The organism is Actinomadura xylanilytica (genome assembly GCF_030283145.1).
GTDB lineage: Bacteria > Actinomycetota > Actinomycetes > Streptosporangiales > Streptosporangiaceae > Spirillospora > Spirillospora xylanilytica.
Genome location: NZ_JASNWE010000005.1, coordinates 112254 through 167803, shown reverse-complemented (window position 1 = coordinate 167803; position 55550 = coordinate 112254). Strand labels below are relative to the sequence as shown.

At 75.0% G+C, this 55550-nt stretch carries 52 protein-coding genes (2 of these 52 cut by a window edge); 29 read left to right on the top strand and 23 right to left on the bottom strand.

The genetic code is table 11. From position 1 onward, the window contains the following. From QP090_RS30580 to QP090_RS30560, 5 genes are all read left to right on the top strand, one after another. Window positions 1-289 carry the 3' end of a class I adenylate-forming enzyme family protein gene (locus tag QP090_RS30580; RefSeq protein ID WP_285942980.1) on the top strand. Its footprint begins 1226 nt before the window's first position, so only the last 289 of its 1515 coding nucleotides appear in the window; its start codon lies off the left edge, out of view; its stop codon occupies window positions 287-289. Window positions 290-343: 54 nt separating this feature from the next. Next, the gene (locus QP090_RS30575; RefSeq protein WP_285943826.1) at window positions 344-1513 is read left to right on the top strand and encodes a CaiB/BaiF CoA transferase family protein; all 1170 of its coding nucleotides are present in this window, start codon (window positions 344-346) and stop codon (window positions 1511-1513) included. Next, window positions 1510-2307: an enoyl-CoA hydratase/isomerase family protein gene (locus QP090_RS30570; RefSeq protein ID WP_285942979.1), complete on the top strand. Its 798-nt coding sequence runs from the start codon at window positions 1510-1512 to the stop codon at window positions 2305-2307. Before QP090_RS30575 ends, QP090_RS30570 begins: the two co-directional genes overlap by 4 nt. Before the next feature lie 211 nt (window positions 2308-2518). Further along, complete coding sequence (locus QP090_RS30565; RefSeq protein ID WP_285942978.1) at window positions 2519-3547, top strand: lactonase family protein; 1029 nt, start codon at window positions 2519-2521, stop codon at window positions 3545-3547. A gap of 117 nt (window positions 3548-3664) precedes the next feature. Beyond that, window positions 3665-5053, top strand: a complete 1389-nt coding sequence (locus QP090_RS30560; protein ID WP_285942977.1) for an NADP-dependent succinic semialdehyde dehydrogenase — start codon at window positions 3665-3667, stop codon at window positions 5051-5053. Window positions 5054-5177: 124 nt separating this feature from the next. Here QP090_RS30560 and QP090_RS30555 read toward each other — a convergent pair whose 3' ends face one another. The 3 genes from QP090_RS30555 to QP090_RS30545 all read right to left on the bottom strand — a co-directional run bounded on the left by QP090_RS30555 (window position 5178) and on the right by QP090_RS30545 (window position 7450). After that, entirely contained in the window at window positions 5178-5627 is a 450-nt protein-coding gene (locus tag QP090_RS30555; RefSeq protein ID WP_285942976.1) for an STAS domain-containing protein, read from the bottom strand. 261 nt (window positions 5628-5888) lie between these two features. Next, entirely contained in the window at window positions 5889-6641 is a 753-nt protein-coding gene (locus tag QP090_RS30550; RefSeq protein WP_285942975.1) for a cache domain-containing protein, read from the bottom strand. Between the two features lie 56 nt (window positions 6642-6697). Next, entirely contained in the window at window positions 6698-7450 is a 753-nt protein-coding gene (locus QP090_RS30545; protein WP_285942974.1) for a FadR/GntR family transcriptional regulator, read from the bottom strand. 167 nt (window positions 7451-7617) lie between these two features. On the opposite strand from QP090_RS30545, the gene QP090_RS30540 reads away from it, so the two are divergent. The 7 genes from QP090_RS30540 (at window position 7618) to QP090_RS30510 (ending at window position 15057) form a co-directional block, all read left to right on the top strand. Next, window positions 7618-9156, top strand: a complete 1539-nt coding sequence (locus tag QP090_RS30540; RefSeq protein ID WP_285942973.1) for an APC family permease — start codon at window positions 7618-7620, stop codon at window positions 9154-9156. A 68-nt stretch (window positions 9157-9224) separates the two neighbouring features. Further along, a complete protein-coding gene (locus tag QP090_RS30535) occupies window positions 9225-10466 on the top strand; it encodes a cytochrome P450 (protein WP_285942972.1) in 1242 nt (413 codons plus the stop codon). After that, window positions 10463-10651: a ferredoxin gene (locus QP090_RS30530; RefSeq protein ID WP_285942971.1), complete on the top strand. Its 189-nt coding sequence runs from the start codon at window positions 10463-10465 to the stop codon at window positions 10649-10651. Before QP090_RS30535 ends, QP090_RS30530 begins: the two co-directional genes overlap by 4 nt. A gap of 123 nt (window positions 10652-10774) precedes the next feature. Next, the gene (locus tag QP090_RS30525) at window positions 10775-12187 is read left to right on the top strand and encodes a glutamine synthetase family protein (RefSeq protein ID WP_285942970.1); all 1413 of its coding nucleotides are present in this window, start codon (window positions 10775-10777) and stop codon (window positions 12185-12187) included. Continuing rightward, complete coding sequence (locus QP090_RS30520; RefSeq protein WP_285942969.1) at window positions 12184-12882, top strand: substrate-binding periplasmic protein; 699 nt, start codon at window positions 12184-12186, stop codon at window positions 12880-12882. Before QP090_RS30525 ends, QP090_RS30520 begins: the two co-directional genes overlap by 4 nt. Further along, complete coding sequence (locus QP090_RS30515) at window positions 12879-13583, top strand: gamma-glutamyl-gamma-aminobutyrate hydrolase family protein (RefSeq protein ID WP_285942968.1); 705 nt, start codon at window positions 12879-12881, stop codon at window positions 13581-13583. Before QP090_RS30520 ends, QP090_RS30515 begins: the two co-directional genes overlap by 4 nt. Further along, window positions 13576-15057 carry an aldehyde dehydrogenase gene (locus tag QP090_RS30510; RefSeq protein WP_285942967.1) on the top strand — a complete coding sequence of 494 codons (1482 nt, stop codon included), beginning with the start codon at window positions 13576-13578 and terminating at the stop codon, window positions 15055-15057. The genes QP090_RS30515 and QP090_RS30510 overlap by 8 nt, the downstream gene beginning before the upstream one ends. 100 nt (window positions 15058-15157) lie before the next feature. Here the strand turns inward: QP090_RS30510 and QP090_RS30505 are convergent, their stop codons facing one another. From QP090_RS30505 to QP090_RS30495, 3 genes are all read right to left on the bottom strand, one after another. Next, window positions 15158-15307: a hypothetical protein gene (locus QP090_RS30505; RefSeq protein WP_285942966.1), complete on the bottom strand. Its 150-nt coding sequence runs from the start codon at window positions 15305-15307 to the stop codon at window positions 15158-15160. Continuing rightward, complete coding sequence (locus QP090_RS30500) at window positions 15304-15693, bottom strand: VOC family protein (protein WP_285942965.1); 390 nt, start codon at window positions 15691-15693, stop codon at window positions 15304-15306. Before QP090_RS30500 ends, QP090_RS30505 begins: the two co-directional genes overlap by 4 nt. Before the next feature lie 115 nt (window positions 15694-15808). Then, window positions 15809-16228 (bottom strand): hypothetical protein, encoded by a 420-nt coding sequence (locus tag QP090_RS30495; RefSeq protein WP_285942964.1) that lies wholly within the window; start codon window positions 16226-16228, stop codon window positions 15809-15811. A gap of 87 nt (window positions 16229-16315) precedes the next feature. On the opposite strand from QP090_RS30495, the gene QP090_RS30490 reads away from it, so the two are divergent. Continuing rightward, window positions 16316-16921, top strand: a complete 606-nt coding sequence (locus tag QP090_RS30490) for a TetR/AcrR family transcriptional regulator (RefSeq protein WP_349666527.1) — start codon at window positions 16316-16318, stop codon at window positions 16919-16921. A gap of 82 nt (window positions 16922-17003) precedes the next feature. Further along, entirely contained in the window at window positions 17004-17498 is a 495-nt protein-coding gene (locus tag QP090_RS30485) for an SH3 domain-containing protein (protein WP_285942963.1), read from the top strand. A gap of 85 nt (window positions 17499-17583) precedes the next feature. Here QP090_RS30485 and QP090_RS30480 read toward each other — a convergent pair whose 3' ends face one another. The 7 genes from QP090_RS30480 to QP090_RS30450 form a co-directional block, all read right to left on the bottom strand. Further along, complete coding sequence (locus tag QP090_RS30480) at window positions 17584-18996, bottom strand: aldehyde dehydrogenase (NADP(+)) (RefSeq protein WP_285942962.1); 1413 nt, start codon at window positions 18994-18996, stop codon at window positions 17584-17586. A gap of 52 nt (window positions 18997-19048) precedes the next feature. Further along, window positions 19049-20050, bottom strand: a complete 1002-nt coding sequence (locus tag QP090_RS30475; protein WP_285942961.1) for a proline racemase family protein — start codon at window positions 20048-20050, stop codon at window positions 19049-19051. Next, complete coding sequence (locus tag QP090_RS30470; protein WP_285942960.1) at window positions 20050-20982, bottom strand: dihydrodipicolinate synthase family protein; 933 nt, start codon at window positions 20980-20982, stop codon at window positions 20050-20052. Before QP090_RS30470 ends, QP090_RS30475 begins: the two co-directional genes overlap by 1 nt. Then, window positions 20979-22451, bottom strand: coding sequence for an FAD-dependent oxidoreductase (locus tag QP090_RS30465; RefSeq protein ID WP_285942959.1), 1473 nt, complete (start codon window positions 22449-22451; stop codon window positions 20979-20981). The genes QP090_RS30470 and QP090_RS30465 overlap by 4 nt, the downstream gene beginning before the upstream one ends. Then, complete coding sequence (locus tag QP090_RS30460; protein WP_285942958.1) at window positions 22448-22765, bottom strand: (2Fe-2S)-binding protein; 318 nt, start codon at window positions 22763-22765, stop codon at window positions 22448-22450. Before QP090_RS30460 ends, QP090_RS30465 begins: the two co-directional genes overlap by 4 nt. Then, a complete protein-coding gene (locus QP090_RS30455; RefSeq protein WP_285942957.1) occupies window positions 22762-23943 on the bottom strand; it encodes an NAD(P)/FAD-dependent oxidoreductase in 1182 nt (393 codons plus the stop codon). Before QP090_RS30455 ends, QP090_RS30460 begins: the two co-directional genes overlap by 4 nt. 93 nt (window positions 23944-24036) lie before the next feature. Beyond that, complete coding sequence (locus QP090_RS30450) at window positions 24037-24648, bottom strand: helix-turn-helix domain-containing protein (RefSeq protein ID WP_285942956.1); 612 nt, start codon at window positions 24646-24648, stop codon at window positions 24037-24039. Window positions 24649-24975: 327 nt separating this feature from the next. On the opposite strand from QP090_RS30450, the gene QP090_RS30445 reads away from it, so the two are divergent. The 10 genes from QP090_RS30445 (at window position 24976) to QP090_RS30400 (ending at window position 34697) form a co-directional block, all read left to right on the top strand. Further along, window positions 24976-26079 (top strand): NrtA/SsuA/CpmA family ABC transporter substrate-binding protein, encoded by a 1104-nt coding sequence (locus QP090_RS30445; RefSeq protein WP_285942955.1) that lies wholly within the window; start codon window positions 24976-24978, stop codon window positions 26077-26079. Continuing rightward, window positions 26076-26993 (top strand): ABC transporter permease, encoded by a 918-nt coding sequence (locus QP090_RS30440; RefSeq protein WP_285942954.1) that lies wholly within the window; start codon window positions 26076-26078, stop codon window positions 26991-26993. The genes QP090_RS30445 and QP090_RS30440 overlap by 4 nt, the downstream gene beginning before the upstream one ends. Beyond that, window positions 26990-27718 carry an ABC transporter ATP-binding protein gene (locus QP090_RS30435; protein WP_285942953.1) on the top strand — a complete coding sequence of 243 codons (729 nt, stop codon included), beginning with the start codon at window positions 26990-26992 and terminating at the stop codon, window positions 27716-27718. The genes QP090_RS30440 and QP090_RS30435 overlap by 4 nt, the downstream gene beginning before the upstream one ends. 10 nt (window positions 27719-27728) lie before the next feature. Then, window positions 27729-28766 (top strand): ABC transporter substrate-binding protein, encoded by a 1038-nt coding sequence (locus QP090_RS30430; protein ID WP_285942952.1) that lies wholly within the window; start codon window positions 27729-27731, stop codon window positions 28764-28766. Continuing rightward, window positions 28763-29758 carry an LLM class flavin-dependent oxidoreductase gene (locus QP090_RS30425; RefSeq protein ID WP_285942951.1) on the top strand — a complete coding sequence of 332 codons (996 nt, stop codon included), beginning with the start codon at window positions 28763-28765 and terminating at the stop codon, window positions 29756-29758. The genes QP090_RS30430 and QP090_RS30425 overlap by 4 nt, the downstream gene beginning before the upstream one ends. Further along, window positions 29748-30926 carry an LLM class flavin-dependent oxidoreductase gene (locus tag QP090_RS30420; RefSeq protein ID WP_285942950.1) on the top strand — a complete coding sequence of 393 codons (1179 nt, stop codon included), beginning with the start codon at window positions 29748-29750 and terminating at the stop codon, window positions 30924-30926. The genes QP090_RS30425 and QP090_RS30420 overlap by 11 nt, the downstream gene beginning before the upstream one ends. Next, window positions 30926-31843 carry an ABC transporter substrate-binding protein gene (locus QP090_RS30415; RefSeq protein WP_285942949.1) on the top strand — a complete coding sequence of 306 codons (918 nt, stop codon included), beginning with the start codon at window positions 30926-30928 and terminating at the stop codon, window positions 31841-31843. Before QP090_RS30420 ends, QP090_RS30415 begins: the two co-directional genes overlap by 1 nt. Window positions 31844-32035: 192 nt before the next feature. After that, a complete protein-coding gene (locus tag QP090_RS30410; RefSeq protein WP_285942948.1) occupies window positions 32036-32491 on the top strand; it encodes a group II truncated hemoglobin in 456 nt (151 codons plus the stop codon). A 99-nt stretch (window positions 32492-32590) separates the two neighbouring features. Beyond that, entirely contained in the window at window positions 32591-34189 is a 1599-nt protein-coding gene (locus QP090_RS30405) for an AMP-binding protein (RefSeq protein WP_285942947.1), read from the top strand. 82 nt (window positions 34190-34271) lie between these two features. Then, window positions 34272-34697, top strand: coding sequence for a hypothetical protein (locus QP090_RS30400; protein WP_285942946.1), 426 nt, complete (start codon window positions 34272-34274; stop codon window positions 34695-34697). Here QP090_RS30400 and QP090_RS30395 read toward each other — a convergent pair. Further along, window positions 34681-37968 (bottom strand): hypothetical protein, encoded by a 3288-nt coding sequence (locus tag QP090_RS30395; protein WP_285942945.1) that lies wholly within the window; start codon window positions 37966-37968, stop codon window positions 34681-34683. The genes QP090_RS30400 and QP090_RS30395 overlap by 17 nt on opposite strands. A 265-nt stretch (window positions 37969-38233) precedes the next feature. On the opposite strand from QP090_RS30395, the gene mgrA reads away from it, so the two are divergent. Beyond that, window positions 38234-39259, top strand: a complete 1026-nt coding sequence (gene mgrA / locus QP090_RS30390; protein ID WP_285942944.1) for an L-glyceraldehyde 3-phosphate reductase — start codon at window positions 38234-38236, stop codon at window positions 39257-39259. A 181-nt stretch (window positions 39260-39440) separates the two neighbouring features. On the opposite strand, the gene QP090_RS30385 is transcribed toward mgrA, so the two are convergent. Next, window positions 39441-40346, bottom strand: coding sequence for a trypsin-like serine peptidase (locus tag QP090_RS30385; protein ID WP_285942943.1), 906 nt, complete (start codon window positions 40344-40346; stop codon window positions 39441-39443). Between the two features lie 129 nt (window positions 40347-40475). Between QP090_RS30385 and QP090_RS30380 the strand changes: the two genes are divergently transcribed. Further along, window positions 40476-41444 (top strand): Gfo/Idh/MocA family protein, encoded by a 969-nt coding sequence (locus QP090_RS30380; RefSeq protein ID WP_285942942.1) that lies wholly within the window; start codon window positions 40476-40478, stop codon window positions 41442-41444. Window positions 41445-41487: 43 nt separating this feature from the next. Here QP090_RS30380 and glpK read toward each other — a convergent pair whose 3' ends face one another. The 4 genes from glpK to QP090_RS30360 form a co-directional block, all read right to left on the bottom strand. Further along, window positions 41488-43005 carry a glycerol kinase GlpK gene (gene glpK / locus QP090_RS30375; protein ID WP_285942941.1) on the bottom strand — a complete coding sequence of 506 codons (1518 nt, stop codon included), beginning with the start codon at window positions 43003-43005 and terminating at the stop codon, window positions 41488-41490. 44 nt (window positions 43006-43049) lie between these two features. Further along, complete coding sequence (locus QP090_RS30370; protein WP_285942940.1) at window positions 43050-43877, bottom strand: MIP/aquaporin family protein; 828 nt, start codon at window positions 43875-43877, stop codon at window positions 43050-43052. Window positions 43878-43966: 89 nt separating this feature from the next. Further along, window positions 43967-45643 carry a thiamine pyrophosphate-binding protein gene (locus QP090_RS30365; RefSeq protein ID WP_285942939.1) on the bottom strand — a complete coding sequence of 559 codons (1677 nt, stop codon included), beginning with the start codon at window positions 45641-45643 and terminating at the stop codon, window positions 43967-43969. Continuing rightward, on the bottom strand, window positions 45640-46407 hold the full coding sequence (locus QP090_RS30360; protein ID WP_285942938.1) for a cyclase family protein: 768 nt from the start codon (window positions 46405-46407) through the stop codon (window positions 45640-45642). Before QP090_RS30360 ends, QP090_RS30365 begins: the two co-directional genes overlap by 4 nt. A 366-nt stretch (window positions 46408-46773) precedes the next feature. Between QP090_RS30360 and QP090_RS30355 the strand changes: the two genes are divergently transcribed. Further along, entirely contained in the window at window positions 46774-47982 is a 1209-nt protein-coding gene (locus QP090_RS30355; RefSeq protein ID WP_285942937.1) for a serine hydrolase domain-containing protein, read from the top strand. A 50-nt stretch (window positions 47983-48032) separates the two neighbouring features. Here QP090_RS30355 and QP090_RS30350 read toward each other — a convergent pair whose 3' ends face one another. Continuing rightward, complete coding sequence (locus QP090_RS30350) at window positions 48033-48497, bottom strand: nuclear transport factor 2 family protein (protein ID WP_285942936.1); 465 nt, start codon at window positions 48495-48497, stop codon at window positions 48033-48035. A gap of 146 nt (window positions 48498-48643) precedes the next feature. Between QP090_RS30350 and QP090_RS30345 the strand changes: the two genes are divergently transcribed. Continuing rightward, window positions 48644-49489, top strand: a complete 846-nt coding sequence (locus QP090_RS30345) for a siderophore-interacting protein (protein WP_285942935.1) — start codon at window positions 48644-48646, stop codon at window positions 49487-49489. Between the two features lie 43 nt (window positions 49490-49532). Beyond that, window positions 49533-49970, top strand: coding sequence for an Imm1 family immunity protein (locus QP090_RS30340; RefSeq protein WP_285942934.1), 438 nt, complete (start codon window positions 49533-49535; stop codon window positions 49968-49970). 16 nt (window positions 49971-49986) lie between these two features. Here QP090_RS30340 and QP090_RS30335 read toward each other — a convergent pair whose 3' ends face one another. From QP090_RS30335 to QP090_RS30325, 3 genes are all read right to left on the bottom strand, one after another. Then, window positions 49987-51342 carry an ABC1 kinase family protein gene (locus tag QP090_RS30335; RefSeq protein ID WP_285942933.1) on the bottom strand — a complete coding sequence of 452 codons (1356 nt, stop codon included), beginning with the start codon at window positions 51340-51342 and terminating at the stop codon, window positions 49987-49989. A 114-nt stretch (window positions 51343-51456) separates the two neighbouring features. Then, window positions 51457-54729 (bottom strand): bifunctional lysylphosphatidylglycerol synthetase/lysine--tRNA ligase LysX, encoded by a 3273-nt coding sequence (gene lysX, locus QP090_RS30330; RefSeq protein WP_285942932.1) that lies wholly within the window; start codon window positions 54727-54729, stop codon window positions 51457-51459. A 205-nt stretch (window positions 54730-54934) separates the two neighbouring features. After that, window positions 54935-55550: the 3' portion of a phosphatase PAP2 family protein gene (locus QP090_RS30325; protein WP_285942931.1), read on the bottom strand. 209 nt of this gene lie beyond the right edge of the window; the window shows 616 of its 825 coding nt (coding positions 210-825); the start codon falls outside the window, past its right edge — the gene reads right to left on this strand; the stop codon is at window positions 54935-54937.

The window sequence follows — 55550 nt, the reverse complement described above, 5'->3', positions numbered from 1 at the left end:
CACCGGCGGCTACACCGTGCACCCCGGCGAGGTGGAGCGGGCGATCGCCGCGCTGGACGGCGTGGCGGAGGTCGCGGTGCTCGGCGTCCCCGACGCGACGTGGGGCGAGACGGTCGCCGCGGCGGTAGTGCCGCGGCCCGGCGCCGCGGTGACCGAGGACGACGTGCTGCGCGCCTGCGCGGCGCGGCTGGCCGGATACAAGAAGCCCCGGCGGATCGTCTTCGCGGACGAGCTGCCGCAGAACAGCACGGGCAAGGTCGCCAGGCGCCTTCTGCGCGCCTGGTTCTGAGATTTCGACACCACGCAGATTCCGGAAACACGCACAGGAGGAGATCACGTGCCCATGGCACTGGAGGGTGTCCGCATCCTCGACTTCACGCAGATGATGCTCGGCCCGTACGGGACCCAGCTGCTGGCCGACCTCGGCGCCGATGTGATCAAGGTCGAGCGGCTGGACGGCGAGTGGGAGCGGGGCCTGAACCTTCAGGGCGGGCTGGTCGGCGGCGACTCGGCGGCCTTCCTGGCGATGAACCGCAACAAGCGGTCGGTGGCGATGGACCTGCGCTCGCCGGACGTGCGCGCGGCGCTGCTGGAGCTGGCCGCGACCTGCGACGTGGTGGTGGAGAACTTCCGCCCCGGCGTGCTCGCCAAGCGCGGCCTCGGCTACGACGACTTCCGCGCGGTGAAGCCCGACATCATCTACTGCTCGGGCTCGGGCTGGGGGCAGGACACCCGCTACGCGCGGGAGGGCCGGCCGGGGCAGGACCTGCTGATCCAGGCGATGTCGGGGCTGGCGGCCAACGGCGGCCGGGCCGGCGACCCGCCCACCCCGGCGGGCACCGCGGTGGTGGACGCCGCGACGGCGCTGACGCTGTCGAACGGGATCCTCGCCGCGCTGGTGGCGCGGGAGCGGCACGGCGTCGGGCAGCGGGTCGAGGTCGACCTGTACTCGACCGCGATCGCGCTCCAGTGCCAGGAGATCTCCTCGATGGTCAACCAGGACCGCGAGTTCTCCCGGTCGGCCGAGGGCGTCGGGCAGGCGTGGCTGGACGCGCCGTTCGGCATCTACCGCGCGTCCGACGGGTGGCTAGCGGTGGCGATGGCGCCGCTGGAGGTGGTGGGCCCGCTGTTCGGCGCCCCCGAGGTCGCGGAGCTGGACGCCTTCGCCGACCGCGACGAGGCCAAGCGGCTGCTCGAGCTGCGCAGCGCGCAGCGGACCACCCGGGAGTGGCTCGACACGCTGCTCCCGGCGGGCGTGTGGTGCGCGCGGGTGCGCGACACCAAGGAGGCCGTGGACGAGCTGCGCGCCGACGGGTCGGACCTGATCGTGCGGGCCCGGCACGCGGTGGCGGGCGAGATCGAGCTGATCGGCTGCCCGATCCGGATGTCGGAGACCCCGTGGCGGATGCGGTACGCGCCGCCGGCGATCGGCGAGCACACCGGCGAGGTCCTCGGCGAGCTGCTGCCGGACGAGCGGATCGCGGCGCTGCGCGCGGACGGCGTGATCGCGTGAGCGGCGCGGAGACGCGGATCCACGAGCACCTCGCCGAGACCCGCGGGAACGGCGTCGCGGTGCTCCGGGTGGACCGCGAGGCCGCGCTCGGCGCGCTGTCGCGGGGCATGGTCGAGGCGCTCGGCGGCTATCTCACCCGGCTGCGGTCCGACGAGGACGTGCGGGTGCTGGTGCTCACCGGCACCGGCCGGGGCTTCATCGCCGGGGCCGACCTCAACGAGTACTCCGGCGTGGGCCGGACCGCGTTCGACGACTACCAGAAGCTGTCGCGGAGCGTGTTCGACCAGCTCGCGGCGCTGCCGCAGCCGACGGTCGCGGCGGTGAACGGGTACGCGCTCGGCGGCGGCTTCGAGGTGGCGCTGTGCTGCGACCTGATCGTGGCCTCCACCGCGGCGCGGTTCGGGCTGCCGGAGATCTCGCTCGGGCTGCTGCCCGGCGGGGGCGGCACCGTCCGGCTGACCCGGGCGGTGGGCGCGCGGGTGGCCAAGGAGCTGGTGCTGACGGGCCGCCGGATCAAGGCGCCGGAGGCGCGCGACCTGCGCCTGGTCACCGCCGTGGTGGAGGCGGACGAGCTGCTCCCCCGCGCGCTCGAGCTGGCCGGGACCATCGCGCGGCAGGCGCCGCTGGCGGCGCGGGAGGCCAAGCGGCTGGTCGACGACGGGCTGGAGACCGGGCAGGCCGCCGCGCTCACCCGCGAGCAGCAGGTGCTGTCGTGGCTGTACACGACGGCGGACGCGCAGGAAGGAGTCGCCGCGTTCCTGGAGAAGCGCGAAGCCGTCTTCCATGGTCGCTGACATGAACACCGCCGGCATCGTCCCGGGCGGGGACCCGCCCGGGACGCCGATCTCGTCCTGGCAACGAGCACATCGAGGTCCGGCTGACCTGTCCGCGCGGTTGACGGCCCGGGGGAGCTGAGGGGCCCGCGGGGTCGGCATAGGATCGGCCCGCGCCGGACCGGCGGCGCGCGAGGGCGGGTCGACGGCCCGGGAGCGGACGGGAGCGACGGTGGAAGAGCGGCATTTCTGGGTGGGCACCTATACCGGCGCGATGGGCGGCGGGCAGGGCGTCTACCGGTTGCGGCGCGGGCCGGACGGGGCGCTGGAGCGGCCCGAGCCCGCGGCCGTGACCACCTCCCCGTCCTATCTGGCCGTCCATCCGGGCGGCGGGGTGCTGTACGCGGTCAACGAGCGGGCCGAGGGCGCCGTCGTGGCGTACGCGGTCGACGGCGGCCGGGGGCTGCGGGAGATCGGTGTGCGTCCGGTGCCCGCCGGGCCGTGCCACCTGACCGTCACTCCCGGCGGCGGCCTCCTGCTGGCCGCCAGCTACGACGCGGGGGCGGTGAGCGCCGTGCGGCTCGGGCCGGACGGCGCGTTCACCGGCGACCCGTCGGTGTACCAGGGGCACGGCCGCGGGCCGCGGGCCGACCGGCAGGAGGGCCCGCACGCGCACGCGACCGCGGTCGCGCCGGACGGCACCGTGCTGGCGGCCGATCTCGGCGCCGACGTCGTCCGCGCCTACCGGATCGCGGCGGACGGCGGCGCGCTGGAGCCGGTCTCGGAGATCCGGCTGCCCGCCGGGTGCGGGCCGCGGCACCTGGTCGTCCATCCGGGCGGGCCGGTGCACGTGCTGACCGAGCTGGCCGGCACCGTGATCACGCTGCGGCCCGGGAGCGGCCACGCCGACCTGCGGATCACCGCGGAGGCGCCCGCGACGGCCGGGCCGGTCCCGGCGGGCTCACAGAGCGCGGCGATCAAGCTCGGCGCGGACGGCCGCCACCTCTACACGTCCATGCGCGGCGCCGACGTGGTCACCACGCACCGGATCCTTCCCGGCGGGGCCGGGACCGAGCCGGTCGACGACGTCCCGTCCGGCGGGGAGTGGCCGCGCGACCTGCACGTGGACGGCGAGTGGCTGCACGTCGCCAACCAGTATTCGGGGTTGGTGGCCGCGTTCCGGATCGGCGCGGACGGCGTGCCGGTGCCGGCCGGGCCCCCGGTGGAGGTGCCGTCCCCGGCCTGCATCGTGCCCGCCTAGACCCGATTGCGGCCTGTATCGACTGTGTTTTCCGGTCCGTCCGGATGGGCACGCCCCAGAGGGAGGACGGGCGGACCGCGGGACGGGCGCCACGGACACCAGGGGGGCTGCCGGGCCATGACCATCGCGACGACCAATCCGGCGACCGGCGAGGTGGAGCGGACCTTCGAGGCGCTGTCCGGCGCGGAGCTCGACCGGCGAATCGAGCTCGCGGGGCACACCTTCAACGGCTACCGCCTCACCCCCCTGGAGACCCGGGCCGGCTGGATGCACGCGGCGGCCGACCGGCTGGCCCGCGAGACCGAGCGGGTCGCGATCCTGATGACCACCGAGATGGGCAAGACGCTGGTGTCGGCGCGGGCCGAGGCGCGCAAGTGCGCCAAGGCGATGCGGTTCTACGCCGACCACGCCGCGGAGTTCCTGGCCGACCGGCCCGCCGACGCCGCCGCCGTGGGCGCGCGGGACGCCTACGTCTCCTTCCGCCCGCTCGGCCCGGTGCTGGCCGTCATGCCGTGGAACTTCCCGCTCTGGCAGGTGGTCAGGTTCGCCGCCCCGGCGCTGATGGCCGGGAACGTCGGGCTGCTCAAGCACGCCTCGAACGTGCCGCAGACCGCCCTGTACCTGGAGGAGCTGTTCCTGCGCGCCGGATTCCCCGAGGGCGCCTTCCAGACCCTGCTGATCGGCTCGGCGCAGGTCGAGCGGGTGCTGCGCGACCCCCGGGTGCGGGCCGCGACGCTCACCGGCGGCGAGCCGGCCGGCCGCTCGGTCGCGGCGATCGCCGGGGACGAGATCAAGCCGACCGTGCTGGAGCTCGGCGGCAGCGACCCGTTCGTGGTGATGCCCTCGGCCGACGTCGAGCGGGCCGCCCAGGCGGCGGCGGCCTCGCGCTGCCTCAACAACGGGCAGAGCTGCATCTCGGCCAAGCGCTTCATCGTCGACATCGGCGTGGCCGACACCTTCGAGCGGCGCTTCGTGGAGCAGATGCGGGCCCTGCGGGTCGGCGACCCGATGGAGGAGTCCACCGACGTCGGCCCGCTGGCGAGCGAGCGGGGCCGGGCGGGCATCGAGGAGCTGGTGGACGACGCCGTCCGGCGCGGCGCGCGGGTGCTGTGCGGCGGCGAGCGCCCGCCCGGCCCCGGCTGGTACTACCCGCCGACCGTGCTCACCGGGGTGACGCCCGACATGCGGATGTTCGGCGAGGAGGTCTTCGGGCCCGTCGCCGCGCTGTACCGGGTGCGCGGCGTCTCGGCGGCGGTCGAGCTGGCCAACGCGACCGGGTTCGGGCTCGGGTCCAACGCCTGGACCCGCGATCCGGGGGAACGCGACCGCTTCGCGCGCGAACTCGACGCGGGGCAGGTGTTCGTCAACGGGACGACCACCTCCTACCCCGAGCTGCCGTTCGGCGGCGTCAAGCGCTCGGGCTACGGCCGGGAGCTGTCCGAGCAGGGCATGCACGCCTTCTGCAACGTCAAGACCATCTGGATCGGCGAGGGTGTCGACGGCTGAGCCCGGCGGGGCGCGGCGCCGGCGGGGTCCGGCGCGGAGGGGTCACGGGCGCGGGAGCGGTGCGCGGGAGCGGCGCGGGTGCCGGGTGCGAGAACGGGGCCGGGAACGGGTGCGCGGAGGGCGCTCAGCCGATCGCGGTCGGCGAGGTCGCCGGGCGGGTGGCGGGCTTGCGGTGCCTGCGGGCCTCGGCGAGGGTCGGGTGCACGGTGAAGGCGCGGTGCAGGCCGGTGATGCGCAGCAGCTTGACCATCGGCGGGCGGGGCGCGGCGAGCACCAGGCCGAGGCCGTCGTGGCGGGCCCGGCGGCGGGCCGCGATCAGCAGCGCGAGCCCGTTGGCGTCGCAGAACGTCACGCCGGACAGGTCAATGATCACCGGCGCGGTGGCGCGGCGCAGCGCGGCGATCAGCCGCTCGCGCACATCCGGGGCGGTCGCGATGTCGAGGTCGCCGTGCAGCGCGATCACTGTGTGGCCGGCCAGCCGACGGGTGGTGAGACCCTCGGCGACGGAGCCGGGCCCGCCCCGCACGGGATCGGGCGCCTCCGGGACGGGAGGAGGTAGGTTGTTGGTGCGCATGACGGATCTCCGATCCGGGTGGTGGAACGTGCATACGGTCGGCCGTGCCTGCCCGGGTGCGACGGACGCTGTGGCGGCATCGTTCCGCCCGGCCCGTCCGGACCCGAAGTGGCGGCCGGAGTGCTGAAAAGACCGGGACGATGGCGGCGGTGCCGCCTTAGTGGAATTCCTCGGTCAACACCGACTATACGCCCCCAGCCGCCGGACGTCCCGTAAAATCCCCTGACCTGCGACGATGCCCGGCTTCGGAGCGAGGTCCGGCTATCGGTGCCGGAGCAGGAGGTAGAGGCGAAGCGCGCCGCAGGGCGCGAGGGCGCCCTCCTGGACCGGCCTGGCCCTGGCCGCGCCGTCCCGGTCCACCGCGCCGATGTCGAGGTCGCGCAGCAGGGCGCCGGTCACGTGCCGCGCCGACCTGGAAACGATCACGCGGCCCTGCGCGTTGAGCAGCACCGCGCCGGGCGGCAGCAGCGGCAGGACCGACTTCTCGATCCGCCGCACGTACAGGTCGGCGCCGGTGACGCCGAGGAAGCGTGGCCCGTCCAGCACCGGCGCCGACATCGTGAGGATGTACTGGTCGGTGCCGTGGAAGTCGACGTACGGGCCGTGCACGTAAGGGCCGCCGGTCCGCTCGGGGACCCGGAACCACGGGTGCCGGGTGTAGTCGTAGAAGCCGGTGCTGGACGGGTCGAGGTCGAGGACCAGCGGCTCGGGCGGGCGGTCCCCGACCACGTGGAACCACTCCAGCCACAGCGGCGCGTCCTCCAGCAGGCCCGGCGCGGCGACGAACCCCGATCCGGACACCAGCCGCCCGTGCTCCTCGATGACGGCGAGCGCGCCGGCGCGCAGGGCGGAGAGGGCGCCGCGCCCTGGCTGCCCGCCGCCATCCGGGGCGGGCTCGTCCCGGACGGCGCCGGAGGCCCCGGCGCTGAACCGCCGGAGGGAGCGCAGCACCGCGTCGAAGACGCGTCCCACGTCGGCGCCAGTGGCCGCGGCCTGTGCGAGTCGATCGGTCACTGTCGTCCACCTCGGCCTGCCTGGGGGGATCGGCGCCGTCCGGGGCCGGCGCCGCTTCATGGTCGTACGAGACCGAGGTGCAGTTCGATGAGCCGCTCGAACGCCCCGGTCACATGCCGCCGGGCGAGCCGCGCCGCGCCCTCGCCGTCCTGCGCCGCGATCGCCTGGACGAGGTCGCGGTGCTCGCGCAGGAGCCGCCGCCGGGTGCGGGCGTCGGCGCCGGGCAGCCACAGCAGCGGCCCGATCTCGGTCTGGAGGCGGACCTCCTCGCGGGTGAGCCGGGCCGACTGGGCGGCGGCGGCCACCTCGACGTGGAACCAGCCGTCGGCACGGTGCTGCGCCTCGCCCCCGGCGGCGCCGCCGAACGCGTCCCGGGCGTCCTCCAGGCGGCGCAGGTCCTCGGGCGAGGCCCGCTCGGCGGCGAGCAGGGCGGCGCCGGCGGCCACCGCGGAGTAGTGGTCGCCGAGATCGCGCAGGTCCTCCACCGACAGGTCGGCCAGCCGCGCGCGCAGGTGCCCGGTGACCTCGCCGGGCGAGGGGGCCCGCACGAAGCTGCCGCCGCCGCGCCCGCGGCGGGTGACGATCAGGCCCTGCCTGCGCAGCTCGCCGAGCGCCTCCCGGACGGTGACGGTCGCGACCCCGAGCCGGGCGGCCAGCTCGGGCTCGCTCGGGAGCTGCTCGCCGTCGCCGAGCAGGCCGAGCGAGATGGCGCCGGCCAGCCGCCGGGTGATCGTCTCGGCGCGGCCGAGGCTCTCCAGCGGCGCGAAGACGGCGAGCCTGGTGACGGCGGAGGCGTCCCGCGCGGGCATCGGTCTCCCTTCGTCCTGCCGTCCCGCCTCGCGGGAAAAGAGCCCGGCACAGGGGCTTGCGATTAAAAATCTGGGACCATATCTTTTCGCTCTGAGGGTATCCGCACCACGCCATGGTGCACCCCGGCCGCCCCCGACCGTCGCCCCTCCGGCAAGGGAGCACTCCCGTGTCCGCTGCACCCGGCCCCAGCGCAGACCACGACGCAGACCACGACGAGGACACCGCCCGGCTCGCGGACCTCGGCTACGCCTCGCACTACAAGCGCGACATGAGCCTGTGGGCCAACTTCTCACTCGGCTTCACCTACCTGTCGCCGGTCGTGGGCGTCTACGCCCTGTTCGGCTTCTCGCTCGCCGCCGGCGGGCCGCCGATGATCTGGAGCCTGGTCGTCGCGGGCCTGGGCCAGCTGCTGGTCGCGCTGGTCTTCGGCGAGATCGTCTCGCAGTACCCGGTCAGCGGCGGCGTCTACCCGTGGGCGCGGCGGCTGTGGGGACGACGCTGGGCGTGGCTGAGCGGCTGGATCTACCTGGTCGCGCTGCTGGTCACCATCGCCAGCGTCAGCTACGGCGCCGGCCCCTACGCCGCGTCCCTGCTCGGCATCGAGCCGTCGGCCGACCACACCATCGCGTGCGCGCTGGTGATCCTGGCGGTCGCGACGGCGATCAACCTGTCCGGCACCCGGAACCTGGCCCGCGCCGCGATCATCGGCTTCGCCGCCGAGCTGGTCGGCGCGCTCGCGGTCGGGATCTGGCTGCTGGCGACCGAGCGGCACCACGGGGCGGCCGCGCTGTTCGACGGGTTCGGCACCGGCGGCGGAGGCGGCTACGCCGGGGCGTTCCTGGCCGCGAGCCTCATCGGCATCTTCCAGTACTACGGGTTCGAGGCGTGCGGCGACGTCGCCGAGGAGGTCCGCGACCCGGGCCGGCGGATCCCGAAGGCGATGCGGATGACGATCTACGTCGGCGGCGGCGCGGCCCTGTTCGTCACCTTCGCGCTGGTCTCCGCGGTCGCCGACGTCGGCGCGGTGATCTCGGGGCGGGACGCCGACCCGGTCACCACCGTGCTGACCGCCGCGTTCGGCCCGGTCGCGGTGAAGGTGATCCTCGGCATCGTGCTGATCTCGTTCGTGTCGTGCGCGATGAGCCTCCAGGCCGCGGCGAGCCGGCTCGCCTACGCCTACGCCCGGGACGAGATGATCGCGGGCAGCCGGGCGCTGGCCCGGTTCTCCGCCGCGCGGCGCGTCCCGCCGTACGCGCTGCTGCTCGCCGCGCTGGTCCCGGCGGCGGTGGTGCTCGGGTCCAAGCTCTCCGCGGACGCGCTGACGAAGATCATCTCGTTCGCCTCGCTGGGCATCTACCTCGGCTTCCAGATGGTGGTGCTGGCGGCGCTGCGGGCCCGGCTCAAGGGCTGGCGCCCGGCCGGCCGGTTCACCCTCGGCCGCTGGGGCCTGCCGGTGAACGTGGCGGCGCTGCTGTACGGCGTCGCCGCGATGGTCACCATGTCGTGGCCGCGCTCCCCCGGCCGGCCCTGGTACGACGACTACATCGTCCCGCTGTCCGGCGCGGTCGTGATCGGGCTCGGCCTGGTCTACATGGCCGCGACCCGCCACTACGGGCGCGGCGACGCCCCCGCGGGCGACGCGATCCCCGGCGCGGCGCCGGCCGGGGCCGCGGCGCCGCCGCCCGGACCCCGGACCACCGCCTGAGCCCCCGGCCGCCGCCCGGACCCCGAACTCCATCCGAACCCCCGACCACGACCCCGAGAGGAGGGGCCATGGGCCAGAGCACGGCCGCGTCCGCGAGCGCTCCCTACTTCGACATCTCCGATCCCGCCTTCTCCGTCCAGTCCGAGGAGGTCCGGCGCGCCCGCGAGAGCGGCTGGTACGCCCGGACCAACTACGGCATCGCCGTGCTGCGCCACGACGAGGTCGGCCGGCTGCTGAAGCATCCCCTGCTCGCGCAGGGCAGCGCCCGCTGGCCCGCGCACCACGGCATCACCTCCGGCCCGTTCGCCGCGTGGTGGGCCAACTGGGTGCTCAACAAGGAGGGCGAGGACCACCGCCGGCTCCGCCGCCTGCTGAACCCGGCGTTCTCGCGCCGGCTCGTCGACCCGCTCGTGCCCCGGTTCCAGGCGCTGGCGGCCGAGCTGATCGGCGCGTTCCGCGAGCCGGACCGGTGCGAGTTCATGGGCGAGTTCGCCGAGCCGTACGCGGCGCGGGTCATCGCGATCATGCTCGGGCTGCCCGAGGAGCACTGGCCCGAGCTCGCCCGCACCTCCGCGACGATCGGCCTGGCGATGGGCGTCACCATCCGCGCGGACCTGCCCAGGATCGAGGCCGCGCTGGACGACCTCTACGGCTACACCGACGAGCTGATCGCGGCCCGCCGCCGCGACCCGCGCGACGACTTCGTCACCCGGCTCGCCCAGGCCCAGCACGAGCAGGACCGGCTCAGCCCCGAGGAGCTGCGCGACTCGCTCGTGCTGCTGGTCTTCGGCGGGTTCGACACCACCCGCAACCAGCTCGGCCTGGCGATGCGCGCGTTCCTGGACCACCCGGACCAGTGGCGGCTGCTCGGCGAGCGGCCCGAGCTCGGCCGCGCCGCGGTCGAGGAGGTGATGCGGACCGCGCCGACCACGACCTGGGTGACCCGGGAGGCCAGGGAGGACTTCGCCTTCGAGGGCCTGGACATCGCCGCCGGCACCACCGTGCACCTGTTCGCCGAGTCGGCCGGGACCGACCCGCTGTCGGTCCCGGACGGGAGGTTCGACATCACCGCCGAGCGGCCCCCGCACTTCGGGTTCGGCGGCGGCGCCCACCACTGCCTCGGGCACTTCGTCGCCCGCGCCGACATGAGCGAGGCGCTGCCGCTGCTCGCCCGGCACCTGCGCGACCCCCGTCCCGGCGGGGAGCAGCGGTGGCTGCCGCTCAGCGGCAACACCGGCCCGGTGACGCTGCCCGTCGCCTTCACCCCGCGATCCGTCCCGCCCACCGGCTCGAAGGGAGCCCCCGCATGAAGGTCGTCGTCGACCTGACGCTGTGCCAGGACCACGGGCAGTGCGCGATCGCCGCGCCCGAGGTCTTCCGGATGAACGGCGAGGGCCGCCTGGAGTACGACGGCTCCCCCGGCGAGGGGCGGCGCGAGGCCGCCGAGGACGCTGCCGACGTGTGCCCCGTCCAGGCAATCACGATCGAGGACTGACCATGACCGGGCACGTAGTGCTCGTCAGGATCCCCGCCTCGCGGCACCGCCCCCACCGGGACCTGGTCTCGTCCGCCCCCGTCCCGGCCTGACCCCTCCGACCCCCCGATGGAAGGACCACCGATGTCCCCCACCTCCGAACCGGCGCCCGGCCCGGAGCGCACCGCCCTGGACGAGCACCGGGAGCGCAACGCCGACGCCGGCGCCCGGCGCGCGATCCGCGACCGGATCGAGGAGTCCGGCGTCGAGTTCGTCTACTACCAGGCCGTGTCCCTGACCGGCCGGGTCGTCGGGAAGGTGGTGCCCGCCCGGCACCTGGCCCGCAACCTCGAACGCGGCGTCAACCTGCACCGGACGGCGATGTCGGACCTCCAGTCCGACCGGTCCGGCGCGCTCCTCGGCGGCGGCGCCGAGGCCCCCGAGTTCACCGCGATGCCCGACCTGGACACCTTCGCCGTGCTGCCCTGGGACACCACCGTCGCCCGGTTCCTGTGCCAGGTGTACGAGCCCGCGCACCGGCCCGGCGCCGGCGGCCGGCCGCTGGCGACCGACGTCCGCTCCCACCTCAAGCGGGCGCATGCCGCGTTCACCCGGGACACCGGGCTGGAGCTGCGCAGCGGCTGCGAGCCGGAGATGACCTGGACCGGGCCCGGCCTGGAGGTGGGCTTCAAGCCCGGGTCCAGCCCCGCTTACCACGCCGACGCGCTGGAGAAGATGCGGCCGATATACCAGCGGGTGATCCGGTACGCGCAGGCGCTCGGCCTCGACATGATCGAGGGCGACTACGAGGACCCCGGGCAGCTCGAGCTGAACTGGGCGTTCGACGACGCCGACCGCACCGCCGACCGGCTGGTCACCTACCGGCAGATCTGCCGGCAGGTCGCGCGCGAGCTCGGCGTCACGGCCAGCTTCATGCCCAAGCCGACGGTCGGCGCGATGGGCAACGGCTGCCACCACAACCTCAGTCTGTGGCGCGGCGGGGAGAACGTGCTCGCCGACCCCGGCGTCCGCGAGCTGCACCTCACCGAGACCGGGCGGCACGCGCTCGGCGGGATCCTCAGCCACTCCGCCGGGTCGATGGCCGTCATGGGCTCCACGGTGAACTCCTACAAGCGGTACTGGGACGCTGGCCAGTTCGCGCCCTCCCAGATCAACTGGGGGATGGACAACAAGACCTGCACCGTGCGGCTGTCCGCGAACGGCCGGCTGGAGTGCAAGCTGCCGGACGCGATGGTCAACCCCTACCTGTCGCACGCGGTCCTGCTCGCCGCGATCAAGGACGGGCTGGAGCACGGCACCGACCCCGGCGAGCCGCAGGAGGGCAGCAGCTACGAGGGCCCGCCCTCGCCGTTCCGGCCGCTGCCGCTGACGCTGCGGGAGGCGCTCGACGCGTTCGCCGCCGACAAGGTCGTCCGCTCGGCGCTGCCCGAGGAGATGGCCGACCTCTATCTGGAGCTGAAGTCCGACGAGTGGGCGCGCTTCTGCGGCGCGGTCACCGACTGGGAGCGCGACATGTACACCGAGGCGATCCCGTGACCGGGCCCCTGCGCCTGGCCTGCATCGACGCGGAGGCGCCGCCGCTGTTCGGCCGCGCCGGCGCCGGGGGCGCCCGGCACGGCTACGAGCCGGACGCGGCGGCGCTGGTCGCGGACGAGCTCGGCCGCCCGCTGGAGTGGGTGTTCACGCCGTGGGCGGAGTTCTTCCCGGCGCTGCGCGCCCACGAGGTCGACGCGGTGTGGTGCGGGCAGGGCATCACCGCCGCGCGGCGGCGGCAGGCCGACTTCACCCGCCCGTACGCGGTGTTCAACGAGTCGGTCCTGGTCCGGCGCGGCGAGGACGTTGCGTCGCCGCGCGACCTGCGCGGGCGGCGGGTCGCGGCGATCGGCGGCAGCACCAACCTGGCGCTGGCCGAGACGTTCGAGGGCGCGCTGGTCGTCCCGTTCGGCGGCGGGACCGACGACGTGTTCGGCGACATGCTGGCCGCGCTGCGCGCGGGCGAGGTCGACGCCGTGGTCGACGACGACGTGGTGTTCGTGCCGCTCGGCGCCGACCCCGCGTTCTCGGTCGCCTTCACCGTACCGACCGGCAACCGGTGGGGTGTCGCGGTCGCCAGGGACCGGCCCGGCACCCGCGAGGCGATCGACGCCGCGCTGGCCGCGGTCATCTCCGACGGACGGCTCGGGAAGGCGTGGCGGACCTGGATGCCCGACCTGCCGTACCCGTTCGCGTGAGCGCGCGCCCCCTCATCGCCGTCGCCGGGATGCGCTCCCCGAAGATCGAGGGCCTCCGGCTGAACGGGGTGGTCGCCGCCGCGAAGATCCTGGAGGCGGTCTACCGGGCGGGCGGCGAGCCCCTGACCGTCTACCACGGCGAGCCGGGCGGCCTCGCCGCCAGGCTCGCCCGCTTCGACGGGATCGTGGTGCCCGGCGGCGGCGACCTCGGCCCCGGCCGGTACGGCGCCGAACCCGACCCGCGCACCGCCCCAACCGACGACGCGCAGGACGAGGCGGACCTCGCCGTCGTCCGCGCCGCGCTCGCCCACCGGCTGCCGACCCTGGCGATCTGCCGCGGGATGCAGGTGCTGAACGTGGCGTGCGGCGGAACCCTCGTCCAGCACGTCCCGCCCGGCGGCGTCGACCATCTGGGCCCGCACGGGGTGAAGCTCGAGCCGGACTGCCGGACGGCCCGCGTCCTCGGCGCCGACGCCGTCGCGGTCTCCTCCTACCACCACCAGGCCGTCGACGTCCTCGGGCGCGGGCTGCGCGTCGTCGCGCGGGCCCCCGACGGGATCGCCGAGGCGCTCGAGCACGACACCGCCCGGCTGCTGTGCGTGCAGTGGCACCCTGAGGACGACGCCGCCGAGACCCCCTACGAGCAGGCGCTCTTCGACGCGGTCGTCGAGGACGCGCGGAACGGGAACGACCATGGCTGAGCACGACGCCGGCACCGACACCGCGCCGGCCCTGCGCACCGACCTGTTCGTCGACGGCGGGTTCCGCCCGGCGGCGAGCGGGCGGACCTTCCCCTGCGTCTCGCCCCGCGACGGACGCGTCATCGCCGAGATCGCCGAGGGCGACGCCGCCGACGTGGACGCCGCCGTCGCCGCCGCGCGCGCCGCGTTCGAGGACGGCCGCTGGCGGCACCGGCACCCGCGCGAGCGCCGCGCGGTGCTGCGCCGCCTGTCGGAGCTGGTCGAGGCGCACCGCGAGGAGCTCGCGCGGACCGAGAGCCTCGACATGGGCAAGCCGGTCTCCGACGCGCTGGCGGTCGACCTGCGCGTCGCCGTGCAGACCCTCGACTTCTTCGCCGAGGCCGTCGACAAGGTCTACGACCAGGTCGCGCCGACCGACGCGCGCACGCTGGCGACCATCACCCGGGAGCCGCTCGGCGTGGTCGCGGCGATCGTCCCGTGGAACTTCCCGCTGATGCTCGCGGCGTGGAAGCTCGCGCCCGCGCTCGCCACCGGCAACTCGGTCGTCCTCAAGCCGGCCGAGCAGTCGCCGCTGACCGCGCTGCGCCTCGCCGAGCTGGCCGCCGAGGCGGGCCTCCCGCCGGGCGTGCTGAACGTCGTCACCGGCTTCGGGCCGACGGCGGGCGCGGCACTCGGCCGCCACCCCGGCGTCGACGCCGTCGCGTTCACCGGGTCCGGCGAGGTCGGCCGGCTGCTGCTGCACTCGGCCGCCGACTCCAACCTCAAGCGGGTGGCGCTGGAGCTCGGCGGGAAGAGCCCGCAGATCGTCCTGGCCGACGCCCCCGACACCGAGACGGTCGCGCGGGCCGTGGCGGGCGGGATCTTCTTCAACCAGGGCGAGGTGTGCTCGGCCGGGTCGCGGCTGCTAGTGCACCGTTCCCGCAAGGACGAGCTGCTGGACGCCGTCGTCCGCGCGTCCGAGGCGATGCGGCCCGGCGACCCGCTCGACCCGGCGACCACGATGGGCGCCCTCGTCGAGCGCGCCCACCTCGACCGCGTCCTCGGCCATCTCGCCACCGCCCGCGAGGAGGGCGCGGCCGTCGTCACCGGCGGCGGCCGGGTCCTGGAGGAGACCGGCGGCTTCTACGTCGAGCCCACCGTCCTGGACGCGGTCACACCGGACATGCGGGTCGCGCGGGAGGAGGTGTTCGGGCCCGTCCTGGCCGTCCTGCCCTTCGACGACGAGGACGAGGCCGTCGCGCTCGCCAACGGCACCCCGTACGGACTCGCCGCCGCCGTCTGGACCAGGGACCTGTCCAAGGCGCACCTGATGGCCCGCGCCGTCCGCGCCGGGACGGTCTGGGTCAACTGCTTCGACGACAGCGACGTCACCGTCCCGTTCGGCGGGTACGGGCAGTCGGGCTTCGGCCGCGACAAGTCGCTGCACGCGCTCGACGAGTACACCCAGCTCAAGACCACCTGGATCCGGCTGTGAGGGGCACGGGGGGTCAGGTCGGCTCGGTCCAGCGGTCGCCGGCGAAGGCGGTGAGGGCGTCGGAGATCTCCTCCGGGGAGACCTCGCCGGGCCGCCCGGGTCAGCCGGAGCGGAACCCGGGAGGCATGCCGGCCGCCCCGGGCTGGGCGTCGATGTCGTCGCTGAGCCGGTCCAGGTCCTCGCGGAGCCGATCGTGGATCGCGACGAGCCGGGCACCGGACGCGGTACCGCGGTCGGGCGGGCCCGTCACGCGGGGAAGCCGCCGTAGGGAACGGTGATGATCTCCATGCCGTGCCCCGCCGGGTCCATGAAGTACAGGCCGCGCCCGCCGTCGTTGCGGTTGATCTCGCCGGGGTGCTTGCGGTGCGGGTCGGCGTAGTAGGTGAGTCCCGCGCTCCGGATCCGCTCGAAGGCGGCGTCGAACTCCGCTTCGGAGATGAGGAACGCGTAGTGCTGCGTGACGATCGACTCGGCGGGGACGGTGGCGAAGTCCAGCGTGACCCCGTTGGCGAGGGACAGCGGGACGAACGGGCCCCATTCGGGCCCGGCCTCCAGGCCGAGGATGCCCGCGAGGAACTCGGCGGACTCGCGGTTGTCCAGGGAGTGGACGATGGTGTGATTCAGCTCGACTGACATGTGTGGGATGCCTCCATCAGGCATTCTCCTCGGCACCTCCATGCCTCACCCGGCCGGTGACCGGCACGCGATGCCGCGGCCGGATGATAACCGGTCGGGCGCGGGAGCCTCAAACTCAGGCGGCGGCGGGCGCGGCGGCCCGGCGCTCGCGCTCGGCGGCGATGCGGCGCTCGACCTCGTCCCACTCGATGGGCAGGTCCTCGGCCGGGACGTTCCAGAACACGAACGTCGACTCGCGCACCACCGTGCGCTTGCGGCACATCGTGGAGGCGTGCGGCTCGGCGCGCGCGTAGGCGCGCACGGCCTTCTCGCCGCTCCAGGCCGAGACCGTCCAGAAGGTGCGCCGGAGCGGCTCGGCCCGCAGCCCGAGGCCCCAGGCGCCGGGCGAGCGGCGGGCCTGGCGCCACAGGGACATCGAGGCGCGGAGGAAGCCCGGCACCTGGCGCAGGGAGCGCACCTCGAGCCTGGAGGCCATGACCAGGGCCTCGGCTCCCGGCTCGGCGGCGTTCGGTTCGGTCCACGGCAGCGTCGGCATGACGGTCCCCTCTCGGAAGCATCGATCTTGTCGTTGACAAGATTGCCCTGCCGACCAAAACTTGTCAATGACAAGTTCCGGCCCCGGATACGCTGCTGGCGACCGGACTCGAAGGGGGCGAGGCAGATCAGCCCGCGCAGCTACCACCACGGCAACCTGCGCCGTGTCATCGTCGACGCCGCCGTGCAGGCGATCAGCGAGTCCGGCCCGGCGGGCTGGAGCCTGCGCGAGCTGGCCCGGCGCGCGGGCGTCTCGCACGCCGCGCCCGCCCACCACTTCGGCGACAAGACCGGGCTGCTGACAGTGGTCGCGGCCGAGGGCTTCGCCCTGTTCGCCGACGAGCTCGAGGCGGCCGGCGAGGACTTCCTGAAGGTCGGCATGGCGTACGTGCGGTTCGCCACCGAGCACCGCACCCACTTCGAGGTGATGTTCCGGCCCGAGCTGTACCGCGCGGACGATCCCGGGCTCGGCGCCGCCCGGGACCGCGCCGACGAGATCCTGGCGCGCGGGGCCCGCACGCTGCCCGGCGGCCGGGACGGGGAGGAGACCGCCGCGATCGCCGCCTGGTCGATCGCGCACGGCTTCGCGAGCCTGTGGCTGAGCGGCGCCCTGCCCGGCCGCCTCGACACCACCCCCGAGGACGCGGCGCGGCCGGTGCTCAAACTGCTGTTCGACCGCGACGGCGCGACCTAACGAAATCGATACACCTCGTGTACCTCCGGTAACTCTGGGTAATTCCCGAGCGTAGTCACTCGCTTATCTCTGGAGGAACGAGATGCAGGTAGCGACAAAGATCGGCATGGGTGCGGTCTTCACCGCGCTGGCCGGGACCACCCTCGGCTTCAGCGCCGCGAACGCCGACGTGCCACCCGCGCCGCCCCAGGTCGCGCAGGGCATGGAGAACGCGCCGGCCGGCCAGCAGGGCGAACCGGCTCCGGCGGCCGAGGAAGAGGCGATCGGCGGCATCGAGGTCGGGCCCGAGGGCGCGGCCGCGGCCACCAACCGGCTCCTCCAGCGGACCGACATCGACGCGCGCTGGTGCACCGGGCGCGTCGTCGCCAGGGGCCTCAACACCCGCTCGGGCCCCGGCACGAACTTCGCCAGGACGGGCGGCCTGCCGTTCCACGCTGTGGTCCAGACGAACTGGAGCAGCATTGTCCGCAACCAGGGCTACCTCTGGGTGAAGCTGCGGAACGGCAACTGGGTCGCCGACTACAAGCTCGGCAACGGCAACGGCAAGTGGTACATCCTCTACAACAGCTGCCGCTAAGGCGGAGCTGCGGTTCGCCGATGAGGAAGGGGCCGGTGCCCGTCGCGTCCTGCGCGACGAGCGCCGGCCCCACCGCCGTCCTCCGTCAGTGGACCTGCTGCGGGACGTCCCACGGGTTGGCGTCGCGCAGGGGCTCGGGCAGCAGGTCCTGCGGCCAGCCCTGGAACGCGACGGGGCGCAGGAACCGCTCGATCGCGGCGGTGCCGACCGAGGTGGTGGCCGGCGTGGTCGTCGCCGGGAACGGCCCGCCGTGCTCCATCGCGTGCGTGACCGACACCCCCGTCGGCCACTGGTTCCACAGCACCCGCCCGCTGCGGCCCGCGAGGACGCCGGCCAGCGCGGCGAGGTCGCCGGCCTCGTCCGGCTCGGCGTGCAGCGAGGCGGTGAGCTGGCCCGGGAGCCCGGCGAGCACTCCGGCGACGTCCTGGACGGCGGTGTAGGTGACGGCCAGGCCGAGCGGCCCGAAGCACTCCCGCGCGGCGGCGTCGCGGTCGGCGGCGAACGCCTCCAGGTCCATGGCGAGCAGGCGCGGCGCGGGCGAGGCGTCGTCGTCCGGCCAGACCAGCCGCCGGACGCCGGGCCGTCCCCCGAGCGCGCGGGCGCCCTCGAGGTAGCCGGCCTCGATGCGGTCGTTCAGCATCGGGGCGGCGGCGACCTCGCCGAGCAGCCCGGCGACGCGGTCCACCAGCCCGGCCGGGGCGAACAGCAGGCCGGGATTGGTGCAGAACTGCCCGGCGCCCTGGGTGAGCGAGGCGACGTAGCCCTGGGCGATCTCCTCGCCGCGGGCCTCGGCCGCACCGGGCGTGACGACGGTCGGGTTGACGCTGCCGAGCTCGCCGTAGAACGGGATCGGCGTGGGCCGGTCCGCCGCGATCCTCGCCAGGGCGAGGCCGCCGCGCGCGGAACCGGTGAAGGCCGCGGCGGCGAGGCCCGGATGGCGCAGCGCCGCGACGCCCTCCGCCTCGCCCTCGATCAGCCCGAACACGCCGTCCGGCGCGCCGGCCTCGCGCAGCGCCGCGGTGATGATCGCGGCAGTGCGGCGGGACAGCCTCGGGTGGCCGGGGTGCGCCTTGACCACGACCGGGCAGCCCGCGGCCCACGCCGAGGCGGTGTCGCCGCCCGCGACGCTGAACGCGAACGGGAAGTTGCTCGCGGCGAACACCAGCACCGGACCGAGCGCCGTGCGGTAGCGCCGCAGGTCGGGCCGGGGGCCGGTGGGCCACTGCGGGTCGGGCCGGTCGATCCGCGCGTCGTAGAACGCGCCCGCGCGGACCTGGCCCGCGAACAGCCGGAGCTGGAAGGTGGTGCGGCCGAGCTCCCCGTTCAGCCGGGCCGGCCCGAGCCGCGACTCCTCGTCGGCCAGCGGCACCAGCTCGGCGCGGGCCGCCTCCAGCGCGCCCGCGACCGCGTCCAGCGCGTGCGCGCGGGCCGCGGGCGCGGCCGAGGCCCAGGCCCCGGCCGCGGAGACGGCGGCGGTGACCGCCTGGTCAGGTGTCATGACATGCTCCCTTCGTCGGTGCGGTGCTCGTCCCGGGTGGTGCGGCCCGTCGCTAGAGGACGAAGCCCTCGGGGAAGGGGTCAGCGGGGTCGAGCATGTAGTTCGCGGTGCCGGTGATCCAGGCCCGCCCGGAGAACTCCGGGACGACCGCGGGCCGGCCGCCGGCCTCCGCCGTGCCGACGAGCCGCCCGGTGAACCGGGTGCCGATGAACGACTCGTTCACGAACTCGGCGCCGAGCGGCAGCTCGCCGCGCGCGTGGAGCTGCGCCATCCGCGCGGACGTGCCGGTGCCGCACGGCGACCGGTCGAACCAGCCGGGATGGATCGCCATGGCGTTGCGCGAGCGCCGGGCGTCCGACCCGGGGGCCAGGAACTGCACGTGCTTGCAGCCCCCGATCAGCGGGTCCCCGGGGTGGACGGGGCGGTTCTGCTCGTTCACGGCGGCCATGATGTCCAGGCCCGCCCGCAGGATGTCGTCCTTGCGGGCCCGGTCGAACGGCAGCCCGATCGAGGCCAGGTCGACGATGGCGTAGAAGTTGCCGCCGTAGGCCATGTCGTAGCCGACCTCGCCGAGGCCGGGCACGGTGACGGCCGCGCCCAGCTCGGCGGCGAACGAGGGGACGTTGCGCAGGGTGACGTGCTCGGCCCGCCCGTCGCGGACGGCGACCCGCGCCTCGACCAGCCCGGCCGGGGTGTCCAGCCGGACGATCGTCTCGGGCTCGGTCACCTCCACCATGCCGGTCTCCACCAGCACGGTGGCGACGCCGATCGTGCCGTGCCCGCACATCGGAAGGAACCCGCTGACCTCGATGTAGACCACGCCCCAGTCGGCGTCCTCGCGGGACGGCGGCTGGAGGAGCGCGCCGCTCATCGCGGGGTGCCCGCGCGGCTCGTCCATCAGGAACCGGCGCAGCCCGTCGAGGTTGTCGACGGCGAAGCGGCGCCGGTCCGCCATGGTGGCGCCCGGGATCGGCGGGACGCCGCCGGTGACCACCCGGGTGGGCATGCCCTCGGTGTGCGAGTCGACCGCGGACAGGGTGCGGACCGAGCGCATCAGGCCCCCTTGCGCTCTCGCAGCGCGTCGATGGCGCGGGTCATGTCGGCGGTGACGCCCGCGCGGTGCGCGTCGGTGAGCGGGCCGCGCGGCGGGCGGCACGGGCCGCCGTACCGGCCGACCTGCTCCATCCCGAGCTTGATCGCCTGGACGAACTCGACCCGCGAGTCCCAGCGGAACGCGGCGACGAGCGGCTCGTACAGCGCCCGCGCCTCCTCCAGCCTCCCGGCGACGGCCAGGTCGTACAGCAGCGCGGACTCGGCGGGGAACACGTTCGGGAAACCGGCGAACCAGCCCGTCGCGCCCATCAGCAGCGCTTCGAGGGTGACGTCGTCGGCACCCGCGACGACCTCCAGGCCGGGCGCCTTCTCCTTGATCTCCAGGACGCGGCGGACGTCGCCGGAGAACTCCTTGACCGCGACCACGTTGTCGAGCTGCGCGAGCTCGGCGAGCAGGTCGGGGGTCAGGTCGACCTTGGTGTCGATCGGGTTGTTGTAGACCATGACCGGCAGGCCGACCGAGGCGACCGCCGCGAAGTGCCCGATGATCTCGCCGCGGTTGGCGCGGTACATCGTCGGCGGGAGGCACAGCACGCCGTCGGCGCCGTCCTCGGCGGCGATCTCGGTCCAGTGCCGGGCCTGGTGCGCGCCGGGGCCGTGCACCCCGACGACCACGACGCCGTCCCGGCCGACGGTCTCGACGGCGGTGCGGGCGACCTGACGGCGCTCCTGGTCGGTCAGCGAGGAGTACTCGCCGAGGGAGCCGTTCGGGCCGACGCCGCGGCAGCCGTTGTCGACCAGCCACCGGCAGTGCTCGGCGAAGCGGTCGTAGTCGACCGCGAGGCCGGCGGGTGCGGAGGCGTCCTCGCGGTACGGCAGCGCCGTGGCCACGATCACACCGCCGAGGCTCAGGGCCTTCTTCTCGCCGCTCATGGGGTGTTCTCCTTCTCGTGGGGGTCCCTGGGGGGACGGGCGAGCTCGCCGAGCCGGATGGGCTGGGCGATGGGCCTGTGGTGCGGGGTCGCGGGCGCCAGCCCCTCGGCCGGACGGCCCGGGGCGCCGGCGGCGCGGCGGCGCAGGAGCTCGGCGACGGTGGGGCCGCAGATCCGCGCCTGGCAGGGGCCGAGTCCGGCCCGGGTGCCGAGCTTGACCGCGCGGGCGGCGCCGCCCGCGCGGTCGTCGGCGGCGCGGCACAGCGTCCCGAAGTCGGTCTCCTCGCAGCGGCACACGACGGTGTCGGCGCGCAGCCAGCCGGGCCAGCCGGCCCCGATCGGGTGCGCGGCGGCGAGCCGTCCGGCGAACGCGCGGGCCCGGTCGCGGGCCCGGCGCAGCGGGCGGAGCTCCGGCGCGGCGGGCGCTCCCCCGGCGGCGAGCCACCCGGCGAGCAGTCCCTCGGCGCGGGCCGCCGGGGCGCCCGCGATCCCGGTGATCTCCCCGGCCGCGTACACGCCGGGGACGCTGGTGAGCTGGTCGCCGTCCACCTCGGTGAACGGGCCGGACGCGGTGTCGCGCAGGGCGCATCCGGCCGCGGCCGGCAGCTCGAGCTGGGGGCTGAAGCCGTGCGAGACGCAGGCCGCGTCCACCGCGACCACGCGCTCGGTGCCGGGGAGCACCGACCAGTCGGCGCGGAGCCGGGCGGTGACGACCTCCTCCACGCGCCCGTCGCCGCGGGCCTCGACGACCGCACGGCCCGTCCGGTAGGGGACGCGGTGCCGGGCGAGGAGTGCGGCGTACTCGGCGAGCTCGCCGGCCTTGCCCGCCTGCGGGGCCAGTTCCCAGGGGCGGCGCCCCCAGCCGCGCGCGACGGTGCGGGCGGGGTTGGCCTCCAGCACCGCCAGCACTGCCGAGCCGGCCTCGATCAGGGAGGCCGCCACCGGGAGCAGGAACGGCCCGGCGCCGCCGATCACGACGCGGTCGCCGACCACGACGCGCTCGCCCTTGGCGAGGGCCTGCGCGGCGCCGGCGGTGTAGACGCCCGGCAGGTCCCAGCCGGGGAACGGCAGGACGCGGTCGTGCGCGCCGGGCGCCAGGACGAGCGCGTCCGGCCGCAGGACGAGGCGGTCGCGGCCGGCGCCGTCGGCGGGGCCGCGCAGGACGTGCACGAGCGGCGGCGCCGGGTCGCCGGGGTCAGACCGTTCCAGCGACCACACGGCGCTCTCCGGCCACCACGCGCAGCGCGGATGCCCGAGCACGTGCCGGCGCAGCCGGTCGAACCTGGCCCAGCCGTGGTGCAGCCGGCCGTTCCGTTCGGCCCGGTAGGCGTCCGGGAGCATCCGGTGGTACTGGCCGCCGGGCCGCTCGGCGGTGTCGAGCAGCGTCACCCGGGCCCCGGCGCGCAGCGCGGACGCGGCGGCGGCCAGCCCGGCGGGCCCGGCACCGACGATCACCACGTGCCGGGTCATCGGGGCTCCCCCGTCCCGGCGCGGGACTGGGTGGAGACGGCGTCGCCGTCCACGGCGCGGCGGCGGCAGGCGCGGACGTCGCGCTCGCCGTTGACGGTGACCAGGCAGTCGAAGCAGGCGCCGATGCCGCAGAACACCCCGCGCGGCGCGCCGGACGGCCCGGCGCGCCAGGACCGGCGGCCCGCGGCCAGCAGCACGCCCGCGACGGTCTGCCCCTCGACGCCGGCGACGGCCGCGCCGTCCACGGTGATCTGCAGGGGCGTGTCGCGGCGGCGCGCGGCGTCGGACGAGGCGGGCACGATTCTCGGGCTCATCGGCTCTCTCCTTCGGACAGCACGGCGGGACGGTCGGCGCGGAACGGGGCGGGGTCCATCGCCGGGTCGCGGCCGAGCATCAGGTCGGCGAGCAGCCGGGCGGTGCCGGCCGACAGGCCGATCCCGGCGCCCTCGTGGCCGGTGGCGTGCCAGAGGCCGTCCAGCCGGGGGTCGGGGCCGATGACCGGCAGGTGGTCGGGGACGTAGGGCCGGAACCCGCCGTAGGCCCGCATCACCGTGGCGCCCGCGAGGGACGGGAACAGCCGCAGCGCCTTGCCCGCGATGACCGACAGCACCCCGGGGCGGATCCGCTCGTCGAACCCGACGCGGCGGCGCGAGGAGCCGAGCAGGATCGTCCCGGCGCGGGTCGACTCCACCACCGCCGACGCCTGGAGGTCGCCGGCGCCGCTGCCGACCGCGCCGACGTAGTCGGCGTCGTAGACCTTGTGGAAGACGGTGGGCGGCATGGGCGCGGTGACCAGGACCTCGCCGCGCCGGGGCCGGACGTCGACGGGGGCGCCGAGGCGGCGGGCGGTCTCGCCGGACCAGGGTCCGGCGGCGTTCACGACGGCGTCGGCGCCGATCGTCCCGGTGGAGGTGCGGACGGCGGTGATCCGGCCGCCGGCGGTGTCGGCGCCGAGCACCTCGCAGCCCGCGCGCAGGACGGCGCCGGCGCGCAGCGCGTCCGCGAGCAGCGCGGTCGCGGTGCCGGCGGGCTGCACCTGCGCGTCGCCGGGGTAGTGGACGGCGAGGGCGAAGTCGCGGGTGAGGTGGGGCTCGGCCGCGGCGAGCGCGGCGGCGTCGAGGGGCTCGGCGGTGACGCCGGCCTCGCGCTGCGCGGCGGCGAAGCGCTCCAGCTCGCGGGCCCCGCCGGCGGTGGTGGCGACCACGATGCCGCCCTTGGGCTCCCATTCGACGGCGGCGGCGGCCTCCGGGAGGTGCGCGGCGACGGCGTCCAGCACCCCGGGCCACAGCCGCCGGGACAGCAGCGCCAGGTCGAGCTCGGGGCCGGGGCCCTTGTCGGAGACCAGGACGTTGCCCTCGCCGTGCGCGGTGGTCGCCGCCGCCGGGGCGCCCCGCTCGACGACGGTGACCGCGAGGCCCGCCAGCGCCAGCTCGCGGGCGCAGGCCGCACCGATGATCCCGGCGCCCAGCACCACGACCCGCGTCGCGCCCATCAGCCCGTCCCCTCGATTCTCGTTCGATAAACCGAACGACTTGGAGAGTACGACGGGCGGCCGGACGATGTCAACGGCCGCCGGGGAGTGGCGTCAGGGCACCTGCGGGACGCCGGGCGCGTGCGGGTCGCTGGAGTCGAGCCGCTGGTCAGAACGGTACTGGAGCAGCAGTACCGAGCGCACGAGGCCGTCGAGGGCGATGTAGGAGTGCGGGAGCAGCGCGTCGAAGCCGACGTAGTCGCCCGGCCCGAGCTCGACCTCCCGGCCGTCGACCCGAACGCCGAGCCGGCCGTCCTGGACGACGGTGTGCTCGGTGCCGACGTGCCCGAGGGAGTCCTGCCGCGACCCGGCCCGGACCTGCTGGTCGTACACCTCGACGATCGCGCCGCCGGCCTCCAGCCCGCGCAGGGGCCGCAGGTCGACGCCCTCGCCGCGGAGCACCTCGACGTCGGCGGCCCGCACCACGGTCAGGCCGGTCGCCCGGCGCTGGTCGAGCAGGTCGGAGATCGGCACCTCCAGCGCCCTGGACAGGCTGAACACCGTCTCGATGGTGGGGTTGCCCGCGCCGGCCTCCAGCTGCGACAGCGTGGCCTTGCCGATCTTCGACCGGCGGGACAGCTCGGACAGCGACAGGCCCAGCTCCAGCCGGGCCCGCCTGAGGTTGGCGGCCAGCATGTCCCGCACCGACTCCCCTGGAGCGACCACGCGCCCGTTCCCCTCTCGTCCCATGTTCGCTTTACCGAACGAGTATAGAGCCGACGCCGAGAGCGGGCCGCATCCCGTCGACCCGCCGCCCCGGCCTTGACTTTAGCTATTCCTACCTGAATTATAGGAAATATGCCGCACGTCGCCCTGACCGTCCGGCGCGTGGTCGACCTCATGCGCCTGGACAGCACGCTCTGTAGCTGAGCCACGCCCCCCTCTCCCTCGGTCCCCGCGCCGGGCCCCGTGCCCGCTGCCGCCCGGGACCCGACCGGCGCACGCCCCCGGGCGGCGCCGCACGCTCGAAACCACGTGAAGGACAGTGCCACCATGCCGAGAGGCCCCAATCCGGGGGACGACCCCCGTACCCACGCCATCGAGCCGGGCCGGCGGCGCCTCATCGCCGCCGCCGCCGGGGTCGCGCTGCTGAGCCTCGCCGCCGCCTGCGGCGGGGCGGCCGAGGCGGGCGGATCCGCGGGCGACCGCGGCGCCGCGGTGCTCAAGCTCAAGGACCCCGGCAACGCCGGGCCGCTCGCCTACGCCAAGCGCGAAAGGATCCTGGAGAAGCGGCTGAAGCCGACCGGCGTCCGGGTCGAGTGGGGCGGGTCGTACGCCTCGTTCACCGCCACCATCGACGCGGTCCGCTCCGGTTCGGTGAACGTCCTGGAGGGGGCCGTCTCCCCCGCCCTCGGCTACCTGGCCAACAGCCGCGACATCAAGATCTTCGCGGTCACCGACCCGGTCACCGCGGCGGCGGCGCCGCACGAGGACGGGCTGGTGGTGCCCGCGTCCAGCCCCGTCCGGTCGGTGCGCGACCTGGTCGGCAAGCAGGTCGCGGTCAACAGGGGCGGGCGCGGCGAGTACCTGCTCCTGCTCGCGCTCCAGCAGGCCGGGATCCCCGCCGAGCAGGTCGAGCGCGTCTACCTGAACCCCGTCCAGGGCGCGTCGGCGTTCTCCACCGGCAAGGTGGACGCCTGGTGGGCCATCGTCGACGCCTACCCGCAGGTCGTCGCGAAGGGCGCCCGGGTGCTGGTGCACGGCCGCGACCTGCCCGACAAGGACGTCAACATCTGGGCCGCCCGGACCGAGCTGCTCGACCGGCACCCACAGGCCGTCAGGACCCTCCTCGACGTGCTGGGCGAGCTGACCCGGCAGGAGAAGCGGGAGCCCGAGCGGTTCCAGAACGTCTTCCTCAAGAAGGGCCCGACGGCGGTGTCGGGGACGCGCCTGGCCGACGACCTCGCCAAGGCCCGCCACGAGAACGTCCCGCGCCCCGCCGGTAAGGACGACGGCCGGTACGTGCGGGCGGTGAACGAGGTGTTCCGCAAGTACGGGGTGCTGCCGTCCGACATCCGGCCCGAGGACGTCATCTTCGACCTGCGCGCCCCGGCCTCCCCCGCGGCGACCGCGCCGTCGTCCGGGCGGGCGTCATGACGTTGGAACGGGCCACCGCGCCGCCCGCCCCAGCGGACGGGCCCGCGACGGACGGGCCCGCGACGGGCGCGACGGGCGCGACGGGCGCAGACGGGCCCGGGGCGGACGCGGGGCTGCGTCCGCCCGCACGACTCGGGTCGCGGCCGCGGCGCCCGGCGGTGTCGCCGGCGGTCCGGGCGGCCGTCCCGGCGCTGCTGGTCGCGGCCTGGTGGTACGGATCGGGCAGCGGGCGCCTCCCGCCCGACGTCCTGGCGGGCCCCGGGGCGGTGTTCGGCGCGCTGCGCGAGCTGGTCTCGACCGGGCAGCTCGGCGACTACCTGCTGGCCTCGGCGCGGCGGACCGCGCTCGGCGTGCTCGCCGGCGCCGGGCTCGGGCTGGCGCTCGGGATCGCGGCGGGCCTGTCGGCGCTCGGCGAGGAGCTCATCGACCCGGTCCTCCAGATGAAGCGCGCCGTCCCGTTCCTCGCGCTGGTGCCGCTGCTGATCTCCTGGTTCGGGGTCGGCGAGACGTTCAAGGTCGTGCTGATCGCGGTGGCGGCGCTCGCGCCGATGTACGCCTACACCTATCTCGGCGTGCGGAGCGTGGACCGCAAGGTGGTCGAGGCCGCCCGCGGGTTCGGGCTGCGCGGCCCGCGGCTCGCGCTGGCGGTGATCGTGCCGAGCGCGCTGCCGAGCATCCTGATGGCGCTGCGGATCAGCCTGTCGGTCTCGCTGACCGGGCTGATCGCGGCCGAGCAGATCGGCGCGACCGAGGGCATCGGCTACCTGGTCACCCTCGCGCAGCAGTACTACCGCAACGACTACATGGTGCTGTGCATCCTGATCTACGCGCTGCTCGGCCTGGTCATCGACCTGGTGATCCGGGGCGTGGAGCGGCTCGCGATGCCCTGGCGCGGGCAGGTGAGCGCCCGATGAGCGGCACCGGCGCGGCCGGGGGCGAGGTCGCGGTCCAGATCACTGGGCTGCGCAAGGCGTTCGGGCCGAAGACCGTGCTGGACGGCGTCGACCTGGAGATCCGGCGGGGCGAGTTCTTCGCGCTGCTCGGGCCGAGCGGCACCGGGAAGACGACCCTGCTGCGGATCCTGGCCGGGCTGGAGCGCCCCGACGCGGGCACCGTCCTGGCCGCCCGGCGCCGCACCACCGTCTACCAGGAGCCGCGTCTGGTCCAGGCCCGCCGGGTGCTGGCGAACGTGACGCTCGGGCTGCCGCGCTCGTCCCGCGGGGCGGGGCGGCGGGCGCTCGCCGAAGTCGGCCTGGAGCGGCACGAGCGGGCCTGGCCCGCCACCCTGTCGGGCGGCGAGGCGCAGCGCGCCGCGCTCGCGCGGGCCCTGGTCCGCGACCCGCAGGTGCTCTTGCTGGACGAGCCGTTCGCCGCGCTCGACGCGCTGACCCGGCTCCAGATGCAGGACCTGGTCGGCGAGCTGTGCGCGCGGCACCGCCCGGCGGTCGTGCTCGTCACCCACGACGTGGACGAGGCGCTGCGGCTCGCCGACCGCGTCGCGGTGCTGCGCGACGGCGTGTTCGCCGCCGACCGCGTCATCGACCTGCCCCGTCCCCGCGACCGCGACGACCCGGCCACCGCCCGGTACCGGCGGTCCTTCCTGTCCCATCTCGGCGTCGCCGCCGCGGCCCCGCACTGAGGAGAAACCCATGACGACACCGGACAAGATCTGGTTCACCCGCTGCCCGGTGCCCACCGCCGGCGGCCTGGCGCACCGCCTGGGCTGGCTGGACGGCGCGTTCGCCGCGTCCGGCCTGGAGGTGGGCGTGCTCCAGGACGCCGGGCCCGAGCTGGCCCGGCACCACTTCGACCACGACCTGCTCGGGCTGTTCCGCGAGGGCGGCAACGTGCCCGCGCTCAGCGCCCGGTCGGCGGGCGCGCCGACCCGGCTGATCGGGCTGACCTGGATCGAGGAGTGGCAGTCGATCCTGGTCCGCCCCGGCTCGGGCGTGGCCGGCGCCGGGGACCTGCGCGGCGCCCGCGTGGCGCTGCCCGGCTGGGCGGCGACGCGGGCGCAGAGCTTCCCGCGCGCGATGGCGCTGCACGGGGCGAAGGGCGCCCTCGCGCAGGGCGGCCTCACCCTCGACGACGTCACCTTCACCGAGGTCGCGGCGGACCCGTCGCCGTCGGTCGGGCGCGGCGCGCGCGGCCGGGCCCCGTCCTGGCCGGGCCTGGAAGAGCTCGCGCGCGGCGAGGTGGACGCGGTGTACGCCAAGGGCGCCCGCGCCGCCGAGCAGGCCCGCGGCCTCGGCCTGGAGGTGGCCGTCGACCTGGACGCCCACCCCGACCCCCGTACCCGCGTCAACAACGGCACGCCGCGTCCGATCACCGTCCACGAGCGGCTGCTGGACGAGCGTCCCGACCTCGTGGTGACGTTCCTCGCGCAGGCGCTCCGCGCGGCGTCGTGGGCGGCGGGCGACCTCGGCCAGGTCCGCGAGATCCTCGCGGGCGAGACCGGTTCGGGCGCGGACGGCGTCGCCACCGCCTACCGGCGCGGGTTCCACCGGTCGCTGCACCCTGGCCTGCCGGCCGACCGGCTCGGGCTGCTCGCCGTCCAGAAGGACTTCCTGCTGGTGCACGGGTTCCTGGACGCCGACGTGGACCTGGACGCGTGGACCGCGCCCGAGCCGCTGCGGCTCGCGCAGGAGCAGATCGCGGCCGAGGCCGGCGCGGAGGTGGCGGTATGACGGCCGCGCCCGAGTTCGTCGTCGCGGTCCCGACGCGCGGCGATGGCGCGCGCGGCGACTGGGGCCCGGGGCCCGCGCCGCGCCCGGCGTTCCTCACCGACCTGCGGGACGGGGCGTACGGACCGTTCGACCATCTGGCGCAGATCGGCCGCGCCGCCGAGATCGCCGGGTTCCACGGGGTGTCGGTCCCGTTCGACCCGGCGGGCGAGGAGTCGCTGGTCGTCACCGCCGGGCTGCTCCGGCAGAGCCGCTGGCTGCGCGGCACGGCCGGGTTCCACCCCGGCGTCGCGACGCCGGTGTACGCGGCCAAGGTCGCGGCCTCGCTCCAGCGGTTCACCGGCGGGCGGCTCGACTGGCGGCTCGCGATCGACCTCGACCCCGCCGTCGCGCGGGCGCAGGGCGACTTCGCGGAGGGCGCCGAGCGGTACGCGCGGGCCGACGAGTTCCTCACCATCGCCCGGGGCGTGTGGCACGAGGACTCCTACACCTACGAGGGCCGGTACTTCCAGGTGCTGGCGGGCGGGTTCCAGGCGCCGCTGTCGGACCGCCCGTTCCCCCGCGTGCACCTGTCGGGGACGTCCGCCGAGGCGCTGGACCTGTCGGCGCGGCACGCCGACGTCCACCTGTTCGACGCCGCCGACGCCGCCGGCGCGGCCGGCGCGGAGGGCGGTGGTCTCGGCGCGCTCATCGCCGACCTCGGCGCCCGCGCCGCCGGGTACGGCCGGGCGGTGGCGTCCGGGCTGGTGCTGCCCGTCCTCGCCCGGGAGGACGGCGCCGAGGTCCGCGCCGAGGTGGCGCGCCGCGCCGCCGCCGGGTCGCCCGTCCCCGCCCTCGCCGGATCGTACGAGGAGGTCGCGGCGGTACTGCGCGGCCACCTCGCCGACGGCGTCACCACGTTCGTCCTGGAGGCCGCCCCGCACCTGGAGGAGACCTACCGGCTCGGCGAACACCTGCTGCCACTGATCACCGAGGAGGTCCCCCATGCCGGTTGACGTCTACTGGCGGATCGGTACGCACGGCGACCAGCGGTCGCTGCGCGACCGGACGGTCACCCGCGGGGACTGGTCGCCCGTCGTCCCGGGCAGCATCGCCCCGGGCGTCCGGGCGGGGCGCCCCGACGGGTACAGCCACCTGGACCACATGGCCGACGTCGCGCGGGCGTCGGAGCTGTCGGGGTTCGTCGGCGGGCTGCTGCCCTCGTTCCCCTTCACCGACGACCCGTGGGCCGCCGCCGCGAGCCTGGCCCGCGAGACCGGCACCTACCGCTTCATGATCGCCTTCCAGCCGGGGTTCCTGCACCCGGTGCAGGCCGCGCGGATGTCGGCGAGCCTCCAGCGCGCGACCGGCGGCCGGGTCGTCTACAACGTCATCTCCGGCGGCGGCGGGCCCGCGCAGCTGTGGTGGGGGGACAAGGTCGACCACGACGACCGGTACGCGCGGACCTCCGAGTTCTTGGACGTGCTCAAGGGCGTGTGGCACGGCGGCCCCTTCGACTATGAGGGCCGCTTCTACCGGGTCGAGGGCGCCGGGCTGCCCGCGCCGCTCGCCCGGCAGCCGTTCCCGGAGATCTACTTCTCCGGGTCCTCGCCCGCCGCGATCCGTGCCGCCGGGCGGCACGCCGACCACTACCTGTCCTGGCTGGAGCCCTTCCCCGCCCTCGCCGCCAAGTTCGGTACCGTCCGCGAGCACAGCGAGGAGCTCGGCCGGTCCCCGCGGTTCGCCGTGCGGATCGACGTGCTCGCGCGCGAGACCGAGGAGGAGGCGTGGGACGAGATCGAGCGCGGCTGGCGGCACGTCGACCCGGCGGCGCTGCGCGGCCCCGAGGTGGGCGGTGACTCAGTCGGCTGGCTGCGCGGCCAGTCGTTCGTGGACTGGCCGGTCACCGGGCCGCGCGAGCTGGAGGCCGCGCCGAACGTGTGGGGCGGCTTCCACCTGCTGCGCGGCGGCCCCGCGTTCGGCCTGGTCGGCAGCTACGCGCAGGTCGCCGCGCGGCTGGACGAGCTGATCGGCCTCGGCGTGGACGCCTTCATCCTCGCCGGCGTCCCGCACCTGGAGGAGGCCCACCGGGTGGGCGAGAACGTCCTCCCCCTGCTGCGCGGCCACGACCTGCGCGACCACGCCCCCTCAACCCCCTTCACCGCTACGAGAGGAACCCTCTGATGACCGTCCGAGTCGGATACTTCCCGCACAACAACTCGCTGTGGGTGCTGCGCCACCGCGGCGTCCTGGAACGCTCGCTGCCGGACGTGGAGTGGGTGGACCTGCGCTCCCTGCCGGCCGGGGACCGGCCCGCGCCGACCGAGGGGCTGCCGTCCGCGCACGGCGACCACCTCTTCGACGGCGGCTACGACTTCATCGGCACCGGCTCGACCCCGCCGGTCACCGCGCAGGCCAAGGGCCACGACATCGTCTACGTCGCCACGTCCGGGCCCCGGCACGAGAACGGCCGGCTGGTCGTCCGCGCGGACTCCGGCATCGCCTCGCCCGCCGACCTCAAGGGCAGGCGGGTCGCGCTCGGGCACGGCTCCTGGCAGACCACGCTGCTGCTGTTCGCGCTCGACGACGCGGGGCTGGCCTGGTCCGACATCGAGCCGGTCGACGCCGGCACCGACGCGGGCCCGCTCCTGCTGGACGGGGAGGTCGACGCCTGGGTCGCCTCCTACCCGTCGCTGGCCCGGGTCGAGGAGCAGGCCGAGGTCCGCACCCTGGTCGAGACCGACGGGCTGTTCAGCCACCGGTCGCTGTGGTTCACCCGGCGCGACTTCGCCGAAGGGCACCGCGAGGAGCTCGCCGCGATCGTGGCGGCGCTCCAGGAGTCGGACGCCTGGATCGCCGAGAACCCCGGCGAGGCCGCGAAGCTGTTCGCCGCGGGCGACGAGGGCGACCTGGCCGCCTGGGAGGACGCGCTCCGCAGGCGGCCGTTCGGGCTCGAGCCGGTCGGCGCCGCGTTCGCGGCCGAGCAGCAGCGCGCCGCCGACCTGTTCCACGCCGCCGGCCTCGTCGACCGAAGGATCACCGTCGCGGACGCCGTCCTGCCGTGGGTCGCCGAGCTGGTCGGGCCGCGCCCGGCCGCCTGAGCGCGTCCGGGGCCGGGCGCCGCGTCACGGCGAGACGCCGCGCCCGGCCCCGGACGGCGGCCCCGGACGTCGGCCCCTGACGGCGGCCCCGGAGGTCGGCCCCGGGGGTCGGCCCCGGACGTCCGGGCCGGGGCGCTGACCCCATGCGGCCAGCGCCTTGACGCTCCCGAGCGGTGACGTAATCGTGTAATCATGACCACGCTCTTCGAGCACGCCGGGGGCGCGGAGGCGATGCGCCGCCTCGCGGACGCCCTCTACCGCAGGCTGCTGTCCGACCCGGTGCTGCGTCCCCCGTTCGGGGAACTAATGCCCGAGCACGTGGCGCACTTCGCGCTGTTCGAGGCCGAGACGTTCGGCGGCCCGGACGACTACACCCGCGACCACGGCGGCTTCCCCGCGCTGATCGACATGCACCGCGGCCTGAAGATCACCGAGGCGCAGCGGCGCCGGTTCGTCGAACACTACCTCGCCGCCGCGGACGAGGCCGGCCTCCCGTCGGACGCGCCGTTCCGCGAGGCGCTGCGCACCCACGTCGAGTTCGGCACGCAGGTCGCCATGCAGAACTCCAACGCCGAGACCGACGACGAGCTGCATCCCCTGCGGCACGTCCCGATCTGGAACTGGCCGGACCCCGAACCCGGAGCCTGACCGGGCACGGGTGACGGCCGTCCGCATCGCCGCCGCCGGGTCCGATGACAGAGGAACACTCATTGTGGATCTGTATCCCGCTCTCCTACGATCGCGGGCATGGTCTCCCTCACCCGGATCTCCGGCGAACTCAACGGGCTGCGGGCGGCCGTCCGCGCGGGGATGATCGGCCCGATGCCGCCGCGGGCGCTGGCCGCGACCGTGCGGGCGCTGCGCGCCTACGGGCCGCTCGGCGCGGCGACGGCGCTCCCCGCGCACCGCTTCCCGGACCGCGCCGGGCTGGTCGACGAGCGCGGCACGCTCACGTTCGGCGAGCTCGACCGCCGCTGCAACGCGCTCGCCAACGCCTGGCGGGAACGGGGCGTCGGCCCCGGCGACACGGTCGGCATCCTGTGCCGCAACCACCGCGGGCTGCTGGAGGCGATGTCGGCGGCGGCCAAGACCGGGGCGTCGGTGCTGTTCCTCAACACCGACTTCGCGGGGCCGCAGCTCCGCGACGCCGCCCGGCGCGAGGGCGTGACCGCGCTCGTGCACGACGAGGAGTACACGGCCGCCGCCGAGGGGCTGGACGTGCCGCGCCACCTCGCCTGGACGGACGGGCCGGGAGACGGCCCGGACCGCGCGGGCTCCCTCGACGCGCTCATCGCCGAGGGCGCCCCGGCCCCGCCGCCCGCGCCGTCCCGGCACGGCTCGATGGTGATCCTCACCAGCGGCACCTCGGGCCGCCCCCAGGGGGCGCCGCGGTCCCAGTCGTGGTCGATGGCGCTGCCCGGCGGCATCCTGTCCAAGGTCCCGCTGCGGGGCGGCGAGTCGGTGTTCGTCGGGCCGCCGCTGTTCCACGGCCTCGGGCTGACCGCGGCCGTGCTGGCGCTCGGCCTCGGCTCCACGCTGGTGCTGCGCCGCCGCTTCGACGCCGCGCGGGTGGTGGACGACCTGACCGGGCACGGCTGCACGGCGCTGATCGCCGTCCCGGTGATGCTGAGCCGCCTGCTCGCCCTGCCCGGCCTGGACCTGTCCCGGCTGTCGCGGCTCACCGTGGTGCTGACCGGCGGCGCCCGGCTCGAGGCCGATCTCAGCCGCCGCGCGGCGACGGCGCTCGGCCCGCGGCTCTACAACTTCTACGGCTCCACCGAGGCGTCCTGCATCGCGATCGCCACCCCGGCCGACCTCGCCGCCGCGCCGGGCTGCGTCGGGCGCCCGCCGGCCGGCACCACGGTGCGGGTCCTGGACCAGGCGGGCCGCCCGGCCGCGACCGGCGTCACCGGCCGGGTCTTCGTCGACTCGGCCACCCGCTTCGGCGGCTACACCGGCGGGGGCGGCCGGCCGGAGGTCGGCGGCCTGATGGAGGTCGGTGACCTCGGCCACCTGGACGGCGGCGGCCGGCTGCTGATCGACGGCCGCGCCGACGACATGATCGTCTCGGGTGGCGAGAACGTGCATCCCGCCGAGGTCGAGGAGCTGCTCGCCGCGCACCCCTCCGTCCGGGAGGCCGCGGTGGTCGGCGTCCCCGACGAGGAGTTCGGCCAGCGGCTGCGCGCGTTCCTGGTCGCGGGCGGCGACCTCACCGAGGACCGGGTGAAGACGCACGTCGCGGCCAACCTGGCGCGCTCCAAGGTCCCCCGCGAGGTGGTCTTCCTCGACGAGCTCCCCCGCAACCCGACCGGGAAGGTCCTCAAGCGCGAGCTCCCGCGCGGCTGACGTCCCGCGGCTACCTGCGAGGTAATCGTCTTCGCGTGCCGGGGTCCGTAGCGTCGTGGCCATCGACGAGAGGGGAACCCCGATGACCACGATCCGTTCCATGGCCGACGGCGTCCGCGCCGACGACCGGCGCCTGCTCAGGGCGGCACTGAGGCTCGACAGCGTGGTGACCGGCGCCAACGGCCTGGCCTACCTGGCGCTGGCCGGGCCGCTGGAGGAGCTGCTCGGCCTCGACCCGGTGACCGGCCGCGCGATCGGCGCCTTCCTGGTGGTGTACGCGGTGGCGGTCTGGGCCGTGTCGGTGCCCGCCGAGCCCCGGCGCACCGCGGTCGGCGCGGTGGTGGAGGCCAACGTGCTGTGGCCGGTGCTGAGCGTCGTGGCGGTGGCGACCGGATGGCTGTCGCTGAGCACGGCCGGCGGGGTGTGGGCGGTCCTCCAGGCCGTGGTGGTCGCCGGGTTCGGCGCCTTGCAGTTCGCCGCGCTGCGCCGGGTCACCCGCCGCCGGTGAGGTCCTCGACGTCCCAGGCCTCCTGGCGGATCTCGACGTGGTCCGAACGGCGCAGCCCGTCGAGCAGCTCCCGCCAGCCGCCGGTCCACTCGGTGGCCCGCCCGCCGGCCTGGACGAGCCGCACCGCCAGGAGCTGCGCGGCGACGCCGTCCCCGGCCGCCAGCGCCCGCGCGGCGGGGAGGTACCTCGGCGGGTCCCAGCGGCCGAGCCGCTGGCCCAGCGACTCGGCGAGGCGCGCCGCCAGAACCGGCCGGTCGACGAGCAGGGCCGCCAGCTCCCCGAATCCGGCGGTGATCTCGTCCGGGTCGGACGGTCCGGTCCTCGGGACGAAGAGCATCGTGACCACGATGTCCGCAGCCTGCGCCCGGTACAGGGGGTGCGGCGCGAGAACGCGGACGGCGCGGCGGGCGAGGTCCAGCCGCCAGGTCTCCGGGTCATACACGCCGGGCAGCTGGGAGATCGTTCCGGCGAGCCCGGCGGCTCGGGCCCGCGCGACCGGCTCCTGCCCGGCCTCCACGAGCCGGGCGAGGACGTCGACGGCGGGATCGCGGAGCGCACCGGTCCGCACGAGCATGCGCAGGGTCGACAGCCCGGCCGTCCCGGCGTCGTTCCCGGGGTCGGCGACGGATTCGAGGATCTCGTCGAACCCGCCCTCGTACCACCGGGTCCACGCGGCGAACGCCTTCACGCCCCGGAACCGGACCCCCGGGCCGTCGGCGGCGTCGAGCAGCCCGCGGACCAGCTCCGCGTAGCGCGGCCGGTGCCGGGGCGCGTACTCGCCGGGCCGCGCCTGGAAGAGGGTGCGCAGCATCGGCTCCCCCGCGTACGGCCCGGCGGCGGCGAAGAGCCGGTCCAAGGCGCCGGGGGTCTCGGGCATCCAGCGCAGCGCGACCGCCACCGCGATCCGCACATCGCGGTGCAGCGCCGTGTCGTCCCAGGCGCGCAGGAGCGCCTCGGCCGCGCCGGGCGGACGGTGCCGCTCCAGGAGCGCGGCGGCCCGCTTGCGCGCGGTGACCTTGGCGGCCGGGCCGGTCAGCACCTCGTCCAGGAGCGGTCCGAGCACCGAGGGCCGGACGGACCGGCAGCAGCGCGCCATCGCCGCCACCGCGACCCGCGAGGCCGGCCCGCGCGCGTGGAGCAGCAGGATCCGCAGCGCCTCGGCGGGCCGGTCCGACGCGGCCATGGCGTCGAGCGCGGCCTCGGCGAGGACAGTCTCGTCCTGCTCCGCGTACGGCACCAGGTCGCCGAGCCCGCCGGGGAGGCGGCCGAGGGAGGCGAGGGCGGAGAGCCGGGCGTCCGGCGGCAGCGCGCCGTCGCGGACCGCGGCCGTCAGCCGCTCGCGGACGCGTTCGCGCTGGGCGGCCGTCCAGCGTCCCGCCGAGCCCGCCGTCACCTCCGGGACCCGGTCGCCGCGGGACGCGCCCCCTTCGCGGTCGCCGTCCAGCGCCGCGAGGAGGAGGTCGGTGCGGCGCCGGGAGACGACGCTCCAGACCCCGGGCAGCGCGATCGCGGACGGGTCGTCGGCGAGCAGGGACACGGCGCGCTCCTCCCGCCCCGCCGGACGGGCGAGCCACAGCTCCGCGGCATCAAGGACCGGCTTTCCGGGAGACCGCAGGATCGCCGCGCGCAGGTCGTCCTGGAGCTCCTCCAGCAGGTGCGCCCGGCGGCCGAGCGTCCATCCGAGGACCAGGGCGAGCCCCGGGTCCTCCCGTTCCCGCGCCGCGCGGAGGTGGGGCCGCAGCCGGGCGAGCAGCTCCCGTTCGAGGCCCTTGGGCAGGACCAGGTCCAGGCGGGTGTGATGCGGCGCGGGGTAGATCCCCTCCCACCCGTACCGGGCCACCAACCGCTCGTAGACGTCCAGCGCCCAGCCGGTGAGCCCCGCAGACGAGTGATGCGCCAGGACGCGGCCCGCGAGCGCGTGCAGCACCCGTCTGGTCTCCTCCGACGAGTCGCGGGCATCCACGATCGCGGCGCACAGCTCGTCGAGCGCGGGGACGTACCCGTCGTCCAGCAGCGACACCGGCAGTTTCAGCAGGCCGGTGACCAGTTCGCCCCGCAGCGGGTCCCGCTCGTTGCGGACGCGGGCGGACAGCTCGGCGACCAGCACCCGCACACGCCCGCGGTCCCGAGCGCGGGCGGCCCGGTCCAGGAGGAGCCCGCGGGCGAGGCCGCGCAGCCTCGGGTCCCCGCCGCGGGCCGCCTCGGTGAGCGGCACGGTCGCCTCCCCGTCCGGCAGGAACGCGGTGAGCCGGAGGGGGATGCCCGGATCGTCCAGCCGCCTGCGCGCGGAGTGCCACACCGACCCGTGCCAGTCGAGCATCCGCCGCGCCTCCACAGCCGCCCGCTCCGGCGGCAGGAGGTCGAGCAGCGCGATCCCCCTCAGTCCCGGCCCCGGGCCGCCCGCACGTTCGAGCACGAGGTCGAGCACCTCGGCGCGTCGCCCCGGCGGGAACCGGCGCAGGTGGTCGCGCAACGCGTACGGGTCGGACGGGAGGAACTCCAGGAGCTCCTCGTCCGGCAGGGAGCGCAGATGGCCGAGGACGCGGGCGGGCAGCGACCCCCGCCGGCGCCGCCCGCGCCGCAGCAGCCGGGCCGTCCGGCCGGCGTCGCACTCGTACAGGGCCGTGATCACCTTGGCGGGGAACCCCTCGGTGAACCGGCCGAGCCCCCCGCCCTCCAGGACCGACAGGGCGAGCTCCGGCTCGCGGAGCGCGGCGGCCACCAGGCCCCACCGGCGGGTCCGCACCCACTCCCACGGGAACCGGTCGTCCGCGGTCTCGCGCGCGGCCTGGTCGAGGAGCGCACGAGGGTGGCGGCTCCCGAGCGCGCGCCACGACGTCACCGCGTGGACCAGCTCGGGCAGCAGCCGCGCCGTCGTCCCCTGTGTGCAGGCGGGCAGCAGGGCGGCGGCCTCCCGGTCGCCCCACCGGCTCCGCACCTGCGGCAGGAGCCGGTCGGCGAGCGCCGTGCGGCGGGCGTGGCGCAGCGTCCGGTAGAGGGCCGCACGGAGCCCGGACGGGGCGTCGTCGAGGACTCCCGCCGCCGCCTCGTCGGAGACCGGCAGGGTCCGCACGGCACGCAGCGCCGCGCGGCGCAGCTCCAGATCGGGACCGGTCAGGACGCGTTCGACGTAGGCGAGGTCGCGGGCCGCCATCGCCATGTGCAGCGCGGCACGCCGTTCGTCCCGGCCTCCGGAGGACAGTTCCGTGAGCAGGACGCGCAGTTCGGCGGTCCCGGCGGTGCGCCGGGCGTGCAGCGCGAGCATCCGCATGCGCCGCGGGTAAGGGAGAGGTTCCAGGCGCGACAGCGGCTCGACGGCCGCGACGGCGGGTCCGGCCGGCTCCGAGGCCGGCTCGATGGGGCTCAACGGCCCGGGCGGAGTCCGCCCTTCCTGAGGATCATGGCGCCGATGATGCCCGATGCCGCACCGTCCGGCAACCCCGGCGCGGGCCGGGGCCGGCCGGAGCGTCCGGCGAGGAACCGGCGGCGGGCCCGACCGGGCCCCGGCCCACCGCGCTGCTGGGACAATCGGCCGCATGACCTATGTTGCGGCGGGTGACCGATACGAGCGCGTCCAGTACCGGCGGTGCGGGCGCAGCGGGCTCAAGCTCCCGGCGGTGTCGCTCGGGCTGTGGCACAACTTCGGCGACGACCGGCCCCTGGACGTGCAGCGCGCGATCCTGCGGCGCGCGTTCGACCTCGGGATCACCCACTTCGACCTCGCCAACAACTACGGGCCGCCGTACGGGTCGGCGGAGGCCAACTTCGGCCGGGTGCTCCGCGAGGACCTCGCGCCCTACCGCGACGAGCTGATCGTCTCCACCAAGGCCGGGTACGACATGTGGCCCGGCCCGTACGGCGAGTGGGGGTCGCGCAAGTACCTGCTCGCCAGCCTCGACCAGTCGCTGCGCCGCACGGGCCTCGACTACGTCGACGTCTTCTACAGCCACCGGTTCGACCCCGGGACGCCGCTGGAGGAGACCATGGGCGCGCTCGACCGCGCGGTGCGGTCGGGCAAGGCCCTCTACGCCGGAGTGTCCTCCTACTCGCCCGAGCGCACCGCCGAGGCCGCCGCGATCCTCCGTGGGATGGGCACGCCGCTGCTCATCCACCAGCCGTCCTACTCGATGCTCAACCGCTGGATCGAGGGCGGCCTCCTCGACACCCTCGAGCGCGAGGGCGCGGGCTGCATCGCGTTCTCGCCGCTCGCCCAGGGGATGCTGACCGGCACGTACCTGAACGGCGTGCCCGAGGGGTCGCGGGCCGGGAAGGGGACCTCGTTCTCCCCCGACCTGCTCACCGGCGCCAACCTCCGGCACGTCCGGGCGCTCAACGAGATCGCCGCCGCGCGCGGCCAGTCGCTGGCCCAGCTCGCGCTCGCCTGGACGCTGCGCGACCGGCGGGTGACCTCGGCGCTGATCGGCGCGAGCAGCGTCGCACAGCTTGAGGAGAACGTGGCGAGCCTGGACCGCATGGACTTCACCGCCGACGAACTGGCCGCCATCGACCGCGACGCCGTCGAGGCGGGCGTCAACATCTGGGCCGCCTCCAGCGCCGGCTGACCCGCCCCACACGGCCCCGGACGGCCCCACACGGCCCCGGACGGCCCCGGCGCGAGCGCGCCCCGAGGCCGCAACCGGGGCCGCCCGCTGACGGCACGGCCCCCGGGCGCGCGTCCGGCGCACCCGGGGGCCATATCAGCGGGGGTCCGCGCCGGCGGGGGCGCGGCGGAGGGGGGACGGATCAGCGGCCGGCGGCGGCCTTCGCGGGCTTGGGCAGCGCGCAGTGGCGGTCGAGAACCACCTCGTTGCCGCGGCCCAGGCAGCGCGCCAGCAGGTAGGTCTGCTGGCCGTAGTGGATCCCCTGACGGACGGTCACGTTGCCCTCGCGGTCGACCTCGCAGGGGTTGTTGAGCGTGCAGCGCTCGCCGTCGTCGTTGCCGGTGTTGTTGATCCCGACCATCTGCCGGGTCCGGACGTCGATGATCGGCGAGCCGGACGTGCCGTGGATCGTCTGGCACTCGGGCGCGTACCGGATGGAGTTCTTCCAGGTCCACTCGCCCTCGCGGATCCGGTAGACCTCCGCGGCCGTCTTACAGCCGTAGATCGCCTTCCAGTAGCCGGACACGATCCGGATCTCGCTGCCGACCCGCGGCTTGGCCGCCGACAGGCGCAGCGCCGGCGACCCGTACTTCTTCTGGATCTGCGCGTAGGTGCTGTCGAGCCGGTACAGCGTCACATCGGTGTCGGTCATCGTGGCGTACTCGACCTTGGTCGCCTTCAGCGTGCCGAGCTCGTTCTCGCCGGACGGGCCGAGCAGCTTGAACGTCCGGGACGACGGCTGGTCGACGATGACCTGGCCGGCCTTCGGCATCCCGCTCTCCAGGCAGTGCCCGTTGGTCATCACCAGGGCCTTGTCGGTGTCGCGCGAGCGCGGGCCGCGGACCAGGGAGCCCGAGCAGTTGCTGAGCGCGACGATGCTCGTGAAGTCGACCTCCTTCGGCTTCCCGGCCGTCCGGGCCGTGGCCGCCGGCGCGGCGGCGGCATCGGCGGCGGCGGTGCCGGCCTGCGCCGCCCCGCCCGTCGCGGTGAGCAGGGTTCCGCCGGCGAGCACCGCGAGCGCGGCTCCGACGAGTCTTCGTCTGGGCATGGGAGGGTTCCTCTCAAGCGGGCCGGGTGGCGCGGTCGGCGCGGCCCCGGCCGGACGACGGTGTCCCGGCGGATGCTAGATCATCGCCACCCCCCGGGGAAGGACGCCGGCCCGCGTACCATCGGTTCCATGATCGAGTCACCGGTTCGCTGGGGGATCCTCGGCGCGGGCGGGATCGCCGCGGTCTTCACCGAGGACCTGCTCCGCCTGCCCGGCCACGAGGTCGTGGCCGTCGGGTCCCGCTCGGCCGACACCGCCGCCGCGTTCGCCTCCCGCCACGGCGTCCCCACGGCGCACGGCTCGTACGCCGGGCTCGCGGCCGACGAGCGGGTCGACGTCGTCTATGTCGCCACGCCCCACCCCCTGCACTACGCGCCCGCCAGGCTCTGCCTGGAGGCCGGGCGGGCGGTGCTGGTGGAGAAGCCGTTCACCACCTCGGCCGCCGACGCCGAGAGGCTTGCGGGCCTCGCCCGCGAGCGCGACCTCTTCGCCATGGAGGCGATGTGGACCCGCTTCAACCCCCTGGTCCGGAAGCTGACCGGGCTCGTCCGCGACGGGGCCGTCGGCGAGGTCACCGCGGTCTACGCCGACTTCTGCACCGCCGCGCCGTTCGACCCGCAGAGCCGCCTGTGGTCGCGTGATCTGGGCGGCGGCGCGCTGCTGGACCTCGGCTGCTACGTGCTGTCGTTCACCTGGCCGCTGCTCGGCGCCCCCGACACGGTGCGCGCGGTGTCCACGCCCGCGCCGACCGGCGTGGACGCCGCCACCGGCATCGTGCTCGGGTACGGGTCCGGAGCGCTCGCGGTGCTGCACTGCGGCTTCACCGGCGCCTCGCCGCACACCGCCACCGTGGTCGGGACGCGGGGGCGGATCGAGGTGGCGGCGCCGTTCTACCGGCCCACTTCGATGACGCTGATCCGCGACGGCCGCGACCCGGAGACCGTCACCGCCGCCTTCGAGGGGCGCGGCTACACCCACCAGGCCGAGGAGGTCGCGCGGTGCCTGCGCGCGGGGCTGGCCGAGTCACCGCTGATGCCGCTCGAGGAGTCCGTCGCCGTCCTGCGCGTCATCGAGGAGATCACCGCCCAGACCCGCTGAGGACCGGGCGGGACGCGCCCACGGTCGGGCTCGGGGGCCGGACTCAGTCGACGTCGACCCAGCCGAAGGTGCGGGTCACCGCCTTCTTCCAGCCGGCGTAACCGGTGGTGCGCTGCTCGTCGTTCCAGGTGGGCTCCCAGCGCTTGTCCTCGTTCCAGTTCCGCCGCAGTTCGTCGGTCGACGTCCAGAAACCGACAGCGAGGCCGGCGGCATAGGCGGCGCCGAGCGCGGTGGTCTCGGCGACCACCGGCTTGGACACCGGAACACCCAGAATGTCGGCCTGCAACTGCATGCACAACTCGTTGGCCGTGACCCCGCCATCCACCCGCAGCACATCCAACGCCACCCCCGAATCCTCCCGCATCGCCTCCACAACATCCCGCGACTGGTAACAGATCGCCTCCAACGTCGCACGCGCGACATGCGCATTGGTGTTGAAACGCGACAACCCGACAATCGCGCCCCGCGCATCCGACCGCCAGTACGGAGCGAACAACCCCGAAAAAGCCGGCACGAAATACACACCCCCATTGTCGGCCACCTGCGCCGCCAACGACTCGCTCTGCGCGGCACCCGAAATGATCCCGAGCTGATCGCGCAGCCACTGCACCGCCGACCCCGTCACCGCGATCGACCCCTCCAACGCATACACCGGCGCCTGATCACCGAACTTGTAGCAGACCGTCGTCAACAGGCCGCTCTTGGAACGCACCAGCTCCGTACCCGTGTTGAGGAGGAGGAAGTTGCCGGTGCCGTAGGTGTTCTTGGCCTCTCCCGGCGAAAAGCACACCTGCCCCACCGTCGCCGCCTGCTGATCCCCCAAGATCCCGCTCAACGCCACCTCACCCCGCAACGGACCATCGGACCTCGTGACGCCATACAGCTCCGAGGTCGAAGACGGCCTGATCTCGGGGAGCATCCGGCGCGGGATACCGAAGAACGACAGCAACTCGTCGTCCCAGTCCAAGGTCTCCAGATCCATCAGCATCGTGCGGCTGGCATTGGTCGGATCGGTGACGTGCACCCCGCCGTCGGTCCCGCCGGTCAGGTTCCACAACACCCAGGTGTCCATGTTCCCGAACACCGCCTCACCGCTCTCGGCGGCCTCCCGCACCCCCTCAACATTCTCCAGAATCCACTGGACCTTCCCCCCGGAGAAATACGTCGCGGGCGGGAGCCCGGCCTTCCGACGGATGACGTCGCCGCGGCCGTCGCGGTCGAGTTCAGCCGCGATGCTGTCGGTACGGGTGTCCTGCCACACGATCGCGTTGTAATACGGACGCCCAGTAACCCGATTCCACACCAGAGTGGTCTCACGCTGATTAGTGACCCCAAGCGCCACGAGATCAGAATGGCCCAGATTCGCCTTGTTCAGCGCACTCTCGATCACCGCGCGAGTACGCTCCCAGATCTCGGTCGGATTATGCTCGACCCACCCCGCCCGCGGCAGAACCTGCTCATGCTCCAACTGATGCCGCGCCACCTCGTTCCCACCATGATCAAAAATCATGAACCGGGTACTCGTGGTGCCCTGATCGATCGCGCCGACGAAGTCCGCCATGCGACTGCCTCTCCTTTGGGTCGGTGACGGGACGGCGGCCCCGGTCAGGTCACGTCGTACTCGGGCTCGGGCCCGCTCGGTGCCCTCGTGGGCACCGGCTCGTCCGGGATGCCGCGCCCGATCAGCAGGATGAACAGCGCCGCGCCGATCACCCCGCCCAGCAGCGGCGCCACGATCGGAACCCAGAAGTACAGATCGCCGTACTGGTCCCGCCAGGCGTGGTCGTACCCGGTCAGGAACTCGGCCAGGCGCGGGCCGAAGTCGCGGGCGGGGTTGATCGCGTACCCGGCGTCGGAGCCCCACGCCATCCCGATCGCCACCACCAGCAGGCCGATGACGAGCGGGGCGAGGTTGGCCAGCGGCGGGGCGTTCCGCAGGTCGGTGAGGGCCAGCACGACGAACAGCAGGATCGCGGTGCCGATCACCTGGTCGCGGAAGGCGCCCCAGGTGTGCACCGGCAGCTCGCCGTTGCCCGGCAGGGTCGAGAAGACCGTCTGGGTCTTGAGCGTGTGGCCGGGGTCGGCCTTGGCCAGCACCTCGGTGTAGTTCCACCGCACCAACAGCGCCGCAACGAACGCCCCCAGCGTCTGCGCCAGCATGAACGGCGCCACCTTGCGCCACGGGAAGCCCTTGAACAGCGCGAGCGCGAACGTGACCGCCGGGTTGATATGGCCGCCGCTGATCCGGGCGGAGACGTAGATGCCGAGCGTGACACCGAAGCCCCACGCCCAGGCGATGCTGTCGTGGTCGCCGAGGCCCGCCGCGGACACCTGCGCGACCACGCCCGCGCCGAACAGGATGAGGATCAGCGTGCCGGCGAACTCCGCCGACATCTCCCACACGAGCCCGGGGACCTTCGGCCGTTCCGCCATCTCTCCTCCTCGGACGGGGGGTGCGCGTCAGCGTTCATTCCCATCACGGAAGGTGAATAAGCAGTCACAGTCGGTCGGCCCGGCGGCCGTCAGTGCCCGCGGAACGCCTCCTCCAGCCACCAGGCCGGACGGTCGCCGGTGACCTTGGCGTCGACGAGCATCGGCCGGTCGCGGGGGCCCTCCAGCCACGCCGCGACGGCGTCCAGGTCGCCGGGGGCCCGCACGGTGGCGGCCTCGCAGCCGAAGCCGCGGCCGATCGCGGCGAGGTCGGCGGGTGGGAACCGCACGGCGTCCAGCGGGTGCCCGTCCGGCCCGAAGTGGTGCACCTCGGCGCCGTAGGCCTCGTCGTCGTAGACGACCACGAGCAGGTCGAGCCCGAGCCGGACGGCGGTCTCCAGCTCGGCCACGCCCATCAGCGCGCCGCCGTCGCCGAGCGCGGCCACCGTCAGCCGGTCCGGGCGGGCGACCGCGGCGCCGACGGCGGTCGCCAGGCCCAGCCCGATCGACTGGAACGCCTGAGTGAAGACCAGGCCGTCGGCGCCCGGTACGTCCAGGAACATGGCCGGATAGCCCATGAAGTTGCCCGAGTCGACGGCGACGGTCCGCTCGCGCGGCAGCAGGTCGTCGAGGGCGATGGTGAGCGTCCGCGGGTCGATGCGGGTGCCGTCCGCCGCGCCGGGGTGCTCGTCGTAGGGGTGGTCGCGCCAGCGCCGTTCGGCGGCGAGCCGGGCGGCCAGCCCCGCGGAGCGGTAGGCGGGCGCGGCGTGGCCGCGCGCGGCCAGCTCGGCCTCGACGGCGCGGGCGGTCGCGGCGGCGTCGCCGATCAGGCTGAGGTCGACCGGGTGGTGGGCGCCGAGGGCCCGCGCGTCCACGTCGACCTGCACGACCGTCGCGCCCTTGCCGACCAGGTTGCCGTGCCGCAGCGTCCACATGTTGAGCGAGCAGCCCCAGCCGACCAGCAGGTCGGCCTCGCCGATCAGCTCGGCCGCGGCGGGGGTGGCGAACCCGCCGCTGACGTCCAGGTCGAACGGGTCGCCGGTGAACAGCCCGCGCGCCACGGCGGACGTCGCCAGCAGCGCCCCGCAGCGTTCGGCCAGGGCCCGCAGCGGCTCGCGGGCGCCTGCGAGCCGGGCGCCGCGCCCGGCGATGAACACCGGGCGGCGGGCCGCGGCGAGCGCGTCGGCGAGCCGGGCGACGGCCCCGGGCGGCGGGACGGGCAGCAGCGGTACGGACGCGGCCCGCGGCGCCGGGCCGCGGGCGAGCGCCGTCGGCCCCGGATGCCCGGCGGCCTGCACGTCCAGGGGCAGGCCGAGCAGCACGGTGCGGCGCTCGGCTACGGCGGTCCGGCACGCGCGGGTCACGTCGGCGAGCGCGGTCTCCGGGGAGTGGACCCGTTCGGGGATGGCGCCGACCGCGGTGGCCAGCGCGGCCTGGTCGACGCGGAAGTTGGACCGGATGTCGGAGGCCGCCACCTCGCCCGCCAGCACCAGCAGCGGGGTCCGGCTCTTGGCCGCCTCCGCGATCCCGGTGAGCGCGTTGGTCAGACCGGGCCCCTGGTGCACCGACAGCACGCCGAGCCCGCCGCTCACCCGCGCGTACGCGTCGGCCATCGTCGCCGCGCCGCCCTCGTGCCGGGCGGCCACGAACCGGGCGCCGTTCGCGATCAGCGCGTTGGTGACGTGGAAGTTGCCGCTGCCGACCACCCCGAAGACGGTGCCCGCGCCGAGCCGGGCCAGGGCCTCCCCCACGGCCTCGGCGACGTTCATCTCTCGACCAGGGCGAGCACCCGGGCCGGGCTGCCGGAGCCGCCGACGATCGGCAGCGGCGTGGCGATCAGCGCCGCGCCGCGCGGCGGCAGCCGGTCCAGCCCCTGGAGCGGCGTCAGGCCGTACTTGCCGGCGCCGAGGAAGAACGAGTGGCACGGGAACGGCGGGTCGAAGGCGTGCGCGCCGCCCGCGTCGGTGCCGACCGTCTCGGTCCCGAGCCCGAGGACCGGGGTCTCCTCGGCGAGCCAGCGCGCGCACGCGGGCGAGATGCCGGGGGTGTGCGGGCCGTTCTCGTCGGCGTTGAGGAACTCCTCCTGGCCGCCCGACCTGGCGTCCCACCCGGTGCGGTAGAGCAGCCAGCCGCCCTCGGGCAGCGGGCCGTGGGCCTCCTCCCAGTCCCGCACGTGCTCGATCTCCAGCAGGAAGTCGGGGTCGGCGGCGGCCTGCGCGGAGAAGTCCAGCACCACGGCGGGGGCGATCAGGCGGCCCGGCGCGACCTGGGAGACGTCCTCGCCGTCCCGGCCGCTCGCCCAGTGCACCGGCGCGTCGAAGTGGGTGCCGACGTGCTCGCCCGTGGTGAAGTCGTTCCAGTACCAGGCGGGGCCGCGGTCGTCGTAGCGGCTGATCTCGCGCAGCGAGAACGGCACGGTGTTGGCGAAGGGCTCCGGGAGCTGAAGGATCGGCGTCGACTCCGACAGCGGCGCGGTCAGGTCGACCACTTCGATGGATCCGTCCGCGACGGCGGCGAGCAGCTGGGCGAGCACGGCCCCAGTCCTTTCCACGAGCTTCCTGCGATACGGCGGGCGGCGGGCGCCCGCGCGGTGCCCCGAACGTACCGGCATCGGGGACCGATAGGAAGATTCAGCCGAGCAGCCCGCCGAGCCTGCCCTCCAGCAGGACTTGCAGCTCGCCGAGGGGGCCGGCCCCTCCGCCGTCCCGCGCCGGGGGGGCGTCCAAGACGCTGACCAGATCATCTACGCGTGAGATATACGGGCCGTCCCCACGCCCCAGGTGACTGTGTGCTTATGACCAGATTCGGCGCGCGAATTCGTTGCCCCGCAACGTCGACGCGCCGCCGCGCATCGAGCATCATCAGGAGGTTTCCCGGCCGTTCCCCCCTCGGAGGTCCGATGCGCCACAGGCCCTGGACTCTTGCCCTCGCCACCGCCGCCGTCACCGCAGGACTCGCCGCTCCCCCGGCGCTCGCCACCGTGCCGTCCGGCGCCGTGCCGTCCGGCGCGGTCCCGTCCGGCACCGGGGCCTTGGGAGCCGAGCCCGGTCCGGGGGCGCGGAACCTGAAGCCGGCCGCCCCGTCCGCGGCCGTCACCGGGAACGCGGCGGGCTTCGACCCGCTCACCGCCTCGTCCGATCCGGTGGAGCTGCGCGACGCGCCCCGCGACCTGTCCAAGGTGACCTACACCCACAAGGGGCAGAAGCACACGCTCGACGACTACCTCGCGCGCACCGGCACCCAGGGGTTCGTCGTTCTGGACGGCCTGAACGTGGTGTTCGAGCGCTACGTCACCACCAACCGCGACACCCTCTTCCAGTCGTGGTCCATGGCCAAGTCGTTCACCTCGGCGGCGGTCGGCATCGCAATGCACGAGGGCTTCATCGGCTCCATCGACGACACCGTCACCCGGTACGTCCCGGAGCTGAAGGGCTCGGGCTACGACGGGGTGTCCCTGCGCGACCTGCTGCGGATGTCGTCCGGCATCGCCTGGGACGAGACGCTGGACGTGCCGCCGGTGCACGTCGCCGCGAGCCTCGGCCTCCCGATCACCGAGATGGCCCGGCAGCGCAGGCGCGGCTGGGAGCCCGGCAGCCGGTTCGAGTACACGAGCATGAACTCGTTCGTGCTCTCCTGGATCGTCGCCAAGGCCACCGGCACCCCGTACCACGCCTACGTGCAGCGCAAGATCTGGGAGCCCGCCGGGATGGGCTCCCGGGCGTACCTGGGCAACGACTCCAACGGCAACAGCCTCGGCTACTGCTGCTACTACGCCACCGACCGCGACTTCGCCCGGTTCGGGCTGCTCTACCTCAACGGCGGCAGGGCCAACGGCCGCCAGGTCGTGCCGCGTTCGTGGGTGGCCGAGTCGACCCGGCCCTCCGCCCCGTTCAACCAGGGGTACGGCCTGCAATGGTGGCTCGGCGAGGACGGCGACTTCGAAGCCAACGGCCTGGCCGGGCAGCACATCTACGTCTCGCCCCGGAACGGCGTGGTCATCGTGAAGTCGACGCTCGCCACCGTCGTCGGCGAGGACGAGTCCGACGACGCGTTCCGCGCCGTCGCCGCAGCGGTCGCCGCGGCCCGCACCGGGGCCCGGGCCCGCTGACCGGCCGTGCCCGCGCGGACGCCCCGCCCGCAGGGCCCGCGCGGGGCGCCTCACTCCCCCTGGAGCCAGGGGTAGCGGGCGGTGTCGGCGCCCGCGTAGTCGGGATCGAGGTAGACGAACAGCCGCTGGATCAGGAAGTCGCGGATCTCGAACACGTCGCACCAGCGGCCCGCGCCCCGCTCGGGGACGCCCGCCCGCCACGCCCCGTCCCGGTGCTCGCCGTGGCTGGTGCCCTCGGCGACCAGGGTGTCGCCGCCGGAGCACACCCAGTTGATCGTGGCGTAGTGGTGCCGGATCGAGGTGAGCGTCGCGCCGACCTCGGCGAGCAGCCGGCCGATCTCGGCCTTGCCGGTCGCCAGCCCCCACTTGGGGAAGTAGAACTGGGCGTCCCCGGCGAACAGGTCGAGGAGGGGGGCGCCGTCCGAGGTCGTCCCGCCGCCGTCGAGGCCCTTGAGGTACTCCAGCGCGACCGACCTGCGCTGCTCGTCCGTCATGCTCTGCCTGCTGACCGCCATGCGCTCACCCGTCCGTGTGCCGACACGCCGCCCGGCCCCACGCTACCGGCCGGACGCCCGGGACGGGGCGGCTGGACCAAACCGGCGCCCAGGAAGTTAGGCTTACCTAATAACCATCGTCCGAAGACCTGTCAGCGGAGGCACGCATGGCGACCGAGAGGGTGCGCAGGAGCCCGAGAGTGAACCGCGGGACCGTGCTGCGCAAGGAGCGGGTCACCCCGCACATGATCCGCGTGGTGATCGGCGGCGAGGGGCTGGCCGGCTTCGGCGCGGGCGAGTTCACCGACCACTACGTGAAGCTGCTGTTCGCACAGAAGGGGGTGGACTACCCCGAGCCGTTCGACATGGACCGGATCCGCGCCGAGTACCCGCGCGACCAGTGGCCGGTCACCCGGACCTACACCGTCCGGTCCTGGGACCCCGACGCGGTCGAACTGGCGATCGACTTCGTCCATCACGGCGACAAGGGCCTGGCCGGGCCGTGGGCGGCGCGCGTCGAGCCGGGCGAGGAGGTGCTGTTCCTCGGGCCGGGCGGCGCGTACGCGCCGAGCCCCGACGCCGACTGGCATCTGCTCGTCGGCGACGAGAGCGCCCTCCCGGCGATCGGCGCCGCGCTCGAGCGGGTCCCCGACGGCACGCCCGCGCGGGTGTTCATCGAGGTGGAGGGCCCCGAAGAGGAGCAGAAGCTCCCGGCCCCGGCAGGCGCCGAGGTCGTGTGGCTGCACCGGGACGGCGGCCCGGTCGGCGACGCGCTGGTGCGCGCCGTCCGCGACCTGGAGTTCCCGGACGGGACGGTGCACGCGTTCGTGCACGGTGAGGCCGGCTTCGTCAAGGACCTGCGCCGGCACCTACGGGTCGACCGCGGACTGCCGCTCGACCGGCTGTCGATCTCCGGCTACTGGCGGCGCGGCCGGGACGAGGACGGCTGGCAGTCGTCCAAGCGCGAGTGGAACCGCCAGGTCGAGGAGGAAGAGGCCAAGGCGCTGTCCTGACCGCGCCGACCGGGTGGGGCGTCCTCGGGCAGAATGGCTGCCCGTGTTGATGGAAGTGGAATCGTGGCATCCGGGGCATGAGCGTTCCATCGTGGTGGCGCCGAGCGTGGGGGACGTCGTGTCGGCGATCGCCTCGGTCCGCGCCGCCGAGAGCGCGACGGTGTCCTTCGGCGAGGGCGCCGAGGGCGTGACCGTGGCGTTCGGCGACGGCGCGGACGCCGTGGAGATCCTTGCGGCCGGGCTGATCATCGGAGTCAGCCGCGGTCACCACACGGCCGTGGCCGTGAACGGGGACGACTGGATGGTCCTGGTGGGCGACCCCGGCGCGACCGGCGAGGTGGAGCTGAACCTGGGCGGTCAGCCCGCCGGGCATCCACGCCGCCGGCTCGTCAGCGAGGAAGACGCGACCGCCGTCGCGCTGGAGTTCGCCGTCACGGGCGGGCTGGACTTCTCGCGCGGGGCATGGGAGTCGCCGGGCTGAGCGGACCCGGTCGGCGCTAGGCGGTGATCTCGGCCGCCTCGCCTTCGGGGTCCTGGTCGCCGGCGAAGCCCGGCAGCCACCGCACGGCCTCGGCGCGGAGCGCGACCTCGGCCTCCAGCTGGCACAGCACGCCCCCGCAGCCCGCCAGCGCGCGGCTGACGGCCAGGTACTGGGGCGGCAGCCGGAGCTGGCGGGCCAGGGCCCCGGGCCGCATGTCCGAGGCGACCCCGAACCCGTGCGCGGTCTGACGGCGCATCCACTCGCGGGTGTACCGCAAGCGCTCCTCGGCGAACGGCGTCGCGTGCGGGACGACGAGGGCGGCGACCTGCTCGGGATCCACCTCGCCGCCCGGGTCCAGGAAGCCCTCCTCGCGCAGGGCCGCCACGATCTCCTCGGACGTGCCGAGGGTGCCGATCCGCAGCAGCCTGCCGATCGACCACTGGAGCTCGGCCGGGACGCGGGCCGCGCCGCCGAAGTCCATGACGCCGAGGCGCCCGTCGTCCAGCAGCCGGAAGTTGCCCGGGTGCGGGTCGATGTGGATCATCCCGCAGCGGGCCGGGCCGGACAGCAGGAACCGGAAGAGGAGCTGCCCGGCGCGGTCGCGGTCCTCCCGCGTCCCCGCGGCGATGACCTCGGCCAGCGGGGTGCCGCCGAGCCACTCGGTGACCAGGACGTTGCCCGACTGGGCCACGACCGCGGGCACCAGGATGTCGGGATCGCCGGCGTAGGCGTCGTGGAAGGCGGTCTGCGCGCGGGCCTCGTCGACGTAGTCGAGCTCCTTCTCGAGCCGCCGCTTGAGGTCGGCGACGACCGGCTTGACCTCGACGCCCGGGAACAGCGGGTTGATCAGCCGGCTCAGCCGGGAGATCTGGTTGAAGTCGCTCATCAGCGCGCGCCCGGCGCCGGGGTACTGCACCTTGACCGCGACCTCGCGGCCGTCGTGCCAGACCGCCCGGTGCACCTGCCCGATCGAGGCGGCGGCGGCCGGCCGGTCGGCGAACTCGGCGAACCGGTCGCGCCAGTCCGGGCCGAGCCCCTCGGCCAGGACGCGGTGGGTGGTGGCGGCGGGCATCGGCGGCGCCGACTCCTGAAGCCGGGTCAGGCTGGCGCGGAAGGGCCCGGCGAGCTCCTCCGGCAGCCCGGTCTCGAAGATCGACAGGAGCTGGCCGACCTTCATCGCGCCGCCCTTGAGCTCGCCCAGCACCGAGAAGAGCTGCTCGGCGGTGCGGCGCTGCACCTCGAGCGCGACGGCCTCGGCGGGGCGTCCGATGGTCCGCTTGCCGAAGCCGAGCGCGGTGCGGCCGGCGAACCCGAGGGGCAGGCTCGCCAGCTTGGCGGTCCGCGTCACCGCGCGGCGGGGTATGTCACTCACGGCTGACCGTCCCAACTGTCGTCGTTCGGCGTAGCGCACGACGCTCGCAGCCTCTCATATAGGGCAATCCCGGCGATATATCCCGCACGGCCATAAAGCCGGGCTGCGGGCGGCTCACCGGCCCGGCCGGACCAGCGGGAACGCGATCGTCTCGCGGATGGGCCGGCCGGTGAGGGTGATCAGCAGCCGGTCGACGCCCATGCCCATGCCGCCCGCCGGGGGCATCCCGTGCTCCAGCGCGCGGAGGAAGTCCTCGTCGAGCTCCATCGCCTCGGGGTCGCCGCCGGCGGCCTGGAGCGACTGCTCGACGAGCCGCCGCCGCTGGAGGATCGGATCGGTCAGCTCGGAGTAGGCGGTGCCGAGCTCCATTCCGAAGACGATCAGGTCCCACTTCTCGGCGAGCCGGTCGTCCGCGCGGTGCGGGCGGGTGAGCGGGGAGGTCTCGGCCGGGTAGTCGCGGACGAAGGTGGGGGCCTTGAGCCCGGACTCGACCAGCGCCTCGAACAGCTCCTGGACGAGGCGGCCCTGACCCCAGGCGGGATCGGGCTCCATCCCGGCCCTCCCGGCGTGCCGCCGGACCACGTCGAGGGCGGTGCCGGGCCCGACCTCCTCGCCGAGGGCCTCCGACACCGACCCATAGACGGTGACCTCCCGCCAAGGCCCGGCCAGGTCGTGCTCCACACCGTCGCGGACGACGATCGTGGTGCCGAGCGCGGCGCGGGCGCCGGCGATCACCAGGTCGCGGATGAGCACGGCCATGGTGTCGTAGTCGCCGTACGGCTCGTAGGCCTCCAGCATGGTGAACTCGGGATTGTGCGCGGCGTCGGCGCCCTCGTTGCGGAAGTCGCGGCCCAGCTCGAACACCTTCCCGACCCCGCCGATCAGCAGCCGCTTGAGATACAGCTCGGGCGCGATCCGCAGGTAGAGCCGCATGTCGTAGGCGTTGATCCGGGTCGTGAACGGCCGGGCCGACGCGCCGCCGTGCACCGGCTGGAGGATCGGCGTCTCGACCTCCAGGTAGCCGCGCTCGCGCAGCACGTCGCGGACGGCGCGCACCGCGTCGCCGCGCCTGTGCAGCATCCGCCTGGCCTCGTCGCTGCCGATCAGCTCGACCGTGCGGCGGCGCACCCGCGCCTCGGGGTCGGCCAGCCCGGTCCGCTTGCCCGGCAGCGGGTGCAGGCACTTGGCGGTCAGCGTCCACGCGGACGCGAGCACCGACAGCTCGCCGTGCCGACTGGCGACCACCTCGCCGGTCACCCCGACCTGGTCGCCGAGGTCGATCATCGACTTCCAGCCGGCCAGCGCGTCCGCGCCGAGCGTGTCGGCGGCCAGCATCACCTGGAGGTCGCCGGTCTCGTCGCGCAGCGTCACGAAGATCAGCCGGCCGTGCTCGCGGGCCAGCACCACCCGGCCGGCGATGGACGCGCGCCGGCCGGTGGCCGCGCCGGCGGCGAGCCCGCCGAACCGGGATCGCAGGCCCGCGGCGACGTCGGTCCGCTCGAAGCCCGGCGGGTAGGGGTCGACGCCCGCCGCGCGGATGCGCTCCAGCTTCTCGTACCGGACCCGCTCCTGCTCCGAGGGCCGGCGCCTGGGGGCGCGGCCCTCGCCGGCGCGCCGCTCGATCTCGGCGATCCGGCCGACCAGCTCTGGCGTGGGCGCCCGGTGCGCCGCCCCGTCGAGCCGCCGCCGGGTGAGGGTCGGCACGAACCCTTCGGCGCGCCCGTACGCCAGCCCGAGCCGGATCAGGCCGCCGCTCACGTGGGCGAAGCACACGTACCGCGGCACCCAGTCGGGGTGGTATTTGGCGTTGGACAGGTACAGCGACTCGAGCTGCCAGAACCTGGAGGCGAGCGACAGCACCCGGTAGGCCAGCCGGGTGACCGGGCCGGCGCCGATCTGCGAGCCGCGCTCGAAGGTCGAGCGGGCCACCGCGAAGTTGAGCGAGACGCGGCGGGCGCCGACCGCGGCCGCCCGCTCGGCGAGCTTGGCGACCATGAACTCGTTCAGCCCGTTCTCGGCCGCCGCGTCGCGCCGCATCAGGTCGAGCGAGAGGCCGTCGCGCCCCCATGGGACGAAGCTCAGCAGCCCGTGTAGCACCCCGTCGGCGTCGAACGCCTCGACCATCACGCAGCGGCCGTCGGTCGGGTCGCCGAGCCGTCCGAGCGCCATCGAGTAGCCGCGCTCGGTCGCCCCCTCGCGCCACTGCTCGGCGCGCTGCACGATCGCGGTCATCTCGACGGCGGGGATCTGCTCGTGCCGCCGGACCCGGACCGTGTAACCGGCCCGCTCGACCCGCCGCACCGCCTGCCTGACCTGCCGCATCTCGCGGCCGTCCAGATTGAAGGCCGTGGTGTCGACGATCGCCTCGTCGCCGAGCTCCAGCACGTTCAGGCCGTGCCGCCGGTAGGCGACGGCGGCGCGCTCGCCCACGCTGACCGCGCCGGGCGTCCACGCGTGCGCCTGGCACTCGCCGAGCCACGCCTCGATCGCCTGGTCCCACGACTCGGGGTCGCCGAGCGGGTCGCCGCTGGCCAGGCAGACCGGCCCGAGGGCCCGGTAGGCGATGGCGGCCCGGCCGTTCGGCGCGACCAGCAGGTCCTTGTCGCGGCGCAGCGCGAAGTAGCCGAGCGAGTCCTCCTCGCCGAAGGCGGCCAGCAGCTCGCGGGCGCGCAGCTCCTCGGCCGGGGTGAGCACCGCGTCGCGGTGGGCCGGCCGGAACAGCGCCCACACGGTGAGCATCAGCAGCCCTGTGCCGAGCACGCCGAGGAACATGTCGACCCAGCCCGGCACGGCGACCTCGACGGTGTCGCCGGTCACGCCCGCGCCGACGAGCGTCTGGACCGCCACATACACCGGCTCGGTCCAGAACCCGCCCTTCGGGTCGCGGTCGGTGAGCCACACCAGGGAGGTGCCGATCAGGCCGCTGACCACCAGCAGCGCGCCGAAGACCCGCAACGCCAGCCGCAGGTTGGCGCGGTCGGGGAGCGTGCGGAACTCGCGCCGCGCCGCGGTCAGCAGCACCAGCGCCGCCCCGTAGCCGACCGCGGCCAGCCACTCGCCGATGCCCGGCCCGAACCCGGGCCCGGCGGCGCCGAGGAGCAGGGCCAGCACCGACAGCCCGAAGAACAGCACGAGCAGGGCCAGGGTGATCCGCCAGGCCGCCTTCTTGCGGCGCCGCACCCCGTTGGACAGCAGGATGAGCAGGACGCCCCACGGCATGCTGGGCAGCCAGCCGAAGTAGCCGATCCAGCGCAGGATCCACACGTCGAGCAGCCGCTCGAGCCAGTCGGCCGACAACCAGGCCAGGATCGAGACCACGCCGGACAGCCGCAGGTACCACGCCAGCGCCGCCGGTACGGCCTCGACCACCGTTCTCGTCCGCACCATGTCCCCCGACCGATGCCGTCCGCCCGGCCCGCGAGCGGCCGTCAGCCCACTTTACCCAGGTCGGCGGCGGGCCGGAGGGGGCAGGCGGGCACCGGCGTGGTCACCGTCGTGGACGCCGACCGGTCCACTGTCGCCGACGCCGCCGAGGACGACGAGCCGATGGCGGTGTTCGACGCCTGGAGACGCTGGGGGCCGTCCCGGAGCGCTAGGAGGGGCCGCGTTCCGCAGGTGGAGCGGATTCCGCGGCGGCGGCGGTGGTGCCCGTGGCCGCGCGCGGCGGGCGGAGCAGCAGTAGGACGGCCGCCAGGAGCAGCAGGACCACCGCCCCGTCCAGCCAGTAGTGGTTGGCGGTGGCGACCACGACCGCGACGGTGAGGAGCGGGTGCGCCGCCCACAGCCACCGCCACCGGGTGCGGCTGCTGACGATCAGCCCGACCGCGATGACGACGGCCCACCCGATGTGCAGCGACGGCATGGCGGCGTACTGGTTGGCGACGGTGTCGGTCTGCGGCGCCCCGTACACCGCGGGCCCGTACTCGGCGCCCGTGTCGATCAGGCCGGTGGCGGTGAGCATCCGGGGCGGGGCAAGCGGGAGGAGCAGGTGCAGCGCCAGCCCGGCGCCGGTGAGCGCCACCACCACCCGCCGGATCCAGCGGTAGTGGAAGGGCCGCCGCAGGTAGATCCAGAGCAGGAACGCGATCGTCGCGGGGAAGTGCACGTAGGCGTAGTAGGAGTTGGCCACGTGCACGAGCGCGTGGCTCTGGAGCAGCCCGTGCTGGACGGTCACCTCGCTCGGCAGCCGCAGGTCCCGCTCCAAATCC

What these genes read in the sequence shown, in the direction of transcription:
- QP090_RS30405 (WP_285942947.1), top strand. Translation starts at nt 32,591, where the DNA reads ATGGTCTCCCTCACCCGGATCTCCGGCGAACTCAACGGGCTGCGGGCG.
- QP090_RS30455 (WP_285942957.1), bottom strand. Translation starts at nt 23,943, where the DNA reads ATGGGCGCGACGCGGGTCGTGGTGCTGGGCGCCGGGATCATCGGTGCG.
- QP090_RS30500 (WP_285942965.1), bottom strand. Translation starts at nt 15,693, where the DNA reads ATGTCAGTCGAGCTGAATCACACCATCGTCCACTCCCTGGACAACCGC.
- QP090_RS30430 (WP_285942952.1), top strand. Translation starts at nt 27,729, where the DNA reads ATGACGACACCGGACAAGATCTGGTTCACCCGCTGCCCGGTGCCCACC.
- QP090_RS30470 (WP_285942960.1), bottom strand. Translation starts at nt 20,982, where the DNA reads ATGAGCGGCGAGAAGAAGGCCCTGAGCCTCGGCGGTGTGATCGTGGCC.
- QP090_RS30485 (WP_285942963.1), top strand. Translation starts at nt 17,004, where the DNA reads ATGCAGGTAGCGACAAAGATCGGCATGGGTGCGGTCTTCACCGCGCTG.
- QP090_RS30575 (WP_285943826.1), top strand. Translation starts at nt 344, where the DNA reads ATGGCACTGGAGGGTGTCCGCATCCTCGACTTCACGCAGATGATGCTC.
- QP090_RS30475 (WP_285942961.1), bottom strand. Translation starts at nt 20,050, where the DNA reads ATGCGCTCGGTCCGCACCCTGTCCGCGGTCGACTCGCACACCGAGGGC.
- QP090_RS30525 (WP_285942970.1), top strand. Translation starts at nt 10,775, where the DNA reads ATGTCCCCCACCTCCGAACCGGCGCCCGGCCCGGAGCGCACCGCCCTG.
- QP090_RS30355 (WP_285942937.1), top strand. Translation starts at nt 46,774, where the DNA reads ATGCGCCACAGGCCCTGGACTCTTGCCCTCGCCACCGCCGCCGTCACC.
- QP090_RS30350 (WP_285942936.1), bottom strand. Translation starts at nt 48,497, where the DNA reads ATGGCGGTCAGCAGGCAGAGCATGACGGACGAGCAGCGCAGGTCGGTC.
- QP090_RS30495 (WP_285942964.1), bottom strand. Translation starts at nt 16,228, where the DNA reads ATGCCGACGCTGCCGTGGACCGAACCGAACGCCGCCGAGCCGGGAGCC.
- glpK (WP_285942941.1), bottom strand. Translation starts at nt 43,005, where the DNA reads ATGGCGGACTTCGTCGGCGCGATCGATCAGGGCACCACGAGTACCCGG.
- QP090_RS30555 (WP_285942976.1), bottom strand. Translation starts at nt 5,627, where the DNA reads ATGCGCACCAACAACCTACCTCCTCCCGTCCCGGAGGCGCCCGATCCC.
- QP090_RS30545 (WP_285942974.1), bottom strand. Translation starts at nt 7,450, where the DNA reads ATGCCCGCGCGGGACGCCTCCGCCGTCACCAGGCTCGCCGTCTTCGCG.
- QP090_RS30530 (WP_285942971.1), top strand. Translation starts at nt 10,463, where the DNA reads ATGAAGGTCGTCGTCGACCTGACGCTGTGCCAGGACCACGGGCAGTGC.
- QP090_RS30440 (WP_285942954.1), top strand. Translation starts at nt 26,076, where the DNA reads ATGACGTTGGAACGGGCCACCGCGCCGCCCGCCCCAGCGGACGGGCCC.
- QP090_RS30560 (WP_285942977.1), top strand. Translation starts at nt 3,665, where the DNA reads ATGACCATCGCGACGACCAATCCGGCGACCGGCGAGGTGGAGCGGACC.
- QP090_RS30445 (WP_285942955.1), top strand. Translation starts at nt 24,976, where the DNA reads ATGCCGAGAGGCCCCAATCCGGGGGACGACCCCCGTACCCACGCCATC.
- QP090_RS30395 (WP_285942945.1), bottom strand. Translation starts at nt 37,968, where the DNA reads ATGCGGATGCTCGCGCTGCACGCCCGGCGCACCGCCGGGACCGCCGAA.
- QP090_RS30480 (WP_285942962.1), bottom strand. Translation starts at nt 18,996, where the DNA reads ATGACACCTGACCAGGCGGTCACCGCCGCCGTCTCCGCGGCCGGGGCC.
- QP090_RS30460 (WP_285942958.1), bottom strand. Translation starts at nt 22,765, where the DNA reads ATGAGCCCGAGAATCGTGCCCGCCTCGTCCGACGCCGCGCGCCGCCGC.
- QP090_RS30365 (WP_285942939.1), bottom strand. Translation starts at nt 45,643, where the DNA reads ATGAACGTCGCCGAGGCCGTGGGGGAGGCCCTGGCCCGGCTCGGCGCG.
- QP090_RS30535 (WP_285942972.1), top strand. Translation starts at nt 9,225, where the DNA reads ATGGGCCAGAGCACGGCCGCGTCCGCGAGCGCTCCCTACTTCGACATC.
- QP090_RS30370 (WP_285942940.1), bottom strand. Translation starts at nt 43,877, where the DNA reads ATGGCGGAACGGCCGAAGGTCCCCGGGCTCGTGTGGGAGATGTCGGCG.
- QP090_RS30435 (WP_285942953.1), top strand. Translation starts at nt 26,990, where the DNA reads ATGAGCGGCACCGGCGCGGCCGGGGGCGAGGTCGCGGTCCAGATCACT.
- QP090_RS30510 (WP_285942967.1), top strand. Translation starts at nt 13,576, where the DNA reads ATGGCTGAGCACGACGCCGGCACCGACACCGCGCCGGCCCTGCGCACC.
- lysX (WP_285942932.1), bottom strand. Translation starts at nt 54,729, where the DNA reads ATGGTGCGGACGAGAACGGTGGTCGAGGCCGTACCGGCGGCGCTGGCG.
- QP090_RS30425 (WP_285942951.1), top strand. Translation starts at nt 28,763, where the DNA reads ATGACGGCCGCGCCCGAGTTCGTCGTCGCGGTCCCGACGCGCGGCGAT.
- QP090_RS30465 (WP_285942959.1), bottom strand. Translation starts at nt 22,451, where the DNA reads ATGACCCGGCACGTGGTGATCGTCGGTGCCGGGCCCGCCGGGCTGGCC.
- mgrA (WP_285942944.1), top strand. Translation starts at nt 38,234, where the DNA reads ATGACCTATGTTGCGGCGGGTGACCGATACGAGCGCGTCCAGTACCGG.
- QP090_RS30385 (WP_285942943.1), bottom strand. Translation starts at nt 40,346, where the DNA reads ATGCCCAGACGAAGACTCGTCGGAGCCGCGCTCGCGGTGCTCGCCGGC.
- QP090_RS30420 (WP_285942950.1), top strand. Translation starts at nt 29,748, where the DNA reads ATGCCGGTTGACGTCTACTGGCGGATCGGTACGCACGGCGACCAGCGG.
- QP090_RS30415 (WP_285942949.1), top strand. Translation starts at nt 30,926, where the DNA reads ATGACCGTCCGAGTCGGATACTTCCCGCACAACAACTCGCTGTGGGTG.
- QP090_RS30380 (WP_285942942.1), top strand. Translation starts at nt 40,476, where the DNA reads ATGATCGAGTCACCGGTTCGCTGGGGGATCCTCGGCGCGGGCGGGATC.
- QP090_RS30410 (WP_285942948.1), top strand. Translation starts at nt 32,036, where the DNA reads ATGACCACGCTCTTCGAGCACGCCGGGGGCGCGGAGGCGATGCGCCGC.
- QP090_RS30345 (WP_285942935.1), top strand. Translation starts at nt 48,644, where the DNA reads ATGGCGACCGAGAGGGTGCGCAGGAGCCCGAGAGTGAACCGCGGGACC.
- QP090_RS30400 (WP_285942946.1), top strand. Translation starts at nt 34,272, where the DNA reads ATGACCACGATCCGTTCCATGGCCGACGGCGTCCGCGCCGACGACCGG.